The 56,315-nt window shown below is 69.0% G+C and carries 56 protein-coding genes and 2 pseudogenes (2 of these 58 running past the window's edge); 18 read left to right on the forward strand and 40 right to left on the reverse strand.

Features of this window, described 5'->3' with window-relative positions; genetic code table 11:
* The 7 genes and pseudogenes from MLGJGCBP_RS38490 to MLGJGCBP_RS54460 form a co-directional block, all read right to left on the reverse strand.
* On the reverse strand, window positions 1-254 hold the 5' end (the start) of the coding sequence (locus MLGJGCBP_RS38490) for an aminotransferase class I/II-fold pyridoxal phosphate-dependent enzyme (protein WP_160102463.1). It extends 796 nt beyond the left edge of the window; 254 of the gene's 1,050 nt are visible here — the first part of the coding sequence; the start codon lies at window positions 252-254; its stop codon lies off the left edge, out of view.
* Window position 255: 1 nt separating this feature from the next.
* On the reverse strand, window positions 256-1,278 hold the full coding sequence (locus MLGJGCBP_RS38495; protein WP_160102465.1) for a 3-oxoacyl-ACP synthase III family protein: 1,023 nt from the start codon (window positions 1,276-1,278) through the stop codon (window positions 256-258).
* Window positions 1,279-1,281: 3 nt separating this feature from the next.
* On the reverse strand, window positions 1,282-1,941 hold the full coding sequence (locus MLGJGCBP_RS38500; RefSeq protein WP_160102467.1) for an SRPBCC family protein: 660 nt from the start codon (window positions 1,939-1,941) through the stop codon (window positions 1,282-1,284).
* Window positions 1,938-3,650, reverse strand: coding sequence for a thiamine pyrophosphate-binding protein (locus MLGJGCBP_RS38505; RefSeq protein WP_160102469.1), 1,713 nt, complete (start codon window positions 3,648-3,650; stop codon window positions 1,938-1,940). The genes MLGJGCBP_RS38500 and MLGJGCBP_RS38505 overlap by 4 nt, the downstream gene beginning before the upstream one ends.
* Before the next feature lie 187 nt (window positions 3,651-3,837).
* Window positions 3,838-4,593 carry a zf-HC2 domain-containing protein gene (locus tag MLGJGCBP_RS38510; RefSeq protein WP_160102471.1) on the reverse strand — a complete coding sequence of 252 codons (756 nt, stop codon included), beginning with the start codon at window positions 4,591-4,593 and terminating at the stop codon, window positions 3,838-3,840.
* Window positions 4,590-5,096, reverse strand: a complete 507-nt coding sequence (locus MLGJGCBP_RS38515; protein WP_087559547.1) for a sigma-70 family RNA polymerase sigma factor — start codon at window positions 5,094-5,096, stop codon at window positions 4,590-4,592. The genes MLGJGCBP_RS38510 and MLGJGCBP_RS38515 overlap by 4 nt, the downstream gene beginning before the upstream one ends.
* A gap of 119 nt (window positions 5,097-5,215) precedes the next feature.
* Window positions 5,216-5,320, reverse strand: a pseudogene (locus tag MLGJGCBP_RS54460) (DUF1801 domain-containing protein); the annotation flags it as partial.
* A 196-nt stretch (window positions 5,321-5,516) separates the two neighbouring features.
* On the opposite strand from MLGJGCBP_RS54460, the gene MLGJGCBP_RS38525 reads away from it, so the two are divergent.
* The 4 genes from MLGJGCBP_RS38525 (at window position 5,517) to cysC (ending at window position 10,229) form a co-directional block, all read left to right on the forward strand.
* Window positions 5,517-6,386: a universal stress protein gene (locus MLGJGCBP_RS38525; protein ID WP_087559546.1), complete on the forward strand. Its 870-nt coding sequence runs from the start codon at window positions 5,517-5,519 to the stop codon at window positions 6,384-6,386.
* 230 nt (window positions 6,387-6,616) lie between these two features.
* On the forward strand, window positions 6,617-7,420 hold the full coding sequence (stf0, locus tag MLGJGCBP_RS38530; protein ID WP_087559545.1) for a trehalose 2-sulfotransferase: 804 nt from the start codon (window positions 6,617-6,619) through the stop codon (window positions 7,418-7,420).
* On the forward strand, window positions 7,417-8,346 hold the full coding sequence (gene cysD / locus MLGJGCBP_RS38535) for a sulfate adenylyltransferase subunit CysD (RefSeq protein ID WP_160102473.1): 930 nt from the start codon (window positions 7,417-7,419) through the stop codon (window positions 8,344-8,346). Before stf0 ends, cysD begins: the two co-directional genes overlap by 4 nt.
* Entirely contained in the window at window positions 8,346-10,229 is a 1,884-nt protein-coding gene (gene cysC, locus MLGJGCBP_RS38540; protein ID WP_160102475.1) for an adenylyl-sulfate kinase, read from the forward strand. The genes cysD and cysC overlap by 1 nt, the downstream gene beginning before the upstream one ends.
* On the opposite strand, the gene MLGJGCBP_RS54465 is transcribed toward cysC, so the two are convergent.
* The 9 genes and pseudogenes from MLGJGCBP_RS54465 to MLGJGCBP_RS38575 form a co-directional block, all read right to left on the reverse strand.
* Window positions 10,226-10,399 (reverse strand): hypothetical protein, encoded by a 174-nt coding sequence (locus MLGJGCBP_RS54465; RefSeq protein WP_201453313.1) that lies wholly within the window; start codon window positions 10,397-10,399, stop codon window positions 10,226-10,228. The two genes, cysC and MLGJGCBP_RS54465, sit on opposite strands and share 4 nt — an antisense overlap.
* Window positions 10,400-10,586: 187 nt before the next feature.
* Window positions 10,587-10,919 (reverse strand): annotated as a pseudogene (locus tag MLGJGCBP_RS54470) (Mur ligase family protein); the annotation flags it as partial.
* A gap of 80 nt (window positions 10,920-10,999) precedes the next feature.
* A complete protein-coding gene (locus MLGJGCBP_RS38550) occupies window positions 11,000-12,379 on the reverse strand; it encodes a sulfatase family protein (RefSeq protein WP_160102479.1) in 1,380 nt (459 codons plus the stop codon).
* Between the two features lie 25 nt (window positions 12,380-12,404).
* The gene (locus tag MLGJGCBP_RS38555) at window positions 12,405-13,418 is read right to left on the reverse strand and encodes a sulfate/molybdate ABC transporter ATP-binding protein (RefSeq protein ID WP_160102481.1); all 1,014 of its coding nucleotides are present in this window, start codon (window positions 13,416-13,418) and stop codon (window positions 12,405-12,407) included.
* Window positions 13,415-14,221, reverse strand: a complete 807-nt coding sequence (gene cysW, locus MLGJGCBP_RS38560; RefSeq protein ID WP_160102483.1) for a sulfate ABC transporter permease subunit CysW — start codon at window positions 14,219-14,221, stop codon at window positions 13,415-13,417. The genes MLGJGCBP_RS38555 and cysW overlap by 4 nt, the downstream gene beginning before the upstream one ends.
* A complete protein-coding gene (cysT, locus tag MLGJGCBP_RS38565; RefSeq protein WP_160102485.1) occupies window positions 14,218-15,105 on the reverse strand; it encodes a sulfate ABC transporter permease subunit CysT in 888 nt (295 codons plus the stop codon). The genes cysW and cysT overlap by 4 nt, the downstream gene beginning before the upstream one ends.
* Window positions 15,106-15,112: 7 nt before the next feature.
* Window positions 15,113-16,144 (reverse strand): sulfate ABC transporter substrate-binding protein, encoded by a 1,032-nt coding sequence (locus MLGJGCBP_RS38570; protein ID WP_087559538.1) that lies wholly within the window; start codon window positions 16,142-16,144, stop codon window positions 15,113-15,115.
* A gap of 182 nt (window positions 16,145-16,326) precedes the next feature.
* Entirely contained in the window at window positions 16,327-16,455 is a 129-nt protein-coding gene (locus tag MLGJGCBP_RS54475; protein ID WP_373414344.1) for an Ms4533A family Cys-rich leader peptide, read from the reverse strand.
* Between the two features lie 87 nt (window positions 16,456-16,542).
* Window positions 16,543-16,734: a hypothetical protein gene (locus tag MLGJGCBP_RS38575; RefSeq protein WP_179220306.1), complete on the reverse strand. Its 192-nt coding sequence runs from the start codon at window positions 16,732-16,734 to the stop codon at window positions 16,543-16,545.
* 77 nt (window positions 16,735-16,811) lie between these two features.
* Here MLGJGCBP_RS38575 and MLGJGCBP_RS38580 point away from each other — a divergent pair, with 77 nt between their 5' ends.
* Window positions 16,812-18,767, forward strand: coding sequence for a glycoside hydrolase family 15 protein (locus MLGJGCBP_RS38580; RefSeq protein WP_160102487.1), 1,956 nt, complete (start codon window positions 16,812-16,814; stop codon window positions 18,765-18,767).
* A 25-nt stretch (window positions 18,768-18,792) separates the two neighbouring features.
* Here MLGJGCBP_RS38580 and MLGJGCBP_RS38585 read toward each other — a convergent pair whose 3' ends face one another.
* Window positions 18,793-19,731, reverse strand: a complete 939-nt coding sequence (locus MLGJGCBP_RS38585; RefSeq protein WP_160102489.1) for an NAD(P)H-dependent flavin oxidoreductase — start codon at window positions 19,729-19,731, stop codon at window positions 18,793-18,795.
* A gap of 58 nt (window positions 19,732-19,789) precedes the next feature.
* Window positions 19,790-21,682: a translation elongation factor 4 gene (gene lepA, locus MLGJGCBP_RS38590; protein ID WP_160102491.1), complete on the reverse strand. Its 1,893-nt coding sequence runs from the start codon at window positions 21,680-21,682 to the stop codon at window positions 19,790-19,792.
* Between the two features lie 65 nt (window positions 21,683-21,747).
* Between lepA and MLGJGCBP_RS38595 the strand changes: the two genes are divergently transcribed.
* Complete coding sequence (locus MLGJGCBP_RS38595; protein WP_087559536.1) at window positions 21,748-22,311, forward strand: type II toxin-antitoxin system PemK/MazF family toxin; 564 nt, start codon at window positions 21,748-21,750, stop codon at window positions 22,309-22,311.
* A gap of 5 nt (window positions 22,312-22,316) precedes the next feature.
* On the opposite strand, the gene MLGJGCBP_RS38600 is transcribed toward MLGJGCBP_RS38595, so the two are convergent.
* The 5 genes from MLGJGCBP_RS38600 to MLGJGCBP_RS38620 all read right to left on the reverse strand — a co-directional run bounded on the left by MLGJGCBP_RS38600 (window position 22,317) and on the right by MLGJGCBP_RS38620 (window position 27,483).
* Window positions 22,317-23,303 carry an SGNH/GDSL hydrolase family protein gene (locus tag MLGJGCBP_RS38600; protein ID WP_236581614.1) on the reverse strand — a complete coding sequence of 329 codons (987 nt, stop codon included), beginning with the start codon at window positions 23,301-23,303 and terminating at the stop codon, window positions 22,317-22,319.
* Window positions 23,210-23,983 carry an aquaporin gene (locus tag MLGJGCBP_RS38605; protein WP_087559535.1) on the reverse strand — a complete coding sequence of 258 codons (774 nt, stop codon included), beginning with the start codon at window positions 23,981-23,983 and terminating at the stop codon, window positions 23,210-23,212. Before MLGJGCBP_RS38605 ends, MLGJGCBP_RS38600 begins: the two co-directional genes overlap by 94 nt.
* A gap of 64 nt (window positions 23,984-24,047) precedes the next feature.
* Window positions 24,048-24,878, reverse strand: a complete 831-nt coding sequence (locus MLGJGCBP_RS38610) for a transglutaminase family protein (protein ID WP_087559534.1) — start codon at window positions 24,876-24,878, stop codon at window positions 24,048-24,050.
* Window positions 24,879-24,886: 8 nt separating this feature from the next.
* Complete coding sequence (locus MLGJGCBP_RS38615) at window positions 24,887-25,858, reverse strand: alpha-E domain-containing protein (RefSeq protein ID WP_087559533.1); 972 nt, start codon at window positions 25,856-25,858, stop codon at window positions 24,887-24,889.
* Window positions 25,858-27,483 carry a circularly permuted type 2 ATP-grasp protein gene (locus tag MLGJGCBP_RS38620; RefSeq protein WP_160102493.1) on the reverse strand — a complete coding sequence of 542 codons (1,626 nt, stop codon included), beginning with the start codon at window positions 27,481-27,483 and terminating at the stop codon, window positions 25,858-25,860. The genes MLGJGCBP_RS38615 and MLGJGCBP_RS38620 overlap by 1 nt, the downstream gene beginning before the upstream one ends.
* A gap of 305 nt (window positions 27,484-27,788) precedes the next feature.
* Between MLGJGCBP_RS38620 and rpsT the strand changes: the two genes are divergently transcribed.
* Window positions 27,789-28,049, forward strand: a complete 261-nt coding sequence (gene rpsT, locus MLGJGCBP_RS38625) for a 30S ribosomal protein S20 (RefSeq protein ID WP_012688238.1) — start codon at window positions 27,789-27,791, stop codon at window positions 28,047-28,049.
* Between the two features lie 87 nt (window positions 28,050-28,136).
* Here the strand turns inward: rpsT and holA are convergent, their stop codons facing one another.
* Window positions 28,137-29,114 carry a DNA polymerase III subunit delta gene (holA, locus tag MLGJGCBP_RS38630; protein ID WP_160102495.1) on the reverse strand — a complete coding sequence of 326 codons (978 nt, stop codon included), beginning with the start codon at window positions 29,112-29,114 and terminating at the stop codon, window positions 28,137-28,139.
* A gap of 117 nt (window positions 29,115-29,231) precedes the next feature.
* Here holA and MLGJGCBP_RS38635 point away from each other — a divergent pair, with 117 nt between their 5' ends.
* A complete protein-coding gene (locus MLGJGCBP_RS38635; protein ID WP_160102497.1) occupies window positions 29,232-29,981 on the forward strand; it encodes a hypothetical protein in 750 nt (249 codons plus the stop codon).
* Here the strand turns inward: MLGJGCBP_RS38635 and MLGJGCBP_RS38640 are convergent.
* Both MLGJGCBP_RS38640 and MLGJGCBP_RS38645 read right to left on the reverse strand, forming a co-directional pair.
* Window positions 29,974-31,083: a carboxylate-amine ligase gene (locus MLGJGCBP_RS38640; protein ID WP_160102499.1), complete on the reverse strand. Its 1,110-nt coding sequence runs from the start codon at window positions 31,081-31,083 to the stop codon at window positions 29,974-29,976. The genes MLGJGCBP_RS38635 and MLGJGCBP_RS38640 overlap by 8 nt on opposite strands.
* Window positions 31,084-31,131: 48 nt before the next feature.
* On the reverse strand, window positions 31,132-32,682 hold the full coding sequence (locus MLGJGCBP_RS38645) for a carboxylesterase/lipase family protein (protein WP_160102501.1): 1,551 nt from the start codon (window positions 32,680-32,682) through the stop codon (window positions 31,132-31,134).
* A 132-nt stretch (window positions 32,683-32,814) separates the two neighbouring features.
* Between MLGJGCBP_RS38645 and MLGJGCBP_RS38650 the strand changes: the two genes are divergently transcribed.
* Window positions 32,815-33,543, forward strand: coding sequence for an ANTAR domain-containing protein (locus MLGJGCBP_RS38650; protein ID WP_160102503.1), 729 nt, complete (start codon window positions 32,815-32,817; stop codon window positions 33,541-33,543).
* Between the two features lie 6 nt (window positions 33,544-33,549).
* Here MLGJGCBP_RS38650 and MLGJGCBP_RS50840 read toward each other — a convergent pair whose 3' ends face one another.
* From MLGJGCBP_RS50840 to MLGJGCBP_RS38705, 12 genes are all read right to left on the reverse strand, one after another.
* On the reverse strand, window positions 33,550-33,720 hold the full coding sequence (locus MLGJGCBP_RS50840) for a hypothetical protein (protein WP_179220305.1): 171 nt from the start codon (window positions 33,718-33,720) through the stop codon (window positions 33,550-33,552).
* Window positions 33,721-33,937: 217 nt separating this feature from the next.
* Complete coding sequence (locus tag MLGJGCBP_RS38655; protein ID WP_160102505.1) at window positions 33,938-34,903, reverse strand: TIGR03557 family F420-dependent LLM class oxidoreductase; 966 nt, start codon at window positions 34,901-34,903, stop codon at window positions 33,938-33,940.
* 52 nt (window positions 34,904-34,955) lie between these two features.
* Complete coding sequence (locus MLGJGCBP_RS38660) at window positions 34,956-36,515, reverse strand: ComEC/Rec2 family competence protein (RefSeq protein ID WP_160102507.1); 1,560 nt, start codon at window positions 36,513-36,515, stop codon at window positions 34,956-34,958.
* A complete protein-coding gene (locus MLGJGCBP_RS38665) occupies window positions 36,515-37,378 on the reverse strand; it encodes a ComEA family DNA-binding protein (RefSeq protein ID WP_160102509.1) in 864 nt (287 codons plus the stop codon). Before MLGJGCBP_RS38665 ends, MLGJGCBP_RS38660 begins: the two co-directional genes overlap by 1 nt.
* A gap of 69 nt (window positions 37,379-37,447) precedes the next feature.
* Complete coding sequence (locus tag MLGJGCBP_RS38670) at window positions 37,448-38,314, reverse strand: DegV family protein (RefSeq protein ID WP_160102511.1); 867 nt, start codon at window positions 38,312-38,314, stop codon at window positions 37,448-37,450.
* 4 nt (window positions 38,315-38,318) lie between these two features.
* Complete coding sequence (gene octT / locus MLGJGCBP_RS38675; protein ID WP_160102513.1) at window positions 38,319-39,116, reverse strand: diglucosylglycerate octanoyltransferase; 798 nt, start codon at window positions 39,114-39,116, stop codon at window positions 38,319-38,321.
* Window positions 39,103-39,762: a histidine phosphatase family protein gene (locus tag MLGJGCBP_RS38680; RefSeq protein ID WP_124391222.1), complete on the reverse strand. Its 660-nt coding sequence runs from the start codon at window positions 39,760-39,762 to the stop codon at window positions 39,103-39,105. The genes octT and MLGJGCBP_RS38680 overlap by 14 nt, the downstream gene beginning before the upstream one ends.
* Entirely contained in the window at window positions 39,759-40,205 is a 447-nt protein-coding gene (rsfS, locus tag MLGJGCBP_RS38685) for a ribosome silencing factor (RefSeq protein WP_087559520.1), read from the reverse strand. The genes MLGJGCBP_RS38680 and rsfS overlap by 4 nt, the downstream gene beginning before the upstream one ends.
* Window positions 40,206-40,239: 34 nt before the next feature.
* On the reverse strand, window positions 40,240-40,935 hold the full coding sequence (gene nadD / locus MLGJGCBP_RS38690) for a nicotinate-nucleotide adenylyltransferase (protein ID WP_124391220.1): 696 nt from the start codon (window positions 40,933-40,935) through the stop codon (window positions 40,240-40,242).
* Between the two features lie 19 nt (window positions 40,936-40,954).
* On the reverse strand, window positions 40,955-42,415 hold the full coding sequence (locus tag MLGJGCBP_RS38695) for a vWA domain-containing protein (RefSeq protein ID WP_124391219.1): 1,461 nt from the start codon (window positions 42,413-42,415) through the stop codon (window positions 40,955-40,957).
* 10 nt (window positions 42,416-42,425) lie between these two features.
* Entirely contained in the window at window positions 42,426-43,307 is an 882-nt protein-coding gene (locus tag MLGJGCBP_RS38700; RefSeq protein WP_072946578.1) for an AAA family ATPase, read from the reverse strand.
* 47 nt (window positions 43,308-43,354) lie between these two features.
* Window positions 43,355-44,635, reverse strand: coding sequence for a glutamate-5-semialdehyde dehydrogenase (locus MLGJGCBP_RS38705; protein WP_160102515.1), 1,281 nt, complete (start codon window positions 44,633-44,635; stop codon window positions 43,355-43,357).
* 140 nt (window positions 44,636-44,775) lie between these two features.
* On the opposite strand from MLGJGCBP_RS38705, the gene MLGJGCBP_RS38710 reads away from it, so the two are divergent.
* The 9 genes from MLGJGCBP_RS38710 (at window position 44,776) to MLGJGCBP_RS38750 (ending at window position 54,784) form a co-directional block, all read left to right on the forward strand.
* On the forward strand, window positions 44,776-45,876 hold the full coding sequence (locus MLGJGCBP_RS38710) for an NADH:flavin oxidoreductase/NADH oxidase (protein ID WP_087559517.1): 1,101 nt from the start codon (window positions 44,776-44,778) through the stop codon (window positions 45,874-45,876).
* Window positions 45,877-46,119: 243 nt separating this feature from the next.
* Complete coding sequence (locus tag MLGJGCBP_RS38715) at window positions 46,120-47,586, forward strand: MFS transporter (protein WP_087559516.1); 1,467 nt, start codon at window positions 46,120-46,122, stop codon at window positions 47,584-47,586.
* A 9-nt stretch (window positions 47,587-47,595) separates the two neighbouring features.
* Entirely contained in the window at window positions 47,596-48,462 is an 867-nt protein-coding gene (locus MLGJGCBP_RS38720) for a ribokinase (RefSeq protein ID WP_160102517.1), read from the forward strand.
* A gap of 56 nt (window positions 48,463-48,518) precedes the next feature.
* Window positions 48,519-50,618 (forward strand): RecQ family ATP-dependent DNA helicase, encoded by a 2,100-nt coding sequence (locus tag MLGJGCBP_RS38725; protein WP_160102519.1) that lies wholly within the window; start codon window positions 48,519-48,521, stop codon window positions 50,616-50,618.
* A 151-nt stretch (window positions 50,619-50,769) separates the two neighbouring features.
* Window positions 50,770-51,282, forward strand: a complete 513-nt coding sequence (gene ectA, locus MLGJGCBP_RS38730; protein WP_009474013.1) for a diaminobutyrate acetyltransferase — start codon at window positions 50,770-50,772, stop codon at window positions 51,280-51,282.
* A gap of 27 nt (window positions 51,283-51,309) precedes the next feature.
* Window positions 51,310-52,572, forward strand: a complete 1,263-nt coding sequence (gene ectB / locus MLGJGCBP_RS38735) for a diaminobutyrate--2-oxoglutarate transaminase (protein WP_160102521.1) — start codon at window positions 51,310-51,312, stop codon at window positions 52,570-52,572.
* Between the two features lie 19 nt (window positions 52,573-52,591).
* On the forward strand, window positions 52,592-52,990 hold the full coding sequence (locus MLGJGCBP_RS38740; RefSeq protein WP_012688262.1) for an ectoine synthase: 399 nt from the start codon (window positions 52,592-52,594) through the stop codon (window positions 52,988-52,990).
* Between the two features lie 9 nt (window positions 52,991-52,999).
* Window positions 53,000-53,935, forward strand: coding sequence for a D-isomer specific 2-hydroxyacid dehydrogenase family protein (locus MLGJGCBP_RS38745; protein WP_087559511.1), 936 nt, complete (start codon window positions 53,000-53,002; stop codon window positions 53,933-53,935).
* Window positions 53,936-53,956: 21 nt separating this feature from the next.
* Complete coding sequence (locus MLGJGCBP_RS38750; RefSeq protein WP_160102523.1) at window positions 53,957-54,784, forward strand: NAD-dependent protein deacetylase; 828 nt, start codon at window positions 53,957-53,959, stop codon at window positions 54,782-54,784.
* 3 nt (window positions 54,785-54,787) lie between these two features.
* On the opposite strand, the gene proB is transcribed toward MLGJGCBP_RS38750, so the two are convergent.
* Window positions 54,788-55,888, reverse strand: a complete 1,101-nt coding sequence (gene proB / locus MLGJGCBP_RS38755) for a glutamate 5-kinase (RefSeq protein WP_087559509.1) — start codon at window positions 55,886-55,888, stop codon at window positions 54,788-54,790.
* Window positions 55,885-56,315, reverse strand: the final stretch of a protein-coding gene (gene obgE / locus MLGJGCBP_RS38760) for a GTPase ObgE (RefSeq protein WP_087559508.1). 1,030 nt of this gene lie beyond the right edge of the window; the window shows 431 of its 1,461 coding nt (coding positions 1,031-1,461); its start codon lies beyond the right edge, outside the window; its stop codon occupies window positions 55,885-55,887. The genes proB and obgE overlap by 4 nt, the downstream gene beginning before the upstream one ends.

Below are 56,315 nucleotides of genomic sequence, written 5' to 3' on the forward strand. Positions count from 1 at the left end.
GGCCCGGCGACGGAGCGCATGATCTGCAGGGCGACGCCGGTGGCGCCCTCGCCCACCACCACCTGATCGGCGTCGAGCCCTTCGTGATCGGCGATGACCCCCACCAGCCGGTCGGGCAGGAACTCCGGATACCGATGCGCCTGCATCATCACACCGTCGAGCGCGGCGAGCACGGAAGGCAGTGGGGCGAAGGGGTTCTCGCTCAGCGCGAGATCGTATCTCACGCCGGGCCCGGCAAGGGTCGGCGCGGTCATCTCACACCCCCACCGGGGCGGCGCCCCATCGGATGGCCCCGGCCCCGGCGAAGTCGCCCGCGTGCGCGAAGGCGGACATCATCACCAGCGAACCGTTGGGGATCCGGCCCGCCCGGTTCTCGAGGTCGAGGGTGACGGGGATCGCGGCGCCGAACAGGTTCCCGCATTCGTCGAACGTGTCGGGATGTCGTTCCGGCGGTAGTTCGAGTGCGTCCCGCCAGTTGCGGAGGAACAGCCGGTTGGGCTGGTTGGTGACCAGGGTGTCGATCTCGTCCGGGGTGATGCCGATCTGCTTGCACACCGCGAGCGCAACCTCGGGGACCAGCCGGTTGCCGCGGGCGAAGACCTTCGCGATCTTCGTTTCGGTGAACCCGATGTGCAATTGGCCGGTTCCCGCCTCCCAGTACTTGCGCGGCGGATCGACGGCGGCCGTCATGTCCCCGGCGAACTCGGGGTAGGTCCGGCACTCGAGCCCGAGCACCGGAGCGGCCTCCGATTTCACCAGCAGGCACGCGCCGGCGCCGTCACCCGGCACCGCCGACTGCGCCAGCACCCGCACGTCCGACTGCGTGAAGATCTGGCCTGCACTGTTCTGCACCGACACGATCAGGGCGGTCGACGCGTCACCGGTCTGCATGATCTGGCGCGCCAGCTTGATCATGTACACGAACGACGCGCAGCCCCCGTTGTGCAGGTCCACCACCCAGTCCGGGGTGATCCCCAGCCGGCGCGCGAGTTCTCCGCCGGTGCCCAGGACCGGGACGTCCGGCAGCTGGGTGTGGGTGATGAGGATGTCCACGTTGGAGACGAGTTCGGAGCCGTTCCGTTCGATCAGCGGGGCGACCGCGCGTTCGGCCATGTCGACGGCGTTCTCGTCGCTCGCGATGTGGTGGCGGAATTTCGGCGCCCGGAACATGATGTTCGCGGCGAGCCGGTCGGAGTCGGCGAATCGGGCGAAATAGTCTGCTCCCACCCGGTTCTCGGGCAGGTAGCCGGCGATGTCGATCAGGCTGACGGTGTCCATGTCTCACTCACTCATCCACGTCGGGGTCACGGGCAGGTCGTTCGCCCATCGGTATTCGCAGATCGCCTTGAGATTGCTCATCTCGAGCTGGTGTCCGGCGGAGAACATCTCCCAGAAGTCACCCACCCACGGAACCCGGTCGGCGGGAGCGGTCTCGGGGTAGGGATTCTCGTCGTAGAACGGGTGGTGGCAGTTGGTCCACAGCACGACGGATCCGTCGACGTCGAGGACCGTGCGCGCGTCCACCACCCGCATCAGGTACACCATCCACAGGTGTTTCCCCTGGTCCCAGGCGCAGTGATAGTCGACGGTCATCGCGGCGGGGTGTGCGACGGTGCGGGTGTAGATTTCGGTCGTGTCGCCGAGCCGGTCGTACGCGAGCCACAGCCCGGGTTCTCCTGCGGGGGTGAATCCCCGCAGGCTGTACGTCCATTCCTCCAGGCTCCGGGTGTGCGAGAGGTAGCGGAACACCTCGTCCGGCGGGCAGTCGATGTAGTCCTGGACGGTGCAGTACTTTCCGAACACCTGGTCGTGCGGGTACACCGACCTCAGCATGTCCATGATGATCGGTGTCGTCGCGTGACGGTCGGAGGTCTCGATGCGGACGAGGCCGGGCAGGTCGGCGGGAAGGTCGGGCAGCGGTGCGATCTCGTGGGCGGTCATCGGCGTGCTCCTTCTCGGGGTTCGGATTTTTCGGCTGGAACGGGGGCGGTCAGAAACGGCAGGAACGGCGGCAGTTCGTCGGCGTCGCAGACGACCTCGATGACGGCGGGCCCCGTCGACTCCGCCGTGGACCGCAGAGCGTGGGCGAGATCGGCGTGGGTGTCGACCGTGTGGGACGGCAGCCCGGGAAACAGCGCGCCGACCCCGGCCCCGATGCGTGCGGGACGGAACCGGCTGTAGGTGTACGTGCCCTCGAAATACACCTGTTCGCGCGTGAGGCACATCGCGTGGGCGTTGTTGTTGAACACGACGAACGTGACCGGCACGCCGTACTCGACGGCCGTGTGGATCTCGAGTCCGTGCGCGTAGAACGCGCCGTCGCCCGCGATCACGAACGTGCGGCGGCCCCGTGAGAACGCGGAACCGATCGCGGCGCCGAAGGTATAGCCCATCCCGCCCATTCCCAGCGCGACCACGAACCGCCCTCCCCTCGCGACCGGAAGGTGATGCACCACAGCGGCACCCGTGTTCCCGGCGTCCGCGAACACGTCGGCGCCGTCGGGCAGCGCTGCGGCGAGCGCCTTCACCGCGTCCGTGTAGTGCAGGCCCGACGTGTCCGATCGAGGCACGTCGATCGGGGTCGGATCGCTGTGCGCGACGGGTACCGGTGTTGCGGCGGGTCCGATGTCGGTGACGAGCCCGCGTAGCGTCGCCCGCAGATCCCGGGTCGGGACGTGCCGGGCCTGCACGTACGGCGTCGCCGACCCGACGCTGTACACCAGCGTCTTCTCCAGCACGGTGTCGAGCCCTCCCCGCGCCATCACCGGCAGTCGGGTGCCGACGAGCAAGCAGAGGTCGCAATCCTGCAGTGCGTCGACCACATCCGGGTTCCCCATCGCGCCGGTGATCCCGAGTTGTCCCGGTGCCGCCGGGTCGAGCACGTCCTTCGCGTCGGGTGTGACGGCAACCCGCGCCCCGAGCACGTGCGCGAGTTCTGCGAGTTCCTCTCGCGCGCCTGCCCGCGCGACCTCGTCGCCTGCGATGACGGTGATGCGGCCGTAGTCGTCGCGCAGTGCCTCGGCGAGCCGCGTGACGTCGGTGGTGGAAATGCGCTGTGCGGCCGAGTCCGTTCGGGGTGGTTCCGGGAACTCGCCGACCGCCCGCTGAATGTCTTTCGGCAGCAGCAGTACTGCCGGTCCCCCGCGGCGCGCCGCCGCAAGCGCCTCGGCCAGTTGGCGGTCGAGGTCGAGCGGCGATTCGACGCGCGCACAGTACAGCGACACCTCGCCGAACAACCGGGACGCATCGATCGACCCCGCCAGTCCGCTCGTGTCCTGGAACGCGCCCGACCCTTCGAGCGACGTCGGCGGTTGCCCGATCAACGCCAGCAGCGGCACCCGGGACGCGAATGCCTCACCGAGCCCGGCGATCACATTGAGCGCACCACCGCCCGACGTCGCGGCGACCACACCGGTCCGGTTCGAGGTTCTGGCATATCCGTCGGCCATGGTCGTCGCCGAGAACTCGTGTTTGGCGACGACACCCTCGACGTCCGGGGAGCGGTGCAGCGCGTCGTACAGGTCCTCGATGTTCGCGCCTCCCACACCGAAGACGTGCTCGACTCCCTCGGCCGCCAGCGCCGCGACGATGTAGTCGGCGACACGCATGTTCCGACCGGTTTTCCGTGGCTCGTGATGTGTGAGATTCATCGGCAGACCCCCGTGTCGTGGATCGGATGGGGCGACCTGTGATCACCCACTGGATATACACACGAACCACGTACCGGCCGGGTTCACCGGTGGCAGAACATTTTTCCTCGAAACGGTCGTGACGAGCGCGACACGGCGGCCCTGCGTGCAGGGAGTACGGAAACTGGGCCGACTCCCTGCGGCCCGTTCACAACGCTGCGGTCAGCAATACCTGATGGTCGTCGTCGGATCGCACGTCGATGCTCGCGATCGCGTCGAGGGGCAGGCTGGTGGTGGCCGTGGGCCGCACCGTCTGCCCGGCTTCCCCGGTCCAGGTGGCCACGGTGGTGACCACTCCGGAGCGATCGGTCACGGTGAGCGCGTACCCCTCGGTGTCGGCGCCGTAGCGTCCGTCGCCGGGCCACGTGTCCTCGTAGGAGCACTCGACGAAGATCACCGTGCCCCAGGACGTCGACACGACGGACGCGCTCGCTGTGATCGTCGTCGGAACCACGGGCGCGAACACCGCCTCGGTGGTGTTCGCACGGTCCGGGACGGGCAGCGCCGTGACGGGTGCGGCCGGTGTCCGGTCCTGGGTCGCCAGCACCCCGACGGGGACGGCCACGGCGATCACGGCGGCCGCCGCTGCGAGGGCCGTCGCCGCGCGCCGGTGACGTCGGCGCCGCTGCACCGTTCCCACCAGCCCGGTCAGCACGCGTGGTGCGGGCATCTCCTCGTCTGCGGGCGCACCGTCGGACAGCGTGCCGAACGCTTCTTCCGGTGTGATCAGGGCCAGCAGTCCGGGCATGCCCGCCAATTCGGACACGGCCTGCGAGCACTGTGCGCAGTGGGCGAGGTGGGCCTCGTACTCGCGCCGATCGGCGCCGGACATGGCACCGAGCACGTAGGCGGCGTCCCAGCGGACGTAGGGATCGTCGTGCGACTCGAAGTCGTCGAGCGTCATCGGGTCACCCCCATTTCCTGCAGAGCCAATCGAAGGGCCCGCAATCCGTAATGCATGCGGGATTTCACCGTTCCCTCGGGTATCCCGAGTTCGTCGGCGATCTGGTGGGTCGACATCCCCCGGTAGTAGCCGAGCACGAGGACCGCACGGTGGTCGGCGCTGACCCGGGCCAGCGCATCCCCCATCATCCAGGCGTCGAGTGCGCCGTCCGAACCGTCCGGGGCGGCCCGTTCGGGTGTCGTACTCATCCCGACCTCACGCTGGGAGCGGGCACTGCGGTGCTCGTCGAACACGAGGTTCCGGGCGACCGTGAACAACCACGCCCGAGCCGAAGACTCCGACTGGTCGAGCACGTTCGGGTGCTTCCAGGCGCGCAGCAGTACCTCCTGCACGATGTCCTCGGCGCGGGCGCGGTCGCCGGTCAGCCGGAGCGCATACCGCCACACGGCGGGGGCATGTTCCTCGTACAGGGCGTGCATGAGCTCCGTCTGGGCATCCGGCATCGGTCACCACCTCCCAGCAGTACACACGGTTCACGCGCGCCTCCGGTTCACCACACCACGAAACGGGAGGAAAGCCCAGGTGAACCGGGGTCTCGGCGACCGAAACCCCTTGGCCCGCATCAGGCTGTGTTCAGTGCAACGGCTGCGTGGACGAGCGCCTGGAACGCCTTCTCGTCGACCGTGTCGCCCTCGTGGAAGTCGATGGCGCGCCGGGTGTTGCCCTCGACCTCGCCTTTTCCACTCCTCGACCACGTCGGGGTCGGCCTGCGTGACAAGAGCCCGGATTCGTCTTCGCTCGCCGGTCTCCCGAGTATTCCCGGGGACCACGTCGATCGCACCGGTATCGGCCGCCTGCCGATTTACCTCTGGCGCGTCGCCGCCGTCCTGGATCAAACTGGAATGGAGGTGAGGAGCACCCCCATGAGCACAGCACGGATTCGACGCGGCATCGTGGCAGGTATCGACGGATCGGACGGCGCACTGGAGGCGGCGGCGTGGGCTGCGTCCGCCGCGCGGCGCTTCGAGGAGCCGCTGCGCCTCGTCCACGTGTTACCGAAGCATCCGAATTCCGGGGGTGGCGCGGACGGGCACCCGGACGGCGAGGAGGTCCTCGCGGCCGCCGAACGCGCCGTACTGAACGGGCAGCAGGACTTGGAGGTGGAGCGCAGTACCCATCCCGGCCCACCCGCCCACGCTTTGGTGGAACTGTCCAAGACGGCCCGGATGCTGGTTCTGGGGCCCGCGGCCACGAGTGAAATGAAATCCGTGGTCGCCGGTTCCGACGTGGTCCGGGTGTCGAATCGAGCCGAGTGCCCCGTCGTCGTCTGGCGCGGCATCCAGGGCCACGAGGTCAGCGAGACGCGTCCCGTCGTGGTCGGTGTGGACGGAAGCGAACTGAGCGACATGGCGGTGGCCCATGCGTTCGAGTTCGCGGCGTTCTTCGGCGCTCCCCTCGTCGCGGTGCACACGTGGGCCGAGCATTCCACCCTCGGTGCGTGGTATTCGGAGGAACGCCGCTTCACCGACTGGTCCGACCTGGTGCAGCACGAGGAGGCGTGGCTCGCCGAGAGCCTCGCCGGGTGGCGCGAGAAGTATCCCGATGTCGAGGTCACACGCTGCCTCGAACGCGGTGGGCCGATGAAGGTGCTCCTCGAGTACTCCTTCGGCGCGCAATTGATCGCCGTCGGCAGTCACGGCAGAAATCCGTTCACCGCCTCGATCGTGGGTTCGACGAGCCAGAGCCTCATCCACCACGCCCGGTGCCCGGTTCTCATCTGTCGAAAAGGCTGACCGCGGGTTTCGATCAGCCTGATTCGTATTCGCCCGTCGCGCGACAATTCCGCCGGCGACGAGCACCCCGCTTGCAACTGCTCGAAAACTGCCCTGAACTGGCGCTTTTCACCCTGCCATGCGCCCTGAATTTTCCCCGATCATCGGTAGTAGAAAAGCAAGTGTTTCGATCACGCTAATTCGATTTCCTCCCGATTTCGGCACCGAATTTCGCCCTTATAGTTTCCGGCATGTCGGAGCCACGCTCATATCTCGTCTGCGCGTCGCAGCGCAGCGGCAGCACGCTGCTCGTCGAATCCCTCCGTGCCACGACCGTGGCAGGCAACCCGGAGGAGTTCTTCCAATACCTGCCGTCCACCAGTCGGTCACCGCAGCCACGGCAGTGGTTCGAGTCGGTCACCGACGAGACGGTGCTCTCCCTGCTCGCCCCGCTCGAACCGGGAACCGCCGACACCCGCACCGCGGAGCAGTGGCGCGATCAACTGCTCAACCTCGGACGCACTCCCAACGGCGTGTGGGGCGGCAAGCTGATGTGGAACCAGGTGCCGCTCGTCCTCGATCGCGCCGCCGGACTCCCGGACCGCTCCGGCGACGACCTCCGGTCCGCTCTGGACGACATCCTGGACCGCGACCTCGTCTTCATCCACGTCTTCCGGCGTGACGTCGTCGCGCAGGCGGTGTCGATGTGGCGGGCGGTGCAGACCCAGGTCTGGCGCGACGACGCCACCCCGCCCGCCCCGCACGACGGCGCCGAATACCACGCGGACGGCATCGCCCATCTCGTCCGCATTCTCCGCGATCAGGATGTGCAGTGGCGCAACTGGTTCGAGACGGAGGACCTCGACCACATCGACATCAGCTTCGACGATCTCGTCGCGGCCCCGCAGGCGACGGCGGCAAAGGTGCTCGTCGAACTCGGCCTCGATGCCGATCTCGCGCCCCCTCCGCCGCTGAAACGGCAGAGCGACGGCCGCTCCAAGGAGTGGGTCGAGCGATACCGGTCCGAGGCCGCCGCGAACGGACTTCCGCTGTGACCGTCGCACCGTCCGCCGACACGGACGCACACGTCGACGAACTCCGCGCGCTGGAGGCGGAGGCCGTGCACATCATCCGCGAGGTGGTCGCGGAACTCGAGCGACCGGTGCTGCTGTTCTCGGCGGGCAAGGATTCGATCGTGTTGCTGCGGCTGGCGGAGAAGGCGTTCCGGCCGTCCCCGTTGCCGTTTCCCGTCCTGCACGTCGACACCGGGCACAACTTCCCCGAGGTGATCGACTTCCGCGATCGACGGCTCGCCCAGGATGGTCACCGTCTGATCGTCGCGTCGGTGCAGGAGTCGATCGACAAGGGCCGCGTCACCGAAACGGGTGGTCCCGGCACGTCCCGGAACCGGCTGCAGACCCGGACCCTGCTCGACGCCCTGGAGGAGCACCGCTTCGACGCCGCCTTCGGTGGTGCGCGCCGGGACGAGGAACGCGCCCGCGCGAAGGAGCGGGTGCTCAGCTTCCGCGACGAGTTCGGGCAGTGGGATCCGCGTTCGCAGCGCCCCGAGCCGTGGTCGCTGTACAACGGGCGGATCCGCCGCGGCGAGCAGGTCCGGGTGTTCCCGCTCAGCAACTGGACCGAACTCGACATCTGGCGCTACATCGAACTCGAAAAGCTCGCACTACCGTCGATCTACTTCGCCCACGAACGGCAGGTGTTCGAGCGCGACGGCATCCTGCTCGGACTGTCCGAGTACACGCTGCCCACCGAAAACGAACTGGTGCAACGACTCCGGGTGCGGTACCGCACCGTCGGGGACCTCACCATCACCGGCGCCGTGCGTTCGGACGCCGACGACGTCGCCGGCGTGATCGAGGAGATCGCCGCGGCCACGGTCTCCGAACGCGGGGAAACCCGGGCCGACGACAGGACTTCCGTTGCCGCGATGGAAGACCGCAAGCGCGAGGGGTACTTCTGATGACCACCACAGGCCGGCCTCGCCAATTGCTGCGACTCGCCACCGCGGGCAGCGTCGACGACGGGAAGAGCACCCTCATCGGCCGCCTCCTCCACGACACCGGAAGCCTGCCCACCGATCATCTCGAGGCGGTGACGAACGCCGACGGTGAGGCAGATCTCGCCGCCCTCTCCGACGGACTGCGGGCCGAACGCGAGCAGGGCATCACCATCGACGTCGCCTACCGCTTCTTCTCGACACCGACGCGGAGTTTCGTCCTCGCCGACACGCCGGGGCACGAACGGTACACCCGCAACATGTTCACCGGCGCGTCGAACACCCACGTGGCCGTGCTGCTCGTCGACGCGCGGACGGGCGTGCTCCGGCAGACCCGGCGCCACGCCCGGATCGCCGACCTCCTCGGCGTCCCACACCTGGTCGCGGTGGTCAACAAGATCGACCTCGTCGACTTCGACGAGACCCGGTTCAAGGAAGTCGAATCCGAACTCGGCCTGCTCGCGCAGCGCCTCGGCGGCCGCGACGTCACGGTGATCCCGGTGTCCGCCACCCGGGGAGACAACGTGGTCACGCGGTCGGATTCGACACCCTGGTACACCGGGCCCACGCTCCTCGAGTACCTCGAGGCGGTGGAACTCGCCGCGCCGTCGGCCGTCGCATCCGAACTGAGACTCCCCATCCAGTGGGTCGCGCGTCCCACGGACCACCAGCGGCGCCGCTACACCGGCCGGCTGTCGGCGGGCACCCTGTCCGTCGGGGACGAAGTGGTGGTGCTGCCTGCCGGTTCCCGCAGCACGGTCACCGCCCTCGACACCCTCGATCCGCACCGGGCCGTCGCGGTCGCGCCGCTGTCGGTGTCGTTCGAACTCGCCGACGACGTCGACGTCGCCCGCGGCGACCTCGTGGTGAGTGCGGCCACCGATGCGACCGCACCCGTCCCGGCCCGCGAAATCGACGCGACCGTGTGCTGGCTGAGCGAGACGCCGCTGCGGGCGGGCGACCGGGTGGCACTCAAGCACACCAGCCGCACCGTGCGCGCCACGGTGCAGGAGTTGCACACCCGGCTCGACCCGGAAACCCTCGAAGAACACGATTCCCCCAGCGAACTCGCCCTCAACGACATCGGCCGGATCACGCTCCGGACGAGCACCGTGGTGCTCGCCGACCCCTACGCCATTAATCGCGACGCCGGCGCGTTGATCCTCATCGACGAGCAGAGCAACGACACCGTCGGCGCCGGAACCGTCAGCGCCACCCGGGAAGTGGTTCCCGGCGAGCAGACCCGGAATGACATCAAATGGCACCCGTCGTCGCTGAAGCGGGATCGGCGCTGGTCCGCGACCGGGCAGCGGGGTGCCACCATCTGGCTCACCGGGCTGCCCGCGTCCGGGAAGTCGACCGTCGCGGTCGCGCTCGAACGGACGCTCGTCGACGCAGGCCGGACCGCCTACCTCCTCGACGGCGACAACGTCCGGCACGGCATCTCGGACGACCTGGGGTTCTCACCCGGTGACCGGGCCGAGAACATCCGCCGCGTCGGTCACCTCACCCGGTTGTTCGCCGACGCCGGGGTGGTCGCCATCGCGTCGATGGTCTCGCCGCTCCGCTCGGACCGCGCGATCGCCCGCGCCCTGAACGAGGCCGCGGACCTGCCGTTCCTCGAGATTCACGTCAGCACCCCGGTCTCCGAGTGCGAGCGACGCGACCCCAAGGGGCTCTACGCCCGGGCGCGCGCGGGCGAACTCCGCGGCCTCACCGGGATCGACGCCCCGTACGAGGCGCCCGAGAACCCGGACCTCGCCTTCGACACCACCGGCGCCGACCTCGACGACCTGGTCGCCCGGATTCTCACCGAACTCGCCCGGCACGAGGGGTTGCAGACCTAGGTCCGGGAGCGGAGCAGTGCCTCGTGGAGCGCGATCCGGTCGTCGAACACGCGCCGGCGCGGACCGTACGCCTGGACCCCGTCGTGCCCACGTCCTGCGACCACCACGACGTCGGCCGGCGCGGCGAGCGTGACCGCCGAGCGGGGCGCGCTTGCCGGGGTCGCGCTCACCGGTCGCCCCGACGACGGCGATGACCCGGCCGCCTGACCCGCGTCCACGGCCTCCAGGCGTCCCGGGATGGTGTCGACGTTCTCGATCCCCGATCGCCGTGTCGAGGTCCACGCCCCGGACGACCAGGGCCGAGATCGCGGCGCGCGCGTTGTCCACCTGGTGCACGCCGAGCAACCGGAGCCGCACCGATTCCCGGTCCCCGGCGCCGTGCAGCGTGAACGTCGTGCCGCCCTCGTCCGCGCGCACACGAGACGCGTGGATGTCGGCCGCCTTCGTCCTCGACGAGAACGTCAGCCGGGGCACGGTGACGGTGGCGGCGAGACGGCGACCGAATTCGTCGTCGATGCCGATGGCCGCGGCCGTGCAGTGCCGGGGGTCGAACAATCTCGCCTTCGCCGCGAAGTACGCGTCCATGTCGGGGTGAAGTCCAGATGGTCGCGGGCGAGATTCGTGAACACCCCCCCGGAAGAACGTCCCGTCGATCCGGTGCAGAGCGAGACCGTGGCTCGACACCTCCATCGCGACGGCGCCGACTGGCGTGCAGGTCACGGCGACGGAAACGCGATCATCAACCCGCGGCGCCCTGCGTCTCGACGCTGCTACGCCTCCACACCGCTCCGGGGTTCGTCCAGGATTCCGCGTTCCTCGCTGTAGGCCGAACGCACGTCCGGTACCCGGCCGAGCGTGGCGAGGTACTCCTCCATCGCCTTCCGGGCGTACGCCGTTCCCTCCTCCTCGCTCGGGATCGAGTCGCCCGTCGCCCGCCGCCACGTCGCGAGTTCGAGTGCCAACTCGGCCTGCGTCCCGGCGAAGTCCTCGGTGTCGGCGAGATTGTCGCGTTCACCGGGATCGGCGAGCAGGTCGTAGAGTTCCCGGCTCGGGCGCGGCAGGAGATGCTCGGTGCCCAGCGCCGCACCGGACAGGCTGTTCTCGATGTCCAGGGGCAGGTCGAGCCTGGGCCGCGGCGCGTAGTTCTCGATGTAGCTGAACCGCTTGCTGCGTACCGCGCGGATGGGGTCGAAGCTGTCGTGGAACGTCTTCTCCGTGAACAGGACGTCGCGCGCGGTCGCCTCCGACAGGCCCAGCAACTGCGCGGCGTGGGAGACGCCCTCCACGGCCGCGGGGACCGGGACGCCCAGCAGTTCGAGGAGGGTGGGAACCAGATCCACCCCGCTGAACAGGTCGTCGTAGACGCGGGGCGCCGCCCGCAACCGTCGCGGTGGGCGGATGATCGTCGCGATTCCGGTGCCCGGCGCATACAGCGTCGACTTCGCGCCGGGGAACGCCTCGCCGTGGTCGGTGAGGAACACCACCCACGTGCTGTCGTCCAACCCCTCGTCCTCCAGGGTCTGCAGCAGCCTGCCGACCGCGGCGTCGGCCACCTCGATCGACCCGTGGAACCCGGCCAGGTCCTCACGGACCTCCGGACGGTCGGGCAGGTACGGCGGCACGTCGAAACCCTCGGGATCGGCGGGCGCATACCTGTCGACCGGATATGGGCGGTGCGTCTCGAAAAAACCTGCGGTCAGCAGGAACGGGTGCGGAGGGAACCGCGCCAGCCACCGCGACGCCCGATCGGTGACGTACTCGCAGTACGAGTTCGACACGTCGTACTCGTGGAAGCCGAGCCGCTTGGGATACGCGGTCTCGTGCTGCATCCCGAACAGGGCCGTGTACCACCCCGCCTCCGCCAGCAGGGACGGCAGCGTGCGGACGTCGTCGTGGTACTGCCAGCCGTGATGCGCAAGTCCGATCAGTCCGTTGCTGTGCGGGTACCGGCCCGAGAACAGGGCACCGCGCGAGGGTGAGCACAGCGGCGCCGCCGCATGTGCGTCGGTCAGCAGCACACCCTCCGCGGCGAGCCGGTCGAGGTTCGGACTGCGAACCCCGGACGCGCCGTAACACCCGAGGTGACGGCCCAGATCGTGCCAGTGCACGATCAGAACGTTGTCACGGACGGGATTCACCGGGGTCGCCACAGTCGCCTCCTACATCGGCGGGGAGTTACAGGGAGACCGGAACTTCGGCCTCCGGGAGTTCGGGTACCCGCGTCGCCCGCGCGTAGACGGTCTCGCCCTCCCGCAGGCCGAGCGCCGCACTGTCGCCGCGGGTCACCTGGGCGGAGAACGGTTCGCCGGTGGCCTCGTTGCGCAGATCCACCCGCACCTCGAACCCGAGGTGCACCACGCGCTCCACCGTGGCCCGCGTGACACCGAGCGATTCGGCCGTCCCCGCCTGCTGCGCGAGGGCCAGGTCGGGGTCGCGGCCGAGGCGGATGTCGTGCGGCCGGACCAACTGCCCGTTGAGCTTGGCCACGGACCCGAGGAACGACATCACGAAGTCGTTGTGGGGACGGTCGTAGAGGTCCTCCGGCTCCCCGATCTGCTCGATCCGGCCCTTGTTGAGGACCGCGATCCGGTCGGCGACGTCGAGCGCCTCCTCCTGGTCGTGGGTGACCAGCACCGTCGTCACGTGCACCTCGTCGTGCAACCGGCGCAGCCAGGTGCGCAGGTCTGTGCGGACCTTCGCGTCGAGGGCGCCGAACGGCTCGTCGAGGAGCAGCACCTTCGGGTCCACCGCCAGTGCCCGCGCGAGCGCCATCCGCTGACGCTGACCGCCGGACAGCTGCGCCGGGTAGCGGTGCTGGAAGCCGTCGAGGCCGACGATCTCGAGAAGCTCGTTGACCTTCTTGTCGATCTCCGGCTTCGGCCGCTTGCGGATCTTCAGACCGAACGCGACGTTGTCGCGCACCGTCATGTGCTTGAACGCCGCGTAGTGCTGGAACACGAAGCCGATGTCCCGCTTCTGCGGGGAGATGTCGGTGACGTCCTTGCCGCCGATCACCACGGTGCCGGAGTCGAGGGCCTCGAGGCCGGCGATGGAGCGGAGCAGCGTCGACTTGCCCGACCCGCTGGGCCCGAGGAGCGCGGTCAGCGAACCCGAGGGGATGTCGATGGAGACGTCGTCGAGAGCAGCAAAGGACCCGTAGTTCTTCCGGGCGCCGGTCACGGTAATCATGTGGTGCTCCTCTTGCGGTCGAGCAGAGTCATCAGAAGCAGGGTGATCAGCGCGATGCCCATCAGCAGGGTGGCTGCGGAGTACGCACCGAACGTGTTGTGGTCGTCGATGTAGCGCGAATGCACGAGCAGGGTCAGGGTCTGGGACACCCCGGGGAAGCCCGAGGACACCATGATCACGGCACCGAACTCGCCCAGCGAACGGGCGACCGTCAGGACGACGCCGTAGGTCAGACCCCAGCGGATGGCAGGCAGAGTGATCAGCCAGAACGTCTGCCAGCGGCTCGCGCCGAGCGTCGCGGCGGCCTGTTCCTGTTCCTCGCCGATCTCGTGCAGGACGGGCTCCACCTCCCGCACCACGAACGGCAGCGTCACGAACAGGGTTGCGATGACCATGCCGGGGAGCCCGAAGATCACCTTGAACCCCAGCGATTCGAGCCCGCCGAACCAGCCGTTGGCGCCCCACAGCAGGATCAGCGACACACCGACCACGATGGGTGAGACGGCGAACGGGAGGTCGACCACCGCCTGCACCAGACCGCGGCCCGGGAACCGGCCCCGCACCAGCGCGAGGGCCGTGACGATCCCGAACACCACGTTCACCGGGACGACGATGGCCACGATCAGCAGGGACAGATTGAGTGCGGAGATCGCAGCCGGTGTGCTGATCGAATCGATGAAGGCGCCGATCCCGTTCTCGAACGTGCGGAACAGGATGATGACGATGGGCACGACCAGCAGGCCGAACAGGTAGAGCAGCGCGACCGCGCGCAGGGTGATCCGGGTGGACCCAGAGAGCTTCATTCCGCCTGCTCCTCACGACGCTGCCCCCGGCTGGCGAAGACCCGGAGGGCGAACAACGTCACGAACGCGATGGCCAGGAGGGCCACCGACACGGCCGCCGCGGCGGCCGGCCTGTCGATTTCGATCTGCTGTTGAATGTACTGGGATGCGACCTGAGTCTCCCGGGGAATGTTTCCGCCGATCAGGACGACGGAGCCGTACTCGCCGATCGCGCGGGCGAACGCGAGTCCGGCGCCGCTGATGATCGCCGGAGTCAGGGTCGGCAGCACCACCCTGCGGAAGATCGTCACGTTGTCGGCGCCGAGGGAGGCCGCGGCCTCCTCGACTTCCTTGTCCACCTCGATCAGCACCGGTTGCACCGAGCGGACGACGAAAGGCAGTGTCACGAACGCCAGCGCCACGATCAGGCCGGGCTGCGTGGCGTTGAGGTGGACGCCGATCGGGCTCTCCGGGCCGTACAGCGACAACAGCACGATGCTGGCGACGATGGTCGGCAACGCGAACGGCAGGTCGATCAGCGCGTTCACGACCCGCTTGCCGGGGAATTCGTCGCGGACGAGAACCCACGCGATGAGCGTGCCCATGATCACGTTGATCACGGCCACCACCACGGACACCACGACGGTGACCCGCAGGGACGCCACCGCCACCGGGGAGGTGATCGCGTCGACGAAGCCGGCGATCCCGTCGCCGAACGAGGCCACGGTGAGCGCGGCGAGCGGCAGGACCACGATGACACTCAGCCACAGGGTCGCGATGCCGATGCCGATGCCGAGCGGTCCCACGGCACCGGTGACCCGGGCGACCTTCTTGCGCGCAGGCGGAACGGGCGGAGGCGGCACCGTGATGCCGCGTCCGCCCGTCGTCGTCGATATGTCGCTCACGTCGGTCTTACTTGGTTGCGTTGTCGTAGATCACTGCGATGGACCCGGTGTCCTTGGCGAACACCTCGGAGTCGACCTTGGCCCAGCCGCCGAGATCGGCGATGGTCCACAGCTTGGCCGGCGCCGGGAACTTGTCGGCGAACTCCGTGGCGACCGCGGGATCGACCGGACGGAATCCGGCCTCGGCCCACAGCTTCTGGCCCTCGGTGGTGTACAGGAAGTCCTTGAACGCGTTGGCCTTCTCCAGGCTCTTGCTGTTCGACAGCACCGCGACCGGGTTCTCGATCTTGAACGTCGTCGGCGGGGTCACGTGCTCGACGGGATCACCGTTGCCCTCGATGAACAGCGCCTCGTTCTCGTAGCTGAGCAGCACGTCGCCGGTGCCCTGCAGGAATGCCTCCGACGCCTCGCGGCCCGACTTCGGCTGAATCTTCACGTGGTCGTTCACCAGCGCGGTGATGTAGTCGAGACCGGCGGCCGGGTCCTGGCCGCCGTTGCTCTTCGCGGCGTACGGCGCGAGCAGGTTCCACTTCGCGGATCCGGAGCTGAACGGGTTGGGGGTCACGACCTCGACGTCGGGACGCAGCAGGTCGTCCCAGTCGCGGATGTTCTTCGGGTTGCCCTCGCGCGTGACGATGGTGACGACCGAACCGAACGGAATCCCGTTGTAGGCGTCCTGGTTCCAGCTCTTGTCCACCAGGCCGGCGTCGACGAGGCGGGTGATGTCGGGCTCGACGGAGAAGTTGACGAAGTCGGCCTCGGCGCCGTCCTTGACCTTGCGGGACTGGTCACCGGAGGCGCCGTAGGACGGCTGGAAGGCCACGCCCTTGCCCTCGTCGGTGGCGTTGAACGCGGGGATCAGCTTGTCGTAGCCCGGCTTCGGCACGGCGTACGCGTACAGGTTGATGGTGCCCGCGCTGCCGTCGGCACCGGCGGAGTCGCCGCCGGCCGTGTCGCTGGCGCCGCCGCTGCACGCGGTCAGCGCAACAGCTCCGAGCGTCACGAGGGCCGTGAGAAGACTGCGAGAACGGCGTTTCATGGGAGAAACCTTCCTGGGGATCTGACACAGAGTGGTGGTGCGAAACAAGGAGAGAGGTGGTGCAGAGGGGAAGAACGCAGGGATCGCCCGGGCGGAATCGGGAATGCGGACGAAAATCAGCACCGCGAGGGGGTCGAGCGTGCGCGGTGCCACCCGGGCGCATGGCTGTGTGCGAGGAAGAATCAACAACAGTCGATGTCGGCGACTGCAAGCATGCCGACAGCGATCAACGCCAATTCATGGCGGACCTGGTGTACAGCGGCTTCAGACACGCCGTGAAATGTAGCAGAGGCTGAACCAACCTCCCACATCGAACAGGATTTACCGGGTGAGCAGCCAGGCGACGACGACGAGGACGATCAGCGCGAGCAGCGCGAGTGTGACGCGTGAGCGCGGCATCAGTGTTCCTCCACCTTCGAGACGTCCCGCCTGAGCAGAACGAAGACTGCGGCCAGCCCACGATCGAGCAGCCACGCCAGTCCCCCGCACACCGGCACCATGACCAGCAGCACGAGAGCGACCTGCGGAACGAACGGGAGTCCGGCGATCCACAGCTCGAAGCCGTCCCACCAACTCGCCATCCGGTCCACGGTGCCACCCTATCGTTCGCCGGCACCGAGTCGGCGCACAGGTGGACGCCGCGACGACGACAGCCGATGATAAGCAGATGGTGTCTCTCGATGCGCACTCGGACGACCAGCCCCGCTCCGCCGCGCATCGTCACCGTCGCGCGTTTCCGCCGATCGACGATTACGCATTCCTGTCGGACTGCGAGAACACGTGCCTGATCGCACGGAACGGCGCGGTCGAGTGGATGTGTATCCCCCGGCCCGACTCCCCCAGCGTCTTCGGCGCCGTCCTCGACCGCAGCGCCGGCCACTTCCGGATCGCACCGTACGGGCAGAACGTGCCCGCCGCCCGCCGCTACCTGCCCGGGGGACTGATCGTCGAGACGACGTGGCAGACCCCGACAGGGTGGCTCATCGTCCGCGACGCACTCGTGCTCGGCCCGTGGCACAACGTGGAGCAGCGGTCCCGCTCCCGCCGCCGCACCCCCACGGACTGGGATGCCGAACACATCCTGCTGCGGACCGTCAAATGCGTGAACGGCACCGTGGACCTCGAGATGAGCTGCGAGCCCGCGTTCGACTACCACCGCGGCGACGCAGTGTGGGAGTACACCGGCAAGGTCTACGAGGAAGCCACCGCCACCTGCACGTCGAGCGGTCCGGGCGACCATCCGACTCTCCGGCTGACCAGCAACATGAAGCTCGGACTGGAAGGGCGCGAGGCCCGCGCCCGGACCCGGATGGTCGAGGACGACAACGTGTTCGTGGCACTGTCCTGGTCGCACCTGCCTGCGCCGCAGACGTACGACGAGGCTGCCGAGAAGATGTGGCAGACAGCGAAGTTCTGGCGGGAATGGATCACGACCGGCCGCTTCCCCGACCACAAGTGGCGTGGCTACCTGCAGCGCAGCGCCCTGGCCCTGAAGGGGTTGACGTACGCCCCCACCGGCGCGCTGCTCGCCGCGTCGACCACTTCGTTTCCGGAAACCCCCGGGGGTGAACGGAACTGGGACTACCGCTACGCGTGGGTCCGCGATTCGACGTTCGCGCTGTGGGGTCTGTACAGCCTCGGACTCGACCGGGAGGCCGACGATTTCTTCGCGTTCCTCTACGACGTGTCCAGTGCCGACGACGGCAAGTACCGGCCGCTGCAGGTGATGTACGGCGTCGGCGGCGAGCGGACCCTCGTCGAGGAGGAGCTGCCGCATCTGTCCGGCTACGACGGCGCGCGTCCGGTCCGGGTCGGAAACGGCGCGTACGACCAGGATCAGCACGACATCTGGGGAACGATTCTCGATTCCGTGTACCTGCACGTGCGATCGCGCGAGCGGGTGCCGGAAACGCTGTGGCCGATGCTCAAACGTCAGGTCGAGGAGGCGATCGAGCACTGGCAGCTCCCCGACCGCGGCATCTGGGAGGTGCGCGGCGAACCACAGCACTTCACGTCGTCGAAGATCATGTGCTGGGTGGCGCTCGACCGGGGCGCGAAACTCGCCGAGCAGCAGGGCGAGACGAGTTACGCGGACCAGTGGGCCGAACTCGCCGACGAGATCAAGGCCGACATTCTCGAGCACGGCGTCGACGCACGCGGAGTCCTCACCCAGCGGTACGGCAGCGACGAACTCGACGCCTCACTCCTCCTCGCTCCGCTCCTGCGGTTCCTGCCCGCCGACGACCCGCGTATCCGCGCGACCGTGCTCGCCATCGCGGACGAGCTGACCGAGGGCGGGCTGGTGCTGCGCTACCGGGTGGAGACCACGGACGACGGGCTGACGGGCAAGGAGGGCACGTTCACGATCTGTTCGTTCTGGCTCGTGTCGGCGCTCGTGGAGATCGGTGAGCTCGACCGCGCGAAGCGCCTGTGCGAGCGGCTCCTCGGGTTCGCCAGCCCCCTCGAGTTGTACGCGGAGGAGATCGATCCCGGGTCGGGACGGCACCTGGGCAATTTCCCGCAGGCGTTCACCCATCTGGCGTTGATCAACGCGGTCGTTCACGTCATCCGCGCCGAGGAGGCCGCGGCGAGCGGCTTCCACCCTGCCCACTACGCGGTGTGATCAGGCCGAGGACCTGCGACTGCGGTTACTCCGCGAAACGGTGTAGCAACCGCTCCGCGTCGGCCGCGATCTGCCGCACCACGACACCGGCCGGCCGCTCCGACGTGACGAGACCAGCCGCCTCCCCGGCGTACACGACACCGAGGTCGGGATTCGCGGGGTCGTAGGCGGCGGCGAGTTCGGTGTCGGGGGCGTGTGCGCCGTGCCAGCGGGACGTGAACTCGTTGCTCAGGGCCCGCCCACCCCACCGGGCCGGCCACGGCTGGCTGCGCGCCTGGTCGAACACCGACGTGTACACGGTGTCGGCGCTGCCCGCCGCGATCAGCCTGCCGCGGGCGTACTCCGGTCCGATGGTTTCGGGGCTGGCCAGCAACGCGGTCCCGATCATCGCGCCTTCCGCGCCTGCAGCGAGAACGGCGGCGAGACCGCGGCCGGTCGCGATGCCGCCGGCCGCGAGCACGGGCAGCGCGGTGGCGTCCAGGATCTCCTGCAGCAGCGGCAACGTCCCGATCCGGCCGGTGTGGCCGCCCGCCTCGGCGCCCTGCGCGATGACGAAGTCGACGCCCGCCGCCTCCACGACCCGCAGATCGTCGACCGTGTTCACCTGCGACATCACGAGCGCCCCGGTGGCGTGCACCCGCTCCACGTAGGGGGCGGGATCACCGAACGACAGCGACACGACCCGCGGGTTCTCCGCCAGCGCGGCGTCGAGCAGAGCGTCGTCGTCGTCGAGCGCCCACGTCATCAACCCGATCCCGAAGGCGTCGCCGCCGATGCTCCGCGCGACCGCCGTCTCCTTCGCCACCCACTCCGGGGTGGCGTAGCGGGCCGCGCCGAGCAGGCCGAGCCCGCCCGCCTTCGACACCTCGCCGACGAGAGTCCCGCCGGCCCGTCCACCCATCGGGGCGCCGAAGATCGGCACCTCGATTCCCAGTGTCCGGGTCAACCAGGTTTCGAGGGCCACGTGCCGCACCTACTTTCGATCAGACTCGACGGAGGAGAAACAACGGAGGTCGCGGTGCCTACTTCTTCGGCTTGTCCCCGACCGACTCGGACGACAACGCCGCCACGAAGGCCTCCTGCGGAACCTCGACCCGGCCGATGGTCTTCATCCGCTTCTTGCCTTCCTTCTGCTTCTCGAGCAGCTTGCGCTTACGACTGATGTCGCCGCCGTAGCACTTGGCCAGCACGTCCTTGCGGATGGCGCGGATGTTCTCACGCGAGATGATCTTCGAGCCGATCGCCGCCTGGATCGGCACCTCGAACTGCTGGCGGGGAATCAGTTCCCGCAGCTTCGACGTCATCCGCCCGCCGTACGCGCCTGCCGCGGAACGGTGCACGATCGACGAGAACGCGTCGACGGCCTCACCCTGCAGCAGGATGTCGACCTTCACCAGGTCGGCCTGCTGTTCGCCGGCCTCCTCGTAGTCGAGGCTGGCGTACCCCTTGGTGCGCGACTTCAGGGCGTCGAAGAAGTCGAACATGATCTCGCCCATGGGCATCTCGTAGCGCAGCTCGACCCGGGTCTCGGACAGGTAGTCCATGCCGCCGAGTTCCCCGCGCCGGTTCTGGCACAGCTCCATGATCGCGCCGATGAATTCGCTCGGCGCGATCACCGTGCACTTCACCATCGGCTCGTAGACCTCGCGGATCTTGCCCTCCGGCCAGTACGACGGGTTGGTGACGACGTGCTCGGCGCCGTCCTCCATCACCACCCGGTACACCACGTTCGGCGACGTCGAGATCAGCTCGAGCCCGAACTCGCGCTCGAGGCGGTCGCGGGTGATCTCCATGTGCAGCAGTCCGAGGAAGCCGCACCGGAACCCGAACCCGAGCGCCACCGACGTCTCCGGCTCGTAGGCCAGGGCGGCGTCGTTGAGACGCAACTTGTCGAGGGCGTCGCGCAGCACCGGGTAGTCCGAGCCGTCGAGCGGGTAGAGGCCGGAGTAGACCATCGGCTTGGGGTCGCGGTAACCGACGAGGGGTTCCGTCGCACCGCCGCGGGCGGCGGTGACCGTGTCGCCGACACGCGACTGCCGGACGTCCTTCACGCCGGTGATGAGGTAACCCACCTCGCCGACGCCGAGACCGATGCTGGCCTTCGGTTCGGGCGAGATGATGCCGACCTCGATCAGATCGTGGGTGGTGCCTGTCGACATCATGGTGATCTTCTCGCGCGGCGAGATCCGGCCGTCGACGACGCGGACGTACGTGACGACGCCGCGGTACGCGTCGTACACGGAGTCGAAAATCATGGCGCGCGCCGGACCGTCGGGGTCGCCGACGGGGGCGGGGATCTGCCGCACCACCTCGTCGAGCAGTTCCTTCACGCCCATGCCGGTCTTGCCGGACACGCGCAGCACGTCACCCGGTTCACATCCGGTGATGTGCGCGATCTCCTCGGCGTACCGGTCGGGATCGGCGGCAGGCAGGTCGATCTTGTTGAGCACCGGGATGATGGTGAGGTCCTTCTCCATCGCCAGGTACAGGTTGGCGAGAGTCTGCGCCTCGATGCCCTGCGCGGCATCCACCAGCAGGATCGCGCCCTCGCAGGCCTCGAGTGCACGGGAGACCTCGTACGTGAAGTCGACGTGCCCGGGGGTGTCGATGAGGTGGATGACGTACTCCTCGTCGCCCACCTTCCACGGGAGCCGGACGTTCTGCGCCTTGATCGTGATGCCGCGCTCGCGCTCGATGTCCATGCGGTCGAGGTACTGGGCACGCATCTGCCGCTCCTCGACCACACCGGTGAGCTGGAGCATGCGGTCGGCCAGCGTCGACTTGCCGTGATCGATGTGCGCGATGATGCAGAAATTCCGGATCCGGGCAGGATCCGTGAACGTCTTGTCGGCGAAGCTGCTGATGGGGGACCCCTTACCTGGACCGGCACCGGCCCGGTTCCGGGCCACTGTCACCTGTCAGGATATCCAAGCCACCGCGTTGCGGCTGCTGCGGCATACACGCACTAAGCTCGGCGGCCATGGCGAGCACGTGGAGCAGCATCGGGAAGACGTTGGGCCGACTTGCACGGGACAAGGGACCGCAGCTTCTGGCGCAGCTGCAGAAGTCCGGCGCGCTGGACCGCGCGGCCGGTGTCCTGACCGGGTCGACGGCCGCCGCGCCGAAGCCGGCGCCGGGCCGTCCGGTCACCGCAGACTCCGCCCCGACCGCCCATCGGGCACGGAAGGTGGAGTACTCCCCCGACCTGGACGGGCGTGCGGATCCGGGCGAGATCGTGTGGACGTGGGTGACGTACGAGGAGGACGCGAGCCAGGGCAAGGACCGGCCCGTGCTCGTCGTCGGGCGCGACGGCGACACCCTGCTGGGGTTGATGCTGTCCTCGCAGAGCAAGCACGACGGGGACCGGGACTGGATCGCGGTCGGCTCGGGGTCGTGGGACGCGGAGGGCCGTGCGAGCTGGATCCGGCTGGACCGGGTGCTGGACGTGCCGGAGGCGGGGATCCGCCGCGAGGGCGCCGTCATGGACCGGGACAAGTTCGAGATCGTCGCGCAGCGTCTGCGCACGGACTTCAGCTGGCAGTGACGCGGTCACCGGCCCAGATCTTCGGCGACCATCTCCGCGATCGCGGTCATCGCGAGAGCGTTGGGATGTGCCGGTTCGGCGGGTGATTGCGGCAGCATCCCCTCGAACCACCGCTGCCCCGTCGGCGCGCACGCGTCGTGCCCGCCGTCCACGGCGGCCTTCGCGATGTCGATGTAGTGCACTCCGTACCTGGCGGCGGCGTCGACGTAGATCTGGTTGAACCGTTCGAAGTACCGGTTGAGCCAGACCGCGTCCGCGTCGGACACGGGCAGATTCGGCCAGCAGCCGCGTCGGCCGACGGAACCGCCGTGCCCGATCAGATAGACCTCGGCGTGCGGGGCCTTCGCCACGATCGCGGCCACCACCGCGTCGACCTGCGGCGCCATCTTCGCGATCCCCTCGACCGTGAGCTGTTCCGCCCGCGGGTTGTCGCGGCACCCGGCGTCCGCGCCGGGGACGAGGGCGCCGCAGCGCACCGACACGGGCAGGTGGTTGGAACCGCCGCCGCCGATGCTGAGCGTCACGACGTCGGTGTCCGCGCGCAGGGCATCGATCTGCGGCGGGGCGAAGTGCGTCCCCACGAACTGCGCGGTGCTGATCACGTGGGCGGGTGTGGCGGCGGAGCACGTGACGTCGGTGAACGTGGCGGCGCCGATCAGCCGCGCCAGCTTCGCCGGATAGTTCAGGTCCGGTGATCGCAGGCACAGGTCGCGGTGCTCCGAGAATTCGATGAGCGGCCCGGACGCGCGGGAGTCGCCGAGGGCGACATACGTCGGTCCCGGCCGCGGTGCGTCCTCGGCGGTCGCGGTCGCGGGGACCGTTCCGGTGAGCGCGAGGACCGCGCACGTGAGAATTGCGGCCCGCAGGTCCCGGGCACCCGCCCCGGGTCGGTCGGTGCTCAGCTCTGCAGGCGGTCGTATCGACCGAATAGCGACCGGTAGACCAGCGCGCCCACCGCGCCGCCGATCAGCGGGAACACGATGAACAACCACACCTGCGCGAGCGCGCCGTTCTGGTAGGGCGCGACGGCGAGGCTGCGGGCCGGGTTGACGGACGTGTTGTCGATCGGGATCGATACGAGGTGGATCACGGCGAGCGTGAATCCGATCGACACCCCGGCGAGGGGGACGTCGGAGATCTGGTCGGTGGACGCGAGGACCACGAACACGAGCAGCGCGGTGAGGAGGATCTCGACGATCATCGCGGCGCCGATGCCGTAACCGTTCTCGATGACCCCGCCGAGCGGGCCCTTGATGGCGGACGGGCTGTGTGCGCCCCAGCCGTTGGCGCCGAGACCGTCGTCCGCCCGGTTGTACGACGGCAGGCTCTGCGCGATCGTGTAGACCACCACACCGGCGACGAGACCACCGATGACCTGGGCAACGATGTACAAGCCCGCCTTCGCGACGGACAACCGGCCGAGCGCGAGGTGCCCCACCGTGACGGCAGGGTTGACGTGACAGCCCGAGATGGGACCGATGGCGTAGACGAGGAAGAGCAGGGTCAGTCCGAATGCCAGTGCCACACCGAGGTTCCCGACCTTCGCCCCGGCGAAGACCGCCGTGCCCACCGCCGCGAAGACCAGTAGGAACGTACCGACCGCCTCTGCTGCGTATTTCTTGAGATCCGAGATCGGTTCGACTTCTACGTATTCCTGTGCGGTTGGAGACATTGAACCCACCTTCGTCGAAATGGATCGTTAGTCCTGCTTTCCACGGATAGATCTGGGTGGCACTTTACGCCAGGCGTGTGATCTCCACGACGACTTCGAGATCTGTTGCCCGGCCACCGGAGAAGATGCCCTTGAGCGGCGGAACGTCCGCATAGTCCCGTCCGATGCCCACCGACACGTGCTGTTCGTTCACGGCCACGGCGTTGGTCGGGTCGTATCCCCACCACGCCCCGGTCCACGCCTCGACCCATGCGTGACTCTCCCCCGCCACCGTCTCGTCCACCGCCGCATCGGGTTTCGGGTGCAGATAGCCGGACACGTAGCGACTCGGAATTCCCATGCTGCGCAACAGAACCAGCGTGAGGTGCGCGTAGTCCTGGCACACGCCCTGCCGTTCGGCCCAGGCGTCGACCGCGGACGTGTGGACGCCGGTCGTCCCCGGGACGTAGTCCATCTCCCGGTGCACCCAGTCCGCCGCCGCGACAACGGCTTCGTGGGGGGTGCGTCCCTTGCGCAGGTCCCGCGCGATGGTGTCGAGCTTGCGGCTGCGCGGCACGAACGTGGTGTTGCTCAGCTGTTCGTTGAACCGGTCGGTGAGCGGCGGGCTCGCCAGTTCGTCCCAGTCCGCCTTCTCCTCCGGCTCCCAGAACGGTTCGGTCTCGACGACGGACAGTCCGGTGACCTCGAGTTCCTTGTGCGGCGCATGGAGATCGAACGCGGTGACGGCGGTGCCCCAGTAGTCGGTGTAGCGGTACGACCGCGTCGCCGGCGTCGTCTCCACCCGGTTCAGGATCACCGTCTGCCTGCTGTCACCGCGGGGGGTGAGTCGCGCCTCGTTGTACGAGGACGTGACCGGTGCGTCGTAGGCATACCCGGTGGTGTGCACTACTCTCATTCGCCAGCTCACAGCTCTCCCTCCACGACGGATTCGCCGCCGACGGCCCGTGCATCGGTCCACGCCACCCACGGCGCGGCGTGAAAATACTGCAGCGCGATGGCTTCTCCGAGTTCACGGCAGGTTTCCTGCAGTCCCGCGAGCCGATCCTGGAGGTCCTCGAGGAGCACGCCGGGCGGCAGGAACTCGAGTTCGCTCCGCGCCCTGCCGAGGAGGCGCTGCGCCTCGGCCCGGTGTCCGACGCGGCTGTCCGGCTGGTGGTCGAGTTCGGCGAGGCACAGCTCCGCCTGCCGGATGGCGTGGAACACCGACCGCGGGAACAGCCGGTCCAGCAGGATGAACTCGACCACCCGGTTGGCGTCAAGAGCGCCGCGGTACGTACGCAGGTACGTGTCGTGGGCTCCCGCGGAGCGCAGCACCGTCACCCACGCGGGCGAGGACGGGCGGTCGCCGGCACGGGACAGCAACATCCGCGCGAGCATGTCGACGCGTTCGATCGAGCGGCCGAGCAGCAGGAAGCGGTACCCGTCGTCGCGGCTCATGGTCGAGTCTGCCAGTCCCGCGAACATCGCCGCGCGTTCCTCCACGTAGCGGAAGAACTCGTGCGGGCCGAGACGCTTGGACGCCCGCTCCCGTTCGGCGAGGCCGTTGTACGTGGTGTTGAGGCACTCCCACATCTCGCTGGACGTGACCTCGCGGGCTCCGCGCGCATTCTCGCGGGCGCTGGCGAGGGAGTCGATGATCGAGCCCACCTGGTTGCGGCTGAACGCCACCAGTTCGGTCACCGACCGGACGTCGAGTTCGGTGTCGGGTGCTTCGATGCCGAGCACCCGCAGCAGCAACCGGGACGTGCGGTCCGGGTCCACCGACGCGTCGTCGAGGAGCTGGTGGACGGCGACGTCGAGAATGCGGGCCATGTCGTCGGCCCGCTCGACGTACCTGCCGATCCAGTACAGCGATTCGGCGTTCCTGGCCAGCATCAGCGATCACCTCCCCGGCCCTGTTGCTGCTGTTGCTGTTGTTGTTGCTGCAGTTGGGTCGTGCTGAGTTCGGGCCCCTGTTCGGCCTCGGCGGACTGCGCCGGTTCGGCCACCAGCTCCTCACCCGCGAGTTCCCGCTCCTCGTCGGAGCTCCTGCTCGCGAGCACCCACGTGTCCTTGCTGCCGCCACCCTGGCTGGAATTCACGACGAGAGACCCCTCGGGCAGAGCCACGCGGGTCAGGCCGCCCGGCAGCACCCAGACGTCGTCGCCGTCGTTCACGGCGAAGGGACGCAGGTCGACGTGCCGGGGAACCAGTTCGTCCCCGACCTTGGTCGGCACCGTGGACAGCTGGACGACGGGCTGCGCGATCCACCCGCGGGGGTCCGCCTTGATCTTCCTGGTGATCGTGTTCAGCTCCTTCGGTGACGCGTCGGGGCCGAAGACGATGCCGTAGCCACCGGAACCCTCCACCGGCTTGATCACCAGTTCGTCGACCCGGTCCAGCACCTCCTCGCATTCCTCGTCGAGCCAGCAGCGGAACGTGTCGACGTTCGCGAGCAGCGGTTTCTCCCCGAGGTAGTAGTCGATGATCTGCGGGACGTAGGTGTAGACGAGTTTGTCGTCACCCACTCCGTTCCCGACGGCACTCGAGATGACGACGTTGCCCGCCCGGGCCGCGTTCAGCACGCCCGCCACCCCGAGCACCGAGTCCGGCCGGAAGTGCATGGGGTCGAGGTAGTCGTCGTCGATGCGCCGGTAGATGACGTCGACCTGGCGCTCACCCTCGGTCGTGCGCATGTAGACCATGTTGTCGCGGCAGAACAGGTCGCGGCCCTCGACGAGTTCGACACCCATCTGCCGGGCGAGCAGCGAATGCTCGAAGTACGCGGAGTTCGCGACACCCGGGGTCAGGACGACGACGGTCGGGTCGGCCTCGTTGAGAGCGGCGGACGCGCGCAGCGCCCGCAGCAGGTGCGAGGCGTAGTCCCCGACGGACCGCACGCGATGCGACATGAACAGGTCGGGGAACACCCGCGCCATCGTGCGGCGGTTCTCCATGACGTACGACACTCCCGACGGCGAACGCAGGTTGTCCTCGAGCACGCGGAAGACCCCGTTCTCGTCGCGGACGAGGTCGATTCCGGCGACGTGGATCCGCACCCCGTTCGGCGGGACGATCCCGGAGGCTTCCCGGTGGAAGTGCTCGCACGAGGTGACCAGCCGCTTCGGCAGCACGTGGTCGCGCAGGATGCGCTGTTCCCCGTACACGTCGTCGAGGAACATCTCGAGCGCCTGCACCCGCTGCTTGATGCCCTTCTCGAGACGCGTCCACTCCGCCGCCGCGATGACGCGGGGCACCAGGTCGAGGGGGAACGGCCGTTCCTGACCGGACAGCGAGAACGTCACGCCCTGGTCGATGAACGCCCTGCCCAGTGCGTCGGATCGGGCGGCGAGGTCGGCCCGGTCCGCGGGCTCGAGCGCCTTGAAGACCCCTTTGTAAGCCGGGCGGACGGTGCCGTCGCGGTCGAACATCTCGTCGAACGCCAGCCCGTAGCGCCCGATGTCGGTGTACCCGTCGAACACGTGGGCGGGTTCCGCGGGCTTGCGTGGCCGGGCGGTCACCCGGGTCCGCGGCGGGGTTCCCGAAGCCTTCGCACCCGGCTGTGTGCTGCCCCCCGATTTTCGGCCGGGGGCTTTCGAGGTTGCCGACGTCTTCGTTATTGTTGACGACTTCGATGCTGGGGGCGTCATCCCAGACATGCTGCTACATGTACCCCCGTTCAGCAGCACAGCCGCAGGATTTGTCGGCGCGTCCGGCGCCGGTTTGAGATCGGACACCGATCACTGGTAATCTCGCCTGTCGGTGCATATGTGTGCGCCCAGAGCTTTCTCGACCGTAACCAGCTTAAGACGACAGGATTTTACGCGTGGCCAACATCAAGTCCCAGGTGAAGCGGATCCGTACCAACGAGGCGGCCCGACTCCGTAACCAGTCGGTGAAGTCCTCGCTGCGCACGGCGATCCGCTCGTTCCGCGAGGCTGCGGCGGCCGGTGACAAGGACAAGGCCAACGAGCTCCTCGTCGCCACCAGCCGCAAGCTCGACAAGGCAGCCAGCAAGGGCGTCATTCACGCCAACCAGGCTGCCAACAAGAAGTCTGCTCTCGCGCAGGCTGTCAACAAGATCTGACGGTTCTTCCGTCGTAGGCTCTCCAACAGCCGCTCGGTTCTCGGACCGAGCGGCTGTTGTCGTGTCTCCGTAGTTCTTGTGGCGACGTCAGATCTGGCGTAGCCGGGAGACGCGTCCCACAGCACTCTCGACGGCGTAGTCCGCGTCGGCGGCCGCGCCCTTGACGTCGGCGTTCAGCGCGGCGACGATGCGCAGCGCCTCCCCCACCGACGTCGGTGTCCACCCCTTTGCGAGGGCCTGCGCCTTCTTGATCTTCCAGGGCGGCATGCCCAGTTCCGACGCCATCCGGAACGGGTCGCCCCGCCCGGCCGGGGCGACCCGGGCGATCGAGTGCACCGCATCGGCCAGTGCATCCGCGAGCAGCACGTGGGGCACGCCCCGCAGCATCGCCCAGCGCAGCGCCTCGATCGCGCCCGCGCTGTCGCCGGCGACGGCCTTGTCGGCGACGTCGAATCCGCTCACCTCGGCCTTGCCCGAGTAGTACCGCTGCACGGCGGCGACGTCGATCTTCCCGCCGGTGTCGGCCGTGAGCTGCGAGCACGCGGCGGCCAGTTCGCGCAGATTCGAGCCGACTCCCTCGAACACGCTCTGCACCACGTCCGGCGACACCCGGACCCCGAGGGTGCGGAACTCGCCGCGGATGAATCCGATGAGCTCGCCGGACTTCAGTTTGGCGCACGGGTGCACCACGGCACCGAGCTTCTCCAGCGCCCCGGTCATGGCTTTCGCACGTCCACCGCCCGAGTGCAGGACGATCAGGACGACGCCCGGAGGGGGATCGCCCGCGGCGTCGAGGACCAGTGCCACCGCATCCTTGCCTGCCTCGGCGGCGGCCTCGAGCACCACCACGCGGTCTTCGGCGAACAGGGAGGGGCTGAGCAGTTCGGCGAGTTCGGCCGCCCCGGCGTCGCCCGCCCGCAATCGGTTGACGGGAAGGTCCGCGCCAGCGGCCACGTTCGCGCTCGCGCGGACCTGGCCGACGACGTGTGCGACCGCGCGTTCGACGAGGAATTCCTCGTCACCGAGGACCAGATGGAGCTGTTCGAGCTGAGTTGGAGTGCTCACGCGAAGATCGTGCCACGTGGGGCGGACACGTCCGCCGACACCCCGGAACCGGGCCGGCCACGCCGAACACCGGCGATCCCCGCGCGGCGAGGGCGTCGGCGGTGGACACTCGATGATATGACCGCGGAATCCGAGGTGGACGGCGTCACCCGCAAGGACTTCGCGCACACGATCGACCTCGACGACGACCGCGCGGCAGGGCAACGGTACGAACTGAGTTTCCGCTACACCTGCCGCGACGGGCTGCTTCTGCGGTGGTCGGTGCAACTGGTGGCCCGCTGCTCGGTCTCGGGGCACGCCGAAGCCGTGTTCGCCGGTGGCCGATCCGCCCTCGAGCCGGTCCCCGGAGTGGGCACGGCGAACGGCGCAGACGACGACTTCGAGACCGCGTGCGGCGTCTACGAACACCAGTGGCGGTCGCTCCTCGACCCGGCGGGCGGCAGCCCGCGAGCCGACACCGACCAGCGCCACCTGTCCGATGCGCTCAGCCTGTACGGGCGCACGTGGCGCAGCGACTCCGGCCGCGCGGTCACCGACCGCCTCGCGTCGTTCGCGAATGTCACCGTGCTCGCATTGGGCACCGATCCCGCATTCCAGGTGATGCGCCGGACCGCGGCCCACTATCCCGAACCGGTCGTCCTCGCCGTGTATCAGCCCGAGAGGCAGCGCATCGATCTCAGCCTTGCCGACCCCGCGACCGTGGAGGCGCTGATCGACGACCCCGGTCCGCTGCGCACCGGACCGGATTCCAGCGCAGGCGCGCTGCTCGCGGGACCCGGATCCACCGGGCTCCTGCACCCCGGCTATCTCGGCTCCACCACCGCGGCAGGTCTCACCGAGCTGACCCCGCCACCACCGCTCAGCTGATCACTTCGCGGGTCAGCAGATCGACGACCGCCGCCAGGGTGCCGACGCGCGCGAACTCGGCCCGTTGCCGCTCGGCGCCCGTGCCGTCCCGCAACACGGTGTCGAGGCCCGATTCGAGGAAGGCCCGGTCGCTCGCGCCGAGTCCCGGGGCCACGCACTCGTTCAGCAACTCCAGGTGCCTGCGGATCGGCAGGGACCGATCGGTCGCCGGGCTCGTGCATTCCCCGTCGAGTCCGTCCCGGGCCGCACGCCACAACTGCGCCCGCAGCAACTCGACCCGCAGCCACGGCACGGAGTGGCCGTCCCTGATCGAGCGCAGCGCCCACCCGACGAGACCCTTCACCACCACCGCGTAGAGCGCCGCGTGCGCCGCGGTCATGGCGACGTCCGCGATCCGGACCTCGATGGTCGGCTGCTTGTCGGAGAGCCGGACGTGCCAGTAGATCATTCCCCGGTCCATGGCGGCGCCGGTCCCGATCATGGCCCCGACCGACGACTCGTACTCGTCCGCGGAATCGAAGTGCGGCGGCGGTCCCGCCGACGGCCACCGCGACCACATGATGTGCCGCCAGCTGTGGTATCCGGTGTCGTGTCCGCTGTGGAACGGCGAGTTCGCGGCGAGCGCGAGGAGCACCGGGAGCCAGCTGCGCACCTGGTTGCTCACCAGCACACCCACGTCGCGGCTCGGGATGCTCACGTGCACGTGACAGCCGCACGTGGTCACCGTGTCCACGATCGACCCGAAGTGGCGGGCCATCTCCTCGTACCGCGGGCTCGGGGTGATCGCCGGGGGCAATCCCTCGGCGATCAGGGAGGTTCCGCTGGGCACCAGCAGCAGGTCGCGGCCCGCGGCGGCCTTCACCAGCCGGCGTCGCAGGCTGCGCAACTCCTCGTGCAGTTCCTCCCCGGTGTGGCACACGCCCGTCGCCGTCTCGATCTGGCACCGGGCAAGCTCACGCTGGAGCCCGTGAATGTCGTGGCCGGCCTCCGCGACCACGTCGGGTCCGCCGGAGGCGAGGTGACCGGACTCGTCGACGAGGAAGAACTCCTCCTCGACCCCCACACTGAGGTCGCGATCCGAACCCGTTGCTGCAGCGCTCATTCAGCAGGTATCCCCGAGTTCCGCAGAGCCGAAACCGGGCGCCGCCGCTCAGGTGAAGCCGATGACTTCCTCACCCCACGCCCGGCGGAGTTCCCGGTCCGGATCGTCGACGACCGCGTCGGAGCGGCCGATCAGCAGCGTCGTGCGGTCCGCCTCGTCGTACCGCGGCCAGTCGACCTCCGCATCGGTCCCGTCGGGGGTGCCCCCGGTAGCGAACGACAGCCACCGGCGCTGGATCCGCTCCGACACGTGACCGGCGGTGCGATGCCCACCGAGCTTGAACGTGAGGTCGTGCGGGACGACGCCGAAGTTGCCGAAGACGTAGGGCACCTCGGTGCCGTGAGTGGCACCGATCCGTGCGGCGCGCAGGAAGGGCGTGGCGTAGTCGAAGCGGTACAGCCAGGTGGGCGCGCCCCGGCTGTGTGCCTCCGCGATCCACAGCGTCGGCATCCGGAACGCGGCGTCCCGCGAGATCTCCATCGCCGAGCGTTTCTTCGGGTAGTCGGCATACGCGGCGGCCACCTCCTGCTCCTCGTCGGCGGGAAGGTCCGGATGGTCGGCGGCAATCGCCACGAACATCTGATGGACGGCGTCCGGGGTGATCGGCATCAGGGGCGATTTCATCAGCCGGAACATCGACGCCTCGTCCTTGTTCGTCCCGATCAGCATCGGAATTCGATGCGCGAGGCCTTTGCGGAACGCCGCCACCGGGTAGTGCGGGACCACGTCCCCGTCGACGGTCGGGGCAACCGCCAGGGTGCCGGGGACCCGTGCGGGTACCTGCTGAACGAGTTCGATGCACGCCTTCGTCAGTACGTCGACGGGCAGGTCGCGGAGACGGCCCGCGTCGGCGGGCGCGATGTCGAGCAGTTCGAGGAACGACTCGGCGATGCTCTCGGCTCGCGCACTGCCGTACACGGACGTCGCAGGCGAACTCTCGGCGATCGCGCGATGGAACAGCCCCTCCGCCTGCGGCGACGTCATCAGCGTGGTGACCGAGCCGCCGCCGGCGGACTCCCCGAACAGGGTGACTTCGGCCGGGTCGCCGCCGAACGCCGCGATATTGTCCCGGACCCAGGTCAGGGCCGCGATCTGATCGCGCAGGCCGAGGTTCGTGTCGAACGGGTGCTCGCCGGTCGAGAACGCGGAGAAGTCCAGGAACCCCAGCGCACCGAGCCGATAGTTGAACGTCACGATCACGACGCCGCCGCGCTCGACCAGCCGAGCCGGATCGAACATGCGCTGCCCGGACGAACCCAGGTAATAGGCCCCGCCGTGGATCCACACCATCACCGGCCGTGGTTGCCCCGCATCCGCCGCCGGCGCGAAGACGTTCAGGGTGAGGCAGTCCTCGTCGATGGTCAGACCGGGGTCGATGGGCAGCGGCCCGTGCTCGTTCTGCGGTGCGATCGGACCGAACCTGGAGCAGTCGCGCACCCCGTCGAAAGGTTCGGGCGCGCGCGGCGCGCGAAGCCGCCACTCGCCGATCGGCGGCGCGGCGTAGGGGATGCCCTTCCACGACAGAACGCCGCCCGCGTGGACGCCTCGCAGCATGCCCTGGTCGACGGACACGAGTGGGTTCTCGGTGTGCGAAACCATGAGGCCATCTTCACCCGGGCCGGCCGCACCCGGAGTCCGTTCGTGAATTCTTCCGGCTCGGAGCGGCGACGACCGCCCGCTCTGGCAGACTGAATCAGTGAGCGGGCCCATGCCCGCACGCTGGAGGAACCGATGCGAGACACAGTGCCCGATACGACGCGCTCGCAGGCTGTCGGCAAGTCTGCCGTGACGTTCGCGACACTCGCCGACCTTCTCTACGCGGGCCAGGATTTCGGGCAGGTCCACCAAGCCATCTGCGATGCCGCGCCATTGCTCGTCGAGGGCTGTCAGCACGCGAGCCTGATGCTCCGGCAGGGGTCCGGCTATGTGACGGTGGCGGCCAGCGACGACGTCGCCGCCCGCGTCGACGAGTTCGAGCGCATCGAGAACGAGGGTCCGTGCGTCGACGCGATCGTCAGCGACACCCCCCAGTTCGACACGGACCTGTCCACGTCGTCGCAATGGCCGCGGCTCTCGCGGCGGGTGCTGGCCGAGACACCGGTGCGCGGGGCGGCCGGCTTCCGCCTCGTCATCCTGGGACGCAAGGTCGGCGCGCTCGATCTGTTCTCCGACACGCCGGGAGCCCTGAACACCAAGTCGGTCGAGCAGGGCATCATGCTCGCGTCGTTCGCGGCGGTGGCACTGGCGGCGGTGCACGAGCACCTCGAGGCCGAGACGCTGCGGGCCGGCCTCGTGAGCAACCGGGAAATCGGCAAGGCAGTGGGGCTGCTGATGGCGTTCCACAACATTCCCGAGACCCAGGCGATGGAGATTCTCCGCACCACCTCACAGGAGATGAACATCAAACTGGCGACGGTGGCACAGGAAATCATCGCGCACCATCACCGGAAGTTGACCTGACCGCTGTCAGTCCGGCCCCGGCGAATCGGGGTTACCCGCGATACCGAGCATGGACAGCAACATGCGGCAGTCTTCGGCGTCGAGTGACTGAGCAGCGACGACCCGCTGCGCTCTCCACACCTGTCCGGCGTCGAGTTCGTCGTCCACGTCGAGATCCGTCCGCTCCGATTCCGACATCTCGCCCTCCAACGCGGGTGTGTTCCAAGACCGTTCGCCCTCGACATCTGCCACCGGATGATAGTCGGTGTTCGGGTGTCTCATACGCACATCGGGAATCGAATTCGAAACGATACAGAAATCGCCCCTCCCCGGTCCGGAGAGCGCGCCGCCGGCCGCCCTCTCACCCATCCTTCAACGGAAGCTGGTCACGAAAGTGGCTGCACTGCAACGGGTGTCATGCCGGCGTCAGCGCCCGCAGCGGCTCGCTCAGCTCGTCGGCGAAGAACGCGAAGAACCCGTCCACGTCCGGTCCCGCGTTGATCAGCGCCAGACGATCGAACCCGGCATCGACGAACGGGCCCGCCACCTCGAGGTGCCGCCGGACGTCCGGCCCGCACGCCATCGCATCCCGGACGTCCTCGGTGCGGACCGACGACGACGCGGCCTCGAAGTTGATCGGATTCGGCAGTTCCGCCTGAACCTTCCATCCGGTCAACCCGAACCGGAACAATCGGTGCGCCGACTCGACTGCGGATTCCTCGTCGGGCGCCCACGCGAGGGGCACTTCCCCGTATTTCGGGCCCGACCCACCGGCCGCGGTGTAGGCCTGCACCAGATCCGGGTCGGGTTCGGTCGCGAAGAGTCCGTCACCGAGTTCCGCGGCGATGTCGGCGGCCTGCGCGCCGCCCGCCGCGACCGCGATCGCCGGGGGCACATCGGGGAGATCGAAGACGCGTGCGTCGTCGAGAGTGAGGTGCTTGCCCTCGTAGGAGTGGTAGCCGCCCGACCACAGCAGGCGGATGATGTCGATCGCCTCACGCAGCATCTGGTGCCGGACGGTCACCGACGGCCAGCCACCGCCGACGACATGTTCGTTCAGCCGTTCCCCCGAGCCGAGGCCCAGGGTGAACCGGCCGTCGCTGAGGACGGCGGTCGTGGCCGCGGCCTGCGCGACGATCGCGGGGTGGTACCGAACGAACGGGCAGGTGACACCGGTGGCGAGACCGATCCGCTCGGTCCGCGCCGCGGCGGCAGCGAGCATCGACCACACGAATCCCGAGTGACCGTGACTGTAGAGCCAGGGGTGGTAGTGATCGCTCACCTCGACGAAGTCGAAGCCGGCCCGCTCGGCCTCCACCGCCTGCCGCACGATCTCCCGCGGATCGAACGTCTCTGCCATCAGCTTGAACCCCACCTGCATGTCGTCGTCCCTTCCCTCGCGTTCTGCGACGGTTTCCCGGATTCGGGCGCATTCACACAAGGCGACCCAGCCACGGCGGCCAGACCGGCGCCCACAGCACCAGCACCCCGATCGCGATTCCCACCAGTACCAGCCGGGTTCCGGGGCTGCGCAGCGCCGCACCTATCGCCAGCACGGCACCGAGGACGAGGACCGCACCGGCGGGCCCCGAGGGCACCGGAACGGAAGCACCGGGGATCCGCGCGCCCCGCTCGGCCACGGTCACCAGCCACCACAGCGGCCACTGGGTCAGGCGCACCACCACTTCCGCAACGGGCACGCTGATGCCGGCGATCAGCGCGGTGATCGCGCCCGTCACGGTGATCACTCCGATCACGGGTGCCACCAGGATGTTCGCGCAGATCGACACCAGGCTCACGGTGCCTGCCATCGCGGCCACGGTCGGCGCCGTCACGGCGAACGCGGCGACGGACACCCCCACCGCTTCCGCCACCGCCCGCGGCCACCCGCGGTCCACGAGCGCGTCGACCCACACGGGCGCGATCACGATCAACCCGGCGGTGGCCGTCGCGGAGAGAACGAAACCGAAGTTCACCGCCAGTTCCGGCGCCCACACCAACAGGGCCATCACGCCCGCCGCCAGCGCGGGCATCGCCTGTTTCCGCCGTCCCGTGACGAGCGCCAGCAGGGCGACCGAGCCCATCGCGGCGGCACGCAGCACGCTGGGTGACGGTCGCGCGACCACCACGAACGCAATCAGTGCGGCGGCGGCCAGCGCCGCGCCTGCCCGCGGACCAAGCCCCATCCCTCGGACCAGGAGCAGCACCGCACCCAGCAGGATGCTGACGTTCGCCCCCGACACGGCCGTGAGATGTGTCAGTCCGGTCGCGGTGAAGTCGTCCTTCACCTCCCGGGACAGCGCCGAGGTGTCGCCCACCACCAGCCCCGGCAGCAGTCCGGCCTCGTCGGCGGGCAGGACGGCGGCGGCCGCGGCGAACCGGGTGCGCAGGGCTCCGGCCCACCGCTGGTGCACAGGCGCGGGACCGACCTCCGCCGGCGGTCCGGACACCCGGACCGTCGCCAGACTCAGGTCCCGGTGCCGCGGTGGGCTCAGCTGCCCGCGCAGCAGCACGTCCTGCCCCGGCAGGAGCCCGAGCCATCCGTCCGCCGGGGCAAGGAGGACCACCGCACCGCCTGCGTGGATCGTCTCACCGGCGCGGCGGATCTCGACGACGTTCGCGTTCACGAGGACGTGCCGTCCGAAGCCGGCGATCTCCCGGGGGTCGTCGACCGGGGTGACGACGAGCGTCACCCACGTCTCGTTCCGGGCGAGTTCGGTCATCGGGTGCTGTTCCACGGCCTGAACCCGCCAGGCCACCCCTGCAGTGCAGCACGATCCGAACAGCAGTAGCGCGAGCGTTCCTGCCGTCCATCGCCGCGGAGACCGCAGCGCGCAGCCGGCGGCGAGAAGGACGGCCGTCCCGGACAGGGTCGCCAGGAGCATCCATGCCGCGCGGGAGCCTCCGAGGATGCCGATCAGCGTTGCCGCCCAGCAGATCCCGGCGAACGGGAGCAGCCGGAGGTCGAGGAGCCGCGGCTCGCTCTCGGGCATCAGAGGGTGACCTGGGCGCGCAGCTTCTCCAGCCGCACCGGCCCGATCCCGTCCACCTCCCCCAATTGTGCGATGTCGGTGAACTTGCCGTTCGTCGTGCGCCACGCCACGATCGCAGCCGCCGTGACGGGTCCGACACCGGGAAGCGCGTCGAGTTCCGTCTCCGTCGCCGTGTTGAGGTTCACCAGTCCACCGGCCGCAGGGGTCCCCGCACCCGCGGTTCCCGGCGATCCCGTGGAGGTGCCGCCCACCGCACTCGGTGGCGCCTGGGTGGTCGCGGCGCCCACGAGCACCTGATCGCCGTCCGAAAGTCGTTGCGCCAGATTTAATCCGAGGGTGTCACCACCGGCGCGCACTCCCCCGGCGGCGGCGAGCGCGTCCGCAACCCGGGCGCCCGGTGGCAGCCGGACGAGGCCTGCCGAGGTCACGAGCCCCACCACGCTCACGACGATCTCCTCCGCCGGTGCGGGTGCAGGCGCCGCGGCGGCAAGAGTTGTCGGTTCCGGCGCCGGATTCAGGGAATGAACACCCGCTGCGGGCAGTGACGGAACGGCCTGCGTCGCCGGCCGATCGCTGCGCACCGCCAGCACGGTGGCCGTGGCGACGACTATTCCCACCACGATCAGCACGATCGCCCCGTACCGCCCGGGGTCGAATCGTGCGTCCCGCCACCGGTCGGGCAGCGACAAGCCGACTCGGCGCCGGGCGGCGGACCACGTCTCGTCGCCGTCGAGGCCGGCCTCATCCGGCTCGGCCAGCCAGTCCGGCGCCGCCGGAGTGTCGGGCGGCAGCACGTCGCGTTCCCCCGACGTCAGGAACGCGAGCCGGGTCCGGCCCCTCGAACGTTCTTCCCTGATGCCCATGGACGCGACGTTAGAGTGCCGCGCCCCCAGGATCGCCGCGCCGACCCGACATTCGAATCGGCCTGTGGATCAGCGCGAAGTTGTGGATGAATCGTGGTTTTCGTCCTGCAGTGCGGGTTCCGGGCACAGCACGATGCCGATGGCGCCTGCCCCGACGTGGGCACCGATCACCGAGCTGAAATCGGTGACGACGAGATCGCTGACCTGCGGGATCCGGTCCTTCAGTTGCTGCGCCACCGCCTCGGCGCGCTGCCGGGCGTGCATGTGATGCACAGCGACGGCCGTTCTGTCCAGACCGGCCTGCTCCACCGCGGCGTCGACCATCCTGGCCATGGCCTTGGTCGAGGTCCGCGTCTTCTCCTTCAGCACCAGTCTGCCGTCCACGAGATGCAGCACCGGCTTCATCGCCAGTGCGGTGCCGAGCAGTGCGGCGGCGGTGCCGATCCGCCCTCCGCGGCGCAGCTGGTCGAGCCGGTCGACGACGATCAGGCAGCGCCCGCGGCTCGCGACGTCGACCGCCCGCCGATACACCGCCTCGAGGTTCGCACCGTCTTTCGCGGCCCGCGCCGCCTCGAGGACCGGGTACCCCAATCCCATTCCGGCGGACTGGGAGTCGACGATCCGCACGCGGCCGTCGAACTCCTGCGCCGCCTGACGGCCCGCCTCCCACGTGCCGGACAGCTGCCGCGAGATGTGCACCGCGAGAACGCCTGCACCCTCACTCAGTTCCAGCGCTTCGGCGTAGGCCTCGGACAGCTCGCTGGGCGATGCCCCCGACGTGGTGACGCCGGCGAGATCCTCGGGGACCTCGTCGATTCCCTCCCGGTAGTCCCGGCCGCCGCTGAGGACGTGGAGCGGGACCACCCGGATCCCGTACTGCTCGAGGTGTTCGGGCAGGATCGATGCCGAAGAATCGGTGACGACGACGACGGGCATCGGACTACTCGGCTCCGCTCGATACGGGGTCGGCCGGAACCGCGCCCTCGGCGGAGTCCGGCACGACGGCCGCCGCGCGGATCGCGGTCAGCATCGCCGCGGCCACCTCGGTGTGTCCGTCCCAGCCCCAGTGGATGCCGTCCGGGTTGCCCCGATCACTGAAGACGTTGGCGCGCACCGCCTCCGCGAGGTCGACGAGGGGCACGTTCTTCTCCTCCGACCACGTGGTGATGGCCGCGACGGCACCGGGACGACCCGCGTGGACCTTGCCGTAGGCCTCGCTGCGGTGCACCGACGGCAGGGTTCCGATGACCGGCAATTCGGGGCGCATGTACTCGAGCGCCGCCCGTGAGCTCTCCAGGTATTCGACACTCAGCCGCGGCGGCAACGCCACCGGCCACCCCAGCGGGGCGAGCCGGGGCTGAAGCCACTGGTAGCCGCTCCGCACGACGCGTCGCAGCGCAGGCGGGCGGACGTAGCGCAATTGCTCCCGCAACGCCGTCGGGAGCGGGGACGGCAGCGAATCCATGCCGCCGACGGCGAACACCACGGCGCCGGCGCGGGGAACCGCGGACCACACCCGCGGGTCCTGGGTCAGCGCCCACCACACGTCGCGGCTGGTCCAGCCGATCCGCGCCACCAGCTCGACATCCCAGCCGAGTTGGCGGGCAACGATATTGGGCCAGATATCGGGGTGGTCGGACGGGAGACCGCCCTTGGGTCCGTAGTACGACAGCGAGTCGGCGAGCACGAGCAGGACGGGGCGTTCCCCGGAACCGGCATCCATCTCAGAGGACGTCACTGGCCACACTCGCGGAAGCGTTCCACACGTCGAGCCGCCAGCTGAGCGAATCGGGGTTCCCGTATGCACTCAGCTGCACCCAGCTGGTGTTGCCCAGCCCGCCCAGCACCGGCCAGCGGTCGACGGGCAGATCCAGCAGAGCGGCGGTCAGCGCGGCGATCAATCCGCCGTGAGCAACCAGGACCACCGGCTTCTCGGCCCAGTCCTCGTGCTTCTCGACCAGTTCCGCGACCACCGGCTTGCTGCGGCGGGCGACGTCGATGCGGCTCTCGCCGCCGGGCGGTGCCCACGTCGCGTCCCCGCGCCATGCGGCGCGGGCGCCGGGTGCGCGCGCGTCGACGTCGAGGTGGGTGAGCCCCTGCCAGTCGCCGAGATGCGTCTCACGGAGGCGTTCGTCGATCTGCACCGGCAGTCCGGCGTTGTCGCCGACCTCCACGGCGGTGTCGTAGGCCCGCCGCAGATCGGAGGACACGATGGAGATCGGTCGGCGACCGACGAGCGCGGTGGCGGCGGCGCGCGCCTGCGACCGCCCCAGCTCCGACAGTTCGGTGTCGAGCTGGCCCTGCATGCGGTTGTCGGCGTTGTACTCGGTCTGTCCGTGGCGAAGCAGTATCAGCCGCCGCGGGGCACGGGGAGCATCCGTCACAGCTCGGACTCCCCAGTCTCTGCGGCGCCCGCACCGGCAGCCTCGGGGGCGCCCGCACCGTTCGCGCCGGCCGGGCCGTGCTGGCCGATACCCTCCACCGGCACGGCCGGGCAGTCCTTCCACAGCCGGTCGAGGGCGTAGAAGTTGCGTTCCTCGTTGTGCTGGACGTGGATGACGACGTCCACGAAATCGAGCAGTGCCCAACGGCCTTCGCGGGTGCCCTCGCGCCGCACCGGCTTGTGACCTGCCTCACGCAGCCGATCCTCGATGTTCTCGACGATCGCGTTCACCTGGCGCTCGTTGGGGGCGGAGGCGATGACGAAGCAGTCGGTGATGACCAGCTGCTCGGAAACATCGAGCACCACCACATCGGAGGCCAGCTTCTCGTCGGCAGCCACTGCCGCGATGCGTGCCATCTCGATGGCTTCGGTCGTTGCGCTCACGCGATGTTCTCCCAGTTCGTTCGGAAAGTGCTGTCTAACTCTTGGTCTTGTCCGGGGCCGGTTCGGACATCGTCGTCGCGCCGTCGAGGCGCTCGGAGTCCGGTGGCCGGTACAGGTTCCGTTTGGAGATGTACTGGACCACACCGTCCGGCACGAGGTACCACACAGGACGATGGCGACTGGCGCGCCGCCGACATTCCGTCGAGGAGATCGCCAGAGCCGGGATCTCGATCAGCGTGACCGCGTCCTCCGGCAACGCATCCAGGTGCCCGGCCAGATGTTCGGTGTTGAGATCGAATCCCGGACGCGACACCCCGACAAACTTCGCCAGCGAGAACAGTTCCTCCCAGTCCTGCCAGGACAGGATACTCGCCAGGGCGTCCGCACCGGTAATGAAGTACAGCTCGGCGTTCGGGTGGTAGCTGCGCAGATCCCGCAGGGTGTCGACGGTGTAGGTGACCTTCTCGCGGTCGACGTCCACCCGGCTGACCGAGAACCGCGGGTTCGACGCGGTGGCGATGACCGTCATCAGGTACCGGTCCTCGGCCGGGCTGACGCCCTTGCCCTGCTTCTGCCACGGCCTGCCGGTGGGCACGAAGACCACCTCGTCGAGGCTGAATCGGTCGGCCACCTCGCTGGCGGCCACCAGGTGACCGTGATGAATGGGGTCGAAGGTGCCGCCCATGACTCCCAGGCGGCGCCGACGCGCGCCCGTTGCTCCCTGTTCCACGAGTGTCGAGCTTACGTGTTCACACCGGCAGCAATCCGGCGACCACCGACGCCAGCTGCTGAGCGGATCGGCATTCGTGCATGCTGATGACCTCGTTGTACACCTTGGCCGCCGAGTCGCCCGATCCCCACTGGCCGCGGGGCTCGGGGTTGAGCCAGTGCGCGTGCTTCGCCACCGACACGAGTCGGGCCAGTGCCTCCAGGTTCGGGTCGCGGTAGTTGTTGCGACCGTCGCCGAGCACCAGCAGGGATGTGCGGGACGTGATGCTCTGGGTGAACCGCTCGGCGAACACCCCGAACGCGTTGCCGTAGTCGGAGTGCCCGTCGTAGCCGACCAGGTCGGCTTCCCGGATCATCCGCGACATGGCGCTGCCGAGGTCGGCTCCCGCGTCGAAGAAGCGGGTGACCTCGTCGGTGGTGTCGATGAACGCGAACACCCGCACCCGGGAGAACTGTTCGCGCAGCGCGTGGACGAGCAGCAGCGTGAAGTGGCTGAATCCCGCGACCGAACCCGACACGTCGCACATCACGACGAGTTCGGGGCGCGCCCGCCGGGGTTTGCGCTGGACGAGGTCGATGGGCACGCCGCCGGTGGACATCGACTTGCGCAGGGTCCGGCGCAGGTCGATCGAACCGGCACTCGCCCGGCTGCGTCGCACGGCCAGGCGGCTGGCGAGCAGCCTCGCCAGCGGGGTGACGTTGCGTTTCAGCGCGGTCAGCTCGGCGTCCGAGGCGCGCAGGAAGTCGACTTCCTCGGCCAGCCGGGGGACGCCGTACGACGCCACCCGCTCCTTGCCGAGGTTCTCGGCCGACCGGCGCCGTGTCTCCTTCTCGATCATCTTGCGGAAGTCGGCAATCCGCTGGGCGGCGGTGCGCTTGGCCACCTCGGATTCGTAGCTCTCCGTCGTCCGGGCCCCGGTGTCCTGCTGATTGCCGAGGAGTCCGTCGAGGATCTTCTTCAGCAGAGTTTCCGGTGCGACGTCCCGCAGCGCCTGGTAGGCGGAGAACGACGGGCCGTTCGCCGACTGGTACTGCCCCAGTTCCTCGACCATCTGCGCGGTCAGCAACTCGGTGAGCTCGATCGCCTCCGGCGACCCGTCGGTGAGCAGGTCGACGATCAGCTCGCGCAGCGCCTCGTAGTCGATGTCACCCTTCGCGTTCCGCGGCAGGCTCGTGTCGATCGCCCCGGCCGCCCGGTTCCCGACCGCCGCCGGGAACCAGAGTTCGAACAACGCGTCGAAGGTGGGCCGGTGGGTGGGCCGCCGCAGCAACGCGCACGCCAGGCCCTCCCGCAGGGATTCGCGGTCCAGCAGGTCGAGGACCGACATCACCTGTCCGGCGTCGACCGTCTCGGACGGTCCGACCGTGATCCCGCGCCGCCGTAGCGCTTCGACGAAGTCGACGAGATGCCCCGGCAGCCCGTGTGGCGCCGCGGGACCGCCCGGCTTCGACCGGGACGCGAGGGGACCACCAGCAGCCATGGGAAGTCCTTCAGTTCAGTCGCAGCTCGGCAGCGGCCCGCAGCTGGTCGGATTGGTGTTTGAGAACGACACCCAGCGTCGCGCGCACGGCGTCGTCGTCGAGGGTGTCGAGCCCGAGCGCCAGCAGCGTGCGACCCCAGTCGATGGTCTCGGCCACCGACGGCAGCTTCTTCAGCTGCATGCCGCGCAGCACACGGATCGTCTTGACCAGCTGCTCGGCCACCGCCTCGGGCAGTTCCGGCACCCGGCTCGCGAGGATCCTCCGCTCGAGTTCGGCGTCGGGGAAGTCGAGATGCAGGAACAGGCAGCGGCGCTTGAGCGCCTCCGACAGTTCGCGGGTGGCGTTCGAGGTGAGGACGACGAACGGCTTGCGCGTGGCGGTGATGGTGCCCAGTTCGGGGACGGTGACCGCGAAATCGCTGAGTACCTCGAGGAGCAGGCCCTCGATCTCGACGTCGGCCTTGTCGGTCTCGTCGATCAGCAGCACCGTCGGGTCTTCGCGCCGGATGGCGGTCAGCAGCGGCCGCGACAGCAGGAACTCCTCGGAGAAGACGTCCGCCTTGGTGGCGTCCCAGCTGTGGTCGCTGCCCGCCTGGATGCGCAGGATCTGCTTCGCGTGATTCCACTCGTACAGGGCGCGGGCCTCGTCGACGCCCTCGTAGCACTGCAACCGCACCAGTTCGGCGCCGGTGGTCTCGGCGACGGCGCGGGCGAGTTCGGTCTTGCCGACTCCGGCGGGACCCTCGATGAGCAGGGGCTTTCCGAGCCGGTCGGCGAGGAACACCGCGGTCGCGGTGCCCTTGTCGGACAGGTAACCGGTTTCGGCGAGCCGAGCGATGACGTCGTCGACGCTGGCGAAGAACGGCTTCGTGGTGGGCAGTGCGCGGTCCACGCTCGCTCCTTTCAGAGGGGCTTGAGGAAGGGAGTCCGGCGGGGGTCTTAGACCGGGCGCGTGTGCCCGTCTCCCCACACGATCCACTTGGTGGAGGTCAGTTCGGGCAGCCCCATCGGGCCGCGGGCGTGCAGTTTCTGCGTGGAGATCCCGATCTCGGCGCCGAATCCGAACTGCTCACCGTCGGTGAAGGCGGTGGAGGCGTTGACCATGACGGCGGCGGCGTCGACCCGGGCGGTGAACTCGCGGGCGGCCGCGAGGTCGGACGTCACGATGGCCTCGGTGTGGCCGGTGCCGTAGCGGTCGATGTGCTCGACCGCGGCGTTCAGGTCGTCGACGACCTTGAGCGCCACGTCGAGCGTGAGGTACTCCTCGGACCAGTCCGACTCCGTCGCGGGCACCAGCCCGGGCAGGTCCCCGTGCACGGTCACACTGTGCATCTGCAGGGCCTGCAGCAGCTTCGGCACCGCCGTCTCGGCGATCGCGGCATCGACCAGCACGGTCTCCGCGGTGTTGCAGACACTCGGCCGCCGCGTCTTGGAATTGAGCAGGATCCGTTCGGCCATCTCCAAGTCGGCGGCCGCGTGGACGTAGACGTGGCAGTTGCCGACGCCCGTCTCGATCGTCGGAACGGTCGCGTCGCGCACCACGGCGCTGATCAGGCCGGCCCCGCCGCGGGGAATCACGACGTCCACCAGCCCGCGGGCCTGGATCAGGTGCGTCACGCTGGAGCGGTCCTCGCTCGGCAGTAACTGCACCGCGTCTTCCGGCAACTGCTGCGCGGCCAGTGCCGCCCGCAGTGCCACGACCAGCGCCGCATTCGACTTCGCCGCGGACGAGGAGCCGCGCAGCAGGGCCGCGTTGCCCGACTTCAGGGCCAGCCCGAACGCGTCGACGGTGACGTTGGGCCTGGCCTCGTACACCATGCCCACCACGCCGAGCGGAACCCGCAGCTGACGCAGTTCGAGACCGTTCGGGAGCGTGGAGCCGCGCACCACCTCACCGACCGGGTCGGGCAGGCCGGCCACCTGACGCAGGCCGGACGCGATGCCCTCGATCCGTTCCGCGGTCAGCCGCAGCCGGTCGAGCAGGGAGTCCTCGGTGCCCGACGCCCTGGCCGCCTCGATGTCGGCGGCGTTGGCGGCGAGGATGTCGGTGGACGCGGCGAGCACGGCGTCGGCCGCCGCGTGGAGCGCCGCATCCTTCTGCGCGGTGGTGAGCAGCGCGAGGACCCGCGACGCGGTGCGGGCGCGACGGGCCGCTGCGTGGACGGCTTCACGGGTATCCACCGTGGCACCGGCCGACGAGGTGGAAGTCACTGCAGTCATGAACACAGCCTATATACAGGGCCGGATACCCCGCGGAGCGGGAAGGACCCTGCCACCGCGCGGAGCGGGAAGGGCGGGAATGATTTCATCCCCCGGACGGGTTGCGACTGGTCGAGACCATCAGAGGCAGGAGTGCTGCAGTGAGCGTGTTGTTCGAACCCATCACCTTCCGCGGAGTCACCGTCCCCAATCGAGTGTGGATGGCGCCGATGTGCCAGTACTCGGCCGACGTGACCGGCAGCGACGTGGGGGTGCCGAACGACTGGCACCGGACACACCTCGTGACGCGGGCCATCGGCGGTGCGGGCCTGATCCTCACCGAGGCGACGGCCGTCAGCCCGGAGGGCCGCATCAGCCCGGCCGATCTCGGCCTCTGGAACGACACCCAGACCGAGGCCTTCGCGCAGATCAACGCGCAGCTCGAGGACTTCGGCGCGGTACCCGGCATCCAGCTCGGGCACGCCGGGCGCAAGGGGTCCGCGCACGTCCCGTGGCGCGGCGGGGGCAGCCTCGACGACGCCGATCGGTTGGCGTGGCGGACGGTGGCGCCGAGCGCGATCGGTTTCGGCGACCACACCCTGCCCGCGGCGGCGACGGCGGAGGACATCCGGAAGGTGGTCGCGGATTTCGCCGCCGCCGCCGAGCGGGCGTCGCGCGCAGGATTCAAGGTGGTGGAAATTCATGCGGCACACGGCTATCTACTGCACCAGTTCCTCTCGCCGGTCAGTAATCACCGCACCGACGAGTACGGCGGCAGCTTCGCGGGCCGCATCCGTCTCCTGCTGGAGGTCGTCGAGGCGGTGCGCGGCGTGTGGCCGGCCGAACTGCCGGTCTTCGTCCGGGTGTCGGCCACCGACTGGCTGTCCGAGGAGCCCGGGCTCGACGCGGACAGCTGGACGCCGGACCAGACCGTCGCCCTCGTGCAGACGCTCGCCGATCTGGGCGTCGACCTCGTCGACGTCTCCAGCGGCGGCGTCGCGTCCGCGCGGATCCCGGTCGGCCCCGGCTACCAGGTCCCGTTCGCCCGCCGCATCCAGAACGAGACCCTGCTCCCCGCCGCCGCGGTGGGGCTCATCACCGAACCGGAGCAGGCCGAGCAGATCGTGGAGTCGGGAGAGGCCGTCGCCGTGTTCCTCGGACGTGAACTGCTGCGCGACCCGTACTGGCCGCGGAAAGCGGCACGCACATTGAATGCCCAGGTGACACCGCAGATTCCGGCGCAATACGCCCGCGCGTTCTGAGTCTCGGGCCGACAAGTCCCCACATCCTTTGCTACGGTAATCGCTCTTACAGCTGGTAGTCCCGCACCCCGGACGGTGGAGCGGGACCGACCGACGAGCCAGAGCCGATCGGCGGGGGCCGCATCGCGCCGAAGGGCCGTGGGTTGCCGAACCCGACCAGCAATCGCCGTGCGGGCGACGAAAAGATGCGTGCATCAGGTACGTGCCCCGTGCGGGTGATAACTGCGCTGGGGAGCGCAAGACATGAATGCACCAGATCACTCGATCACGTCGGCCGAGGTGGCCGAATCGCCTGATGTCACGGTCACCGACGAAGCCTCCGTCAAACGCGCCGTCAAGGCCACCATGCTCGGTAACGCCATGGAGTGGTTCGACTTCGGCGTGTACGCCTACCTGGCGACCACGATCGGCAAGGTCTTCTTTCCCGAGGCCAGCGGCACCGCACAGCTGCTGTCGACGTTCGCGATCTTCGCCGCGGCCTTCGTCGTCCGCCCCCTCGGTGGACTGTTCTTCGGTCCGCTCGGCGACCGGATCGGCCGCAAGAAGGTGCTCGCCACCACGATCATCCTGATGGCGGGCAGCACGTTCGCCATCGGCCTGATCCCGAGTTACGGATCCATCGGGCTCGCGGCACCGATCCTGCTGGTGCTGTTCCGGCTCGTGCAGGGATTCTCCACGGGCGGCGAGTACGGCGGCGCGAGCACGTTCGTCGCCGAGTACGCACCGGACAAGCGCCGCGGGTTCTTCGCGAGCTTCCTGGAATTCGGCACCCTCGCCGGGTATGTGGCGGCCGCGGGACTGGTCACCATCATCAGCACCGTGGTGAGCGCCGACGCCCTGGTCGACTGGGCGTGGCGGATTCCGTTCCTGCTCGCCGGTCCGCTGGGGCTGATCGGCCTGTACCTGCGGTTGCGACTCGAGGAGACGCCCGCGTTCCAGCAGATGGAGCAGGCCGAAGAGCGTTCGCTCGCAGACGAATCCACCGGACGCAAGCTGCGCGAGACGCTGGTGGAGAACTGGCGTCCGCTGGTGCTGTGCGTGATCCTGGTCGCCACCTACAACATCGCCCACTACGGTCTGCTCAGCTACATGCCGACGTACCTGTCGAACACGCTCGGCTACGACGAATCGCACGGTCTCGTCCTCATGATCATCGTGATGCTCATCATGATGGTGGCGATCAGCTTCGTCGGAAAACTGTCCGACCGGGTCGGTCGTAAACCGTTGCTGCTGGCCGGTTTCGTCGGGTTCTTCGCGTTGTCGCTTCCGGCGTACCTGCTGATCGGGGTCGGCCACTACGTCACCGTCTTCCTCGGCCTGGCGATGCTCGGCGGCCTGCTGCTGCTGTTCGTCGGCGTGTTCCCGTCGGTCCTTCCCGCGCTGTTCCCGACCGGGATCCGCTACGGCGGCCTGGCGATCGGATACAACCTCGCGGTGTCGATCTTCGGTGGCACCACTCCCCTGGTGCTCACGGCGCTGCAGGATGCGACGGGCAGCGATCTCGTCGCGCCGATGTACATGATGGGTGCGGCGGTCGTCGGCGGGATCGCGGTGCTGCTCATCTCGGAGACCGCCCGCAAGCCCCTCGAGGGTTCCCCGCCCGCCGTGTCCACGGACGCCGAGGCCCGGCGCATCCTGAAGCGCCTCCGCCGCAAGGGCGAGGCATCCGCCGCGTCCGCGCAGGAGACGGCGGCCGCCGACGCGGGCTAGTCTCGGGATATGTCCGCTCCCAGGGTCGCCGTGGTCGGCAGCGTCAACATGGATCTACTGACGGCGACCGAGCGGTTGCCGGGCCCCGGAGAGACGATCCTGGGCAACGCCTTCGCCGCCACTCCCGGCGGCAAGGGCGCCAACCAGGCGATCGCCGCGGCGCGGGCGGGCGGGGCCGTGACGTTCATCGGGGCGGTCGGCTCCGACGTGTTCGCCCTCGACCTGCGGCAGGCCCTCGTCGACGCCGAGGTCGACACCCGGTACCTGCGGGAGGTCGACGGGCCGAGCGGGATCGCGGCGATCACCGTCGACGCCGCGGGCGAGAACAGCATCGTCGTGGTCCCGGGCGCCAACAGCACCGTGGTGGATCTGACACCCGCCGAACTCGCGGCGGTCGCGGACGCCGACGTCCTGCTCTGCCAACTCGAGATACCTCTGGGCACCGTGGTGGCCGCGGCGGCACACGCCGCGGCCCACGGCACCGTCGTGATGGTGAATCCGTCACCGGTGCAGCCACTTCCGCCCGAGCTCGTAGAGCTGATCGACGTGCTGCTGGTGAACGAGACCGAGGCCGCGCAACTCGGCGCCGAGGTCACCGGCGCCGTCTCCCACGTCGTCACCACACTGGGGTCGTCGGGCGCAGACTACGCGAGCCGCGACGGCACCGCGCTCCACGCAGACTCCCCGGCGGTCGAGGTGGTCGACACGACCGGCGCGGGCGACGCCTTCGCGGGCGCCCTCAGCGTGTCGTGGCGCGGCGGCCCCGTTGCCGCCGTCCCGTTCGCGTGCACGGCGGGCGCACTCGCGACCACCCGCCGCGGCGCCTCCACGTCCTCGCCCACCCTCGCCGAGATCGAGGCGGCACTTCCCGGCTGAGCACCCAGGCGCTCGCCTGGATCCTTCGTGTCACCCCGGTCGTGCACCATGGGGGCATGACGACCGCCACCGAACCCGCACTCCGTGACGAGGCCGAACGGCTGCTCCGCGAGCTGGCAGGCGAGCACGCCACCCTCCGCGACGACCAGTGGACGGCGATCGAGGCACTCGTCGTGGGCCGCAGGCGGGCGCTCGTCGTCCAGCGGACGGGCTGGGGCAAGTCGGCGGTCTACTTCATCGCGGCGAAGCTGCTGCGGGCACACGGGCACGGTCCCACGGTCATCGTGTCGCCGCTCCTGGCGCTGATGCGGAACCAGGTGGCCTCCGCCGAGCGCGCCGGTGTGCGCGCCGCCACCATCAACTCCGGGAACGTGACCGAGTGGGACGACATCCACGCACGGGTCACGGACAACGAACTCGACGTGCTGCTGGTCAGCCCCGAGCGTCTCAACAACCCCGACTTCCGCGACCAGGTCCTGCCCTCCCTCGCCGCCGACGCCGGCCTCGTCGTGGTCGACGAGGCGCACTGCGTGTCCGACTGGGGTCACGACTTCCGCCCCGACTACCGGCGGATCCGCACGCTGATCGCCGAGCTGGGCGAGGGCATCCCCGTGCTGGCCACCACGGCCACGGCGAACGATCGCGTCGTCTCCGACGTCTCCACGCAGCTCGGGGTGGGCGGCGCGGAAACCCTCGTGCTGCGCGGCGGACTCGAACGCGAGTCGCTGCACCTGTCGGTCGTGCAGATTCCGGAGGCCACCGCCCGGGCCGCATGGCTCGCCCAGAAGCTCGACAGCCTGCCCGGCTCGGGCATCATCTACGCGCTCACCGTGTCGGCGGCCCGGGATCTGGCGAGCCTGCTGTCCGAGCAGGGGCACACGGTCGCCGCATACACCGGGCAGACCGACGCCGGCGAGCGCGAGACCCTCGAGCAGGACCTGCTCGGCAACCGCGTCAAGGCGCTGGTGGCCACGTCCGCGCTCGGGATGGGGTTCGACAAACCCGACCTGGGGTTCGTCGTGCACCTCGGTGCGCCGTCGTCGCCGATCTCCTACTACCAGCAGGTCGGGCGTGCAGGCCGGTCCACCGACCGCGCCGAGGTGATCCTGTTGCCCGGATCCGAGGACAAGCAGATCTGGAGCTATTTCGCGTCCGTCGCGTTCCCCCGCGAGCACGTGGTGCGCCGGGTCATCGAGGTCCTCGACACCGACCGGCCGCAGTCCACGCAGGCGCTCGAGCCACTCGTGGAGCTCGGCCGCACCCGGCTGGAGATGGTGCTGAAGGTCCTGGACGTGGACGGCGCCGTGCGCCGGGTGCGGGGCGGCTGGGTGGGCACCGGCGAGCCCTGGACGTACGACGCCGACCGGTACGAGCGCCTCGAGCGGGCCCGCGAATCCGAGCAGCAGGCGATGATCGAGTACCAGCGGATCACCACGTGCCGGATGGCGTTCCTGCGCGAGCAGCTCGACGACCCAGGGCTGGCGGCGGGCACGTCGGACTGCGGGCGGTGCGACAACTGCACCGGAGAGCGCCACGACGCGACTGTCGACGCCGAGGCGGTGCAACAGACCAGAGCCCGCCTCGAGCGCCCAGGCGTGGATCTGGCGCCCCGCAAACAGTGGCCCACGGGCCTCGCGAAGCTCGGCGTGAAGCTGTCCGGGAAGATCTCCGACGGCCCCGAGCCGGGTCGCGTACTGGGCCGGCTGTCCGATCTGGGCTGGGGTCAGCGCCTGCGCTCCCTGCTCGACGAACCGGACGGACCGGCGCCCGACGCCGTCCTGAAGGCCTGCATCCAGGTGCTGGCGTCCTGGGACTGGGCCGAGCGGCCCACGGCGGTGATGGCGGTCGAATCGGCCACCCACCCGCTGCTGTCGGCGTCGATCGCGGGGCAGCTGGCCACGGTGGGACGCCTCACCGACCTGGGGGTTCTGCGACTGCGCCCCGAGCATCCGCCGGTGTCCGCGGCCAACTCCGCCTACCGGGTGGCCGGGCTCGTCGACGCCTGGGAAGCCCCGGGTGTTCCCGAGGGCACCGGACCGGTGCTGCTCGTCGACACCCTCACCGACACCGGCTGGACGCTCACGATGGCTGCCCGGACGGTCCGCGCGGCGGGTGCCGCGTCGGTTCTCCCCTTCGCGCTCGCGAGTCTCAAATAGGCGAAGTGTGTCGCTTGCGGTTCACCCAAAAGTTACATAATGTGATGAGCATCACTTTGCACGTCTCACCTGCAAAGCTCTGCCGCCTGAACTGTCCAATTTCGCGAGGCACGTGAAATCGAAGGGGATGGTTGTTAGGTTCGAATTTCCAATGACGCCTGTTCAGAAGAGTGCCATCCCGACCACCGCGCCGGACGCGGTGTTGTTCAGAAGTCCAGAGATCACTGACGGAGTCCGGCTCTGGGAGATCGCCAGGAACACGGAAGTGCTCGATCTCAATTCGAGCTACGCATACCTGTTGTGGTGTAGAGATTTCAGCCGATCGTCGGTCGTCGCAGTTGTCGACGAGCGCGTCGTAGGGTTCGTATCGGGCTTCATCCGCCCAGAATCCCCTGCAACGCTGTTCGTCTGGCAGGTTGCCGTAGACGCCGACCAGCGCGGCAAGGGAATTGCAGGTCGCATGTTGAGCGCGCTGCTCGATCGACTTGCACCCGAAGGGATTACCCATCTCGAAACGACGATCAGCCCCGACAACGAGGCTTCGATCGCGCTGTTCACAGCATTGGCGCGTCGCCGAGATACGGCGATCAACAAGCAGGAACTGTTCTCCCCTAACGATTTTCCCGATGGACACGAAGCCGAAGATCTGTACACGATCGGCTAAGAGCATGCCCCGGAGGAATGCAGCAACATGACTAATTTCGATACGAACATCTTCGAGAGCCTCGAGTCCGAGGTTCGCAGCTACAGCCGCGGCTGGCCCGCCGTCTTCGAGTCGGCGTCCGGATCGTGGATCCGCGACGAGAACGGCCGCGACTACCTCGACTTCTTCGCCGGCGCCGGTTCGCTGAACTACGGCCACAACAACCCGGTCCTGAAGTCGGCGCTCGTCGACTACATCGTCGGCGACGGCATCACGCACGGTCTCGACATGTCGACCGTGGCCAAACGCGACCTGCTCGAGACCTTCCAGGACAAGATCTTGAAACCGCGAGGTCTCGACTACAAGGTCCAGTTCCCCGGACCCACCGGCACCAACACGGTCGAGGCCGCCCTGAAACTGGCACGCAAGGTGACGGGACGTTCGTCGATCATCAACTTCACCAACGCCTTCCACGGCATGACGCTCGGCGCCCTGTCGGTCACCGGCAACTCGATGAAACGCGCCGGCGCCGGAATCCCGCTGGTGCACGCCACCCCGATGCCGTTCGACAACTACTTCGACGGCGTCACCGAGGACTTCCACTGGTTCTCCCGGGTGCTCGACGACTCGGGCAGTGGCCTGAACCGTCCGGCCGCCGTGATCGTCGAGACGGTGCAGGGTGAGGGCGGCGTCAACGTCGCCCGCCCCGAGTGGCTGCGCGCCCTTGCGGACCTGTGCGCCGAGCGCGACATCCTGCTGATCGTCGACGACGTCCAGATGGGCTGTGGACGCACCGGGCCGTTCTTCTCCTTCGAGATCGCCGGCATCACCCCGGACATCGTCTGCCTGTCGAAGTCCATCGGCGGGTACGGCCTCCCGATGGCGCTGACCCTGTTCAAGCGTGAGCTGGACGTGTGGGGCCCGGGTGAGCACAACGGCACGTTCCGCGGCAACAACCCGTCGTTCGTCACGTCGAAGGTCGCCCTGGACCACTACTGGTCCGACGACACCCTGCACAAGTCGACACTGGCCAAGGGCGAGAAGATCCACCAGGCGTTCACCGAGCTGGCGAACCAGTTCGAGGGTTCCGTCTCCACCCGCGGCCGCGGCCTCGTCCAGGGCCTCGTCTTCGAGGAGCCGGAGCACGCGGGCAAGGTCTGCAAGCTCGCCTTCGACGAGGGACTGCTCGCAGAGACGTCCGGACCGTCCGACGAGGTGGTCAAGCTCCTGCCGGCGCTCACCATCACCGACGAGGAACTGGACCACGGCCTGGCCATTCTCGCCGACGCCACCGGCAAGGTCTGCAGCTAGAGAGAGGACTGACACACACATGATCGTTCGCACCACCGCAGAAATCACCGACACCGAGCGCGACATCACCAGCGAGGACGGCAACTGGCGCAGCAAGCGCATCATCCTCGGCGGCGACAAAGTGGGCTTCTCGTTCCACGAGACCACGATCAAAGCCGGTTCGGTCAACGAGTTCCACTACGCCAACCATGTCGAGGCCGTCTGGCTCGTCGAGGGAACCGGCAAGTTGATCGACCTCGACAACGACAAGGTCTACGAACTCGGCCCCGGTTCGATGTACCTGCTCAACGGTCACGAGCGTCACCGTGTCGAACCCGAGACCGAAATGCGCATGCTGTGCGTGTTCAACCCGCCCGTCACCGGTCGTGAGGTCCACGACGAGAATGGTGTCTACCCCTTGATCGAGGTTCCCGCGTAAGTTCGACCCATGGCCGACGACGCTGCTGTTCCAGCTATAGCCATCGGACCCGCCCCGGACCCGCTCCTCGAGGATGCGGTGCGCCGGGGCGGTGCCCGTGTGGCACCCCTCGAGTCCGCGGACGCCCTGGTCTGGACGACGGGTCCGATCGGGTTCCCGGACCCGCTGCCCGAGAACATCCGCTGGGTGCAGTTGAACTCCGCGGGTGTCGAGGAGTGGTTCGCCGCGAAGGTGATCAGACCCGACTCCACCGTGCTGTGGACGTCGGCGGCGGGCGCGTTCGCCGCGACCGTCGCCGAGCACGCGCTGACGCTGCTGCTGGCCGGCGTGCGGGCACTGCCCGAGCACCTCGAGGCGAAGACCTGGCGCCAGCAGGAGTTCTTCTCGAAGGTCGGCACCCTGCGCGGCAGCACGGTCGCGATCGTGGGCGCCGGCGGTATCGGCCGGGCACTGATCCCGATGCTCGCGGGTGTCGGCGCCGACGTGATCGCGGTGAATCGTTCCGGAAGCCCGGTGCCGGGCGCGATCGAGACGCTGCCCACCACCCGGCTGGGCGAGGTGTGGGCCCGCGCGGATCACTTCGTGATCGGGGCGCCCGCCACCGACGCCACCCATCATCTGGTCGGGGCGGCGGAGTTCGCGCAGATGAAGCCGACCGCGTGGGTGATCAACGTCGCGCGCGGCTCACTCGTCCACACCAACGCCTTGGTGAAAGCGCTGCGGGACAACACGATCGGCGGGGCAGGGCTCGACGTCACCGATCCCGAACCGCTCCCCGACGGTCACCCGCTGTGGAATCTGCCGAACGTGATCATCACTCCGCACGATTCGAACCCGCCTGCGGTCCGTCCCCCGGCGTTCGCCGAGCACGTGGCGCTGAACGTCACCCGCTTCGTCGCAGGTGAGAATCTCACCGCTCTGATCGATCCGGTCGTCGGGTACTGAACCGGCGCTATTCTGGAGTGCGTGTTCGCCCCACTGATCGACGTACTCGGAGGCCGGCGCCTGTGTGTGATCACCGGCGCCGGCATCTCGACGGACTCCGGGATCCCCGATTACCGCGGCCCGGATTCACCCCCGCGCACTCCCATGACGTATCAGCAGTTCACCGGTGACCCCGATTTCCGCCGCCACTACTGGGCGCGGAACCACCTCGGGTGGCGGCACATGGACGCCGCCAGGCCCAACACCGGCCATCGCGCCCTCGCCGGGCTCGAACGGGCCGGGGTCGCGTGTGCGGTCGTCACCCAGAACGTCGACCTCCTGCACACCAAGGCCGGCAGTCGCCGGGTCATCGACCTGCACGGCACGTACGCCCAGGTCCGGTGCCTGACGTGCAACGCACTGATCTCCCGGGCGACGCTCGCCGACCGACTCGAGCGCGCGAACCCGGGTTTCGCCGAGACCGTCGCCGCCGCACAGGGAGTGGAGATCGCACCGGACGCCGACGCGGTCGTCACCAGCACCGAGCATTTCCGGATGGTCGACTGCGAGGCGTGCGGAGGCATGCTCAAACCCGACATCGTGTACTTCGGCGAGTCCGTCCCGAAACCGCGGGTTGCGGCCGCCTACGACGTGGTCGACGAGGCCGAGGCGCTGCTGGTGGCCGGCTCTTCGCTCACCGTCATGTCAGGACTGCGGTTCGTCCGGCACGCCGCCAAACGCGGCATCCCCATCGCGATCGTCAACCGGGGGGCGACGCGCGGCGACGAGTTCGCCACCCTCACCATGCACGCGGGCTGCTCGGAAGCCCTCACCGCGCTGCTCGACGCGTCGTCCGCGCTGCCCGCCTGACCTCTAGAGCGGCACCAGGTCGTCGGCGTGGACGACGGGCCGCTGCATCTCGGCAGGCAGTTCCTGGGTCGACTTGCCGAGGATGTCGTTGATCTCCGCCGAGTCGTATGCCACCACTCCCCTGGCCACGGGACGTTCCTCGGGTCCGAGGAGTGACACGACGTCGCCGCCGTAGAACCGTCCCGACACCGCAGTGATGCCCGCGGGCAGCAGCGACCGCCGCCGGGTGACGACGGCCCGGACTGCGCCCTCGTCGATATGCAGGATGCCCTGTTCGTCCGCGGCGTGCCGCACCCAGAACTTGCGGGCGGACAACCGGGACGGCCGGGCCGCGAACGCCGTCCCCACACTGGCGTCCCGCAGCGCCGCGCCGGCGTCCGAGGCGGCGGCGAGCAGCACGGGCACACCGGCATCGGCCGCGAGGCGCGCCGCGGACAGCTTGGACGCCATCCCGCCGGTGCCGAGAGCGCCGCCCGAGCCGGCGACCACCCCGTCGAGATCCTCGGGGCTGTTCACCTCGGGGATCAGCGTCGCGTTGCCCTTACGGGGGTCGCCGTCGTACAGCCCGTCGACATCGGACAACAGCACCAGCGCGTCCGCACCGACCAGGTGCGCGACGAGCGCGGCGAGCCGGTCGTTGTCACCGAATCGCAGCTCGGCGGTGGCGACGGTGTCGTTCTCGTTGACGATCGCGACCGCGTGCAGGGCGCGCAGACGGTCGAGGGTGCGTTGCGCGTTGCGGTGCTGCGCGCGGCGGGCGATATCGTCCGCGGTGAGCAGCACCTGCCCCACCGTGCGCCCGTACCGGGCGAACGAGGTGCCCCAGGCGTGGGCCAGGGCCAGCTGGCCGACGCTCGCCGCGGCCTGCTTCGTCGCCAGGTCCCGCGGCCGCCTGGTCAGCCCCAACGGGGCCAGACCCGCGCCCACCGCGCCGGACGACACGACCACGACGTCGGAACCGGCACGCATCCGTGCCTCGATCGCGTCGGCCAGCGCGTCGAGCCGACCGACGTCGAGCCCGCCGACCAGACTGGTCAGCGCCGACGATCCGATCTTCACGACGATGCTGCCCGCCGACGCGACCGTGCGCCGGGTGGCGCTCACTGGTCTTCGGGGTCGAGGCCTTCGAGACCGCGACGGACCCTGGATGCGTGCTTGCGTTCGGTCGCGCCGATGCGCTCCACCTGATCCAGACGCGGGTCGGTGCCGCGGCCGGTGCGGGTGAGATCGACACCGGCGGGTGTCTGGGGCTCCCAGTCGAAGCTCACGTTGCCGATCGTGACGGACGCGCCGGGCTCCGCACCCTGCTTGACGAGTTCGGTTTCCACACCGAGCCGCGCGAGGCGGTCGGCGAGGTAGCCCACGGCCTCATCGTTGTCGAACTGCGTCTGCCGCACCCAGCGTTCCGGCCGCGTGCCACGGACGATGAACCCACCGGGGATCTCGGGATCGGCGACGACGCTGAAGCTGTTCTCGTTGGCGATCACCGGGCGGATCACCTGACGCTTCGGCTCGGCCTTCGGATGTGCCT

Source organism: Rhodococcus sp. T7 (assembly GCF_009872365.1).
In the GTDB taxonomy this organism is placed as follows: Bacteria; Actinomycetota; Actinomycetes; order Mycobacteriales; family Mycobacteriaceae; genus Rhodococcus_F.

Excerpts from the sequence above, each read along its gene's own strand:
- MLGJGCBP_RS38720 (WP_160102517.1), top strand. The coding sequence starts at position 47,596 with ATGTCCGCTCCCAGGGTCGCCGTGGTCGGCAGCGTCAACATGGATCTA.
- MLGJGCBP_RS38495 (WP_160102465.1), bottom strand. The coding sequence starts at position 1,278 with ATGGACACCGTCAGCCTGATCGACATCGCCGGCTACCTGCCCGAGAAC.
- MLGJGCBP_RS38610 (WP_087559534.1), bottom strand. The coding sequence starts at position 24,878 with ATGAGAGTAGTGCACACCACCGGGTATGCCTACGACGCACCGGTCACG.
- MLGJGCBP_RS38615 (WP_087559533.1), bottom strand. The coding sequence starts at position 25,858 with ATGCTGGCCAGGAACGCCGAATCGCTGTACTGGATCGGCAGGTACGTC.
- MLGJGCBP_RS38580 (WP_160102487.1), top strand. The coding sequence starts at position 16,812 with ATGGTGTCTCTCGATGCGCACTCGGACGACCAGCCCCGCTCCGCCGCG.
- MLGJGCBP_RS38505 (WP_160102469.1), bottom strand. The coding sequence starts at position 3,650 with ATGAATCTCACACATCACGAGCCACGGAAAACCGGTCGGAACATGCGT.
- MLGJGCBP_RS50840 (WP_179220305.1), bottom strand. The coding sequence starts at position 33,720 with ATGTCGGAATCGGAGCGGACGGATCTCGACGTGGACGACGAACTCGAC.
- MLGJGCBP_RS38635 (WP_160102497.1), top strand. The coding sequence starts at position 29,232 with ATGACCGCGGAATCCGAGGTGGACGGCGTCACCCGCAAGGACTTCGCG.
- MLGJGCBP_RS38705 (WP_160102515.1), bottom strand. The coding sequence starts at position 44,635 with ATGACTGCAGTGACTTCCACCTCGTCGGCCGGTGCCACGGTGGATACC.
- MLGJGCBP_RS38640 (WP_160102499.1), bottom strand. The coding sequence starts at position 31,083 with ATGAGCGCTGCAGCAACGGGTTCGGATCGCGACCTCAGTGTGGGGGTC.
- MLGJGCBP_RS38740 (WP_012688262.1), top strand. The coding sequence starts at position 52,592 with ATGATCGTTCGCACCACCGCAGAAATCACCGACACCGAGCGCGACATC.
- MLGJGCBP_RS38555 (WP_160102481.1), bottom strand. The coding sequence starts at position 13,418 with ATGATTACCGTGACCGGCGCCCGGAAGAACTACGGGTCCTTTGCTGCT.
- MLGJGCBP_RS38695 (WP_124391219.1), bottom strand. The coding sequence starts at position 42,415 with ATGGCTGCTGGTGGTCCCCTCGCGTCCCGGTCGAAGCCGGGCGGTCCC.
- MLGJGCBP_RS38670 (WP_160102511.1), bottom strand. The coding sequence starts at position 38,314 with ATGCCCGTCGTCGTCGTCACCGATTCTTCGGCATCGATCCTGCCCGAA.
- MLGJGCBP_RS38745 (WP_087559511.1), top strand. The coding sequence starts at position 53,000 with ATGGCCGACGACGCTGCTGTTCCAGCTATAGCCATCGGACCCGCCCCG.
- MLGJGCBP_RS38515 (WP_087559547.1), bottom strand. The coding sequence starts at position 5,096 with ATGCCGGATGCCCAGACGGAGCTCATGCACGCCCTGTACGAGGAACAT.
- ectB (WP_160102521.1), top strand. The coding sequence starts at position 51,310 with ATGACTAATTTCGATACGAACATCTTCGAGAGCCTCGAGTCCGAGGTT.
- MLGJGCBP_RS38525 (WP_087559546.1), top strand. The coding sequence starts at position 5,517 with ATGAGCACAGCACGGATTCGACGCGGCATCGTGGCAGGTATCGACGGA.
- MLGJGCBP_RS38715 (WP_087559516.1), top strand. The coding sequence starts at position 46,120 with ATGAATGCACCAGATCACTCGATCACGTCGGCCGAGGTGGCCGAATCG.
- MLGJGCBP_RS38660 (WP_160102507.1), bottom strand. The coding sequence starts at position 36,515 with ATGCCCGAGAGCGAGCCGCGGCTCCTCGACCTCCGGCTGCTCCCGTTC.
- cysC (WP_160102475.1), top strand. The coding sequence starts at position 8,346 with ATGACCACCACAGGCCGGCCTCGCCAATTGCTGCGACTCGCCACCGCG.
- MLGJGCBP_RS38665 (WP_160102509.1), bottom strand. The coding sequence starts at position 37,378 with ATGGGCATCAGGGAAGAACGTTCGAGGGGCCGGACCCGGCTCGCGTTC.
- MLGJGCBP_RS38500 (WP_160102467.1), bottom strand. The coding sequence starts at position 1,941 with ATGACCGCCCACGAGATCGCACCGCTGCCCGACCTTCCCGCCGACCTG.
- stf0 (WP_087559545.1), top strand. The coding sequence starts at position 6,617 with ATGTCGGAGCCACGCTCATATCTCGTCTGCGCGTCGCAGCGCAGCGGC.
- cysW (WP_160102483.1), bottom strand. The coding sequence starts at position 14,221 with ATGAAGCTCTCTGGGTCCACCCGGATCACCCTGCGCGCGGTCGCGCTG.
- MLGJGCBP_RS54475 (WP_373414344.1), bottom strand. The coding sequence starts at position 16,455 with ATGTGGGAGGTTGGTTCAGCCTCTGCTACATTTCACGGCGTGTCTGAA.
- MLGJGCBP_RS38510 (WP_160102471.1), bottom strand. The coding sequence starts at position 4,593 with ATGACGCTCGACGACTTCGAGTCGCACGACGATCCCTACGTCCGCTGG.
- MLGJGCBP_RS38570 (WP_087559538.1), bottom strand. The coding sequence starts at position 16,144 with ATGAAACGCCGTTCTCGCAGTCTTCTCACGGCCCTCGTGACGCTCGGA.
- MLGJGCBP_RS38595 (WP_087559536.1), top strand. The coding sequence starts at position 21,748 with ATGGCGAGCACGTGGAGCAGCATCGGGAAGACGTTGGGCCGACTTGCA.
- MLGJGCBP_RS38655 (WP_160102505.1), bottom strand. The coding sequence starts at position 34,903 with ATGCAGGTGGGGTTCAAGCTGATGGCAGAGACGTTCGATCCGCGGGAG.
- MLGJGCBP_RS38605 (WP_087559535.1), bottom strand. The coding sequence starts at position 23,983 with ATGTCTCCAACCGCACAGGAATACGTAGAAGTCGAACCGATCTCGGAT.
- MLGJGCBP_RS38645 (WP_160102501.1), bottom strand. The coding sequence starts at position 32,682 with ATGGTTTCGCACACCGAGAACCCACTCGTGTCCGTCGACCAGGGCATG.
- MLGJGCBP_RS38650 (WP_160102503.1), top strand. The coding sequence starts at position 32,815 with ATGCGAGACACAGTGCCCGATACGACGCGCTCGCAGGCTGTCGGCAAG.
- MLGJGCBP_RS38725 (WP_160102519.1), top strand. The coding sequence starts at position 48,519 with ATGACGACCGCCACCGAACCCGCACTCCGTGACGAGGCCGAACGGCTG.
- ectA (WP_009474013.1), top strand. The coding sequence starts at position 50,770 with ATGACGCCTGTTCAGAAGAGTGCCATCCCGACCACCGCGCCGGACGCG.